General features: G+C 54.8%; 49 protein-coding genes (2 of these 49 cut by a window edge). 34 read left to right on the top strand and 15 right to left on the bottom strand.

The window, feature by feature from the left end; genetic code table 11:
* On the top strand, nucleotides 1-1,366 hold the 3' portion of the coding sequence (locus SH421x_RS15150; protein WP_488850134.1) for a M20/M25/M40 family metallo-hydrolase. It extends 230 nt beyond the left edge of the window; the window shows 1,366 of its 1,596 coding nt (coding positions 231-1,596); its start codon lies off the left edge, out of view; the stop codon is at nucleotides 1,364-1,366.
* 1,069 nt (nucleotides 1,367-2,435) lie between these two features.
* On the opposite strand, the gene SH421x_RS15145 is transcribed toward SH421x_RS15150, so the two are convergent.
* From SH421x_RS15145 to SH421x_RS15135, 3 genes are all read right to left on the bottom strand, one after another.
* On the bottom strand, nucleotides 2,436-2,867 hold the full coding sequence (locus SH421x_RS15145; RefSeq protein WP_488850133.1) for a hypothetical protein: 432 nt from the start codon (nucleotides 2,865-2,867) through the stop codon (nucleotides 2,436-2,438).
* A gap of 536 nt (nucleotides 2,868-3,403) precedes the next feature.
* Complete coding sequence (locus tag SH421x_RS15140; RefSeq protein ID WP_488850132.1) at nucleotides 3,404-3,877, bottom strand: hypothetical protein; 474 nt, start codon at nucleotides 3,875-3,877, stop codon at nucleotides 3,404-3,406.
* Between the two features lie 278 nt (nucleotides 3,878-4,155).
* Nucleotides 4,156-4,596 (bottom strand): transposase, encoded by a 441-nt coding sequence (locus tag SH421x_RS15135; protein ID WP_488850131.1) that lies wholly within the window; start codon nucleotides 4,594-4,596, stop codon nucleotides 4,156-4,158.
* Between the two features lie 311 nt (nucleotides 4,597-4,907).
* On the opposite strand from SH421x_RS15135, the gene SH421x_RS15130 reads away from it, so the two are divergent.
* On the top strand, nucleotides 4,908-5,822 hold the full coding sequence (locus SH421x_RS15130) for a formylglycine-generating enzyme family protein (RefSeq protein ID WP_488850130.1): 915 nt from the start codon (nucleotides 4,908-4,910) through the stop codon (nucleotides 5,820-5,822).
* 711 nt (nucleotides 5,823-6,533) lie between these two features.
* Nucleotides 6,534-7,055, top strand: a complete 522-nt coding sequence (locus SH421x_RS15125) for a GyrI-like domain-containing protein (RefSeq protein ID WP_488856438.1) — start codon at nucleotides 6,534-6,536, stop codon at nucleotides 7,053-7,055.
* Between the two features lie 403 nt (nucleotides 7,056-7,458).
* Here SH421x_RS15125 and SH421x_RS15120 read toward each other — a convergent pair whose 3' ends face one another.
* Genes SH421x_RS15120 through SH421x_RS15110 form a run of 3 tightly spaced genes read right to left on the bottom strand, consistent with a single transcriptional unit; the run spans nucleotide 7,459 to nucleotide 8,592 of the window.
* Complete coding sequence (locus tag SH421x_RS15120; protein WP_488850129.1) at nucleotides 7,459-7,905, bottom strand: hypothetical protein; 447 nt, start codon at nucleotides 7,903-7,905, stop codon at nucleotides 7,459-7,461.
* A gap of 6 nt (nucleotides 7,906-7,911) precedes the next feature.
* Nucleotides 7,912-8,364 carry a hypothetical protein gene (locus tag SH421x_RS15115; RefSeq protein WP_488850127.1) on the bottom strand — a complete coding sequence of 151 codons (453 nt, stop codon included), beginning with the start codon at nucleotides 8,362-8,364 and terminating at the stop codon, nucleotides 7,912-7,914.
* 21 nt (nucleotides 8,365-8,385) lie between these two features.
* Complete coding sequence (locus SH421x_RS15110) at nucleotides 8,386-8,592, bottom strand: hypothetical protein (RefSeq protein WP_488850125.1); 207 nt, start codon at nucleotides 8,590-8,592, stop codon at nucleotides 8,386-8,388.
* A 300-nt stretch (nucleotides 8,593-8,892) separates the two neighbouring features.
* On the opposite strand from SH421x_RS15110, the gene SH421x_RS15105 reads away from it, so the two are divergent.
* From SH421x_RS15105 to SH421x_RS15095, 3 genes are all read left to right on the top strand, one after another.
* On the top strand, nucleotides 8,893-10,554 hold the full coding sequence (locus SH421x_RS15105) for a serine/threonine protein kinase (protein ID WP_488850124.1): 1,662 nt from the start codon (nucleotides 8,893-8,895) through the stop codon (nucleotides 10,552-10,554).
* Nucleotides 10,555-10,657: 103 nt separating this feature from the next.
* Entirely contained in the window at nucleotides 10,658-11,074 is a 417-nt protein-coding gene (locus SH421x_RS15100) for a hypothetical protein (protein WP_488850123.1), read from the top strand.
* Nucleotides 11,075-11,108: 34 nt separating this feature from the next.
* A complete protein-coding gene (locus SH421x_RS15095; protein WP_488850122.1) occupies nucleotides 11,109-11,951 on the top strand; it encodes a hypothetical protein in 843 nt (280 codons plus the stop codon).
* Nucleotides 11,952-11,995: 44 nt separating this feature from the next.
* On the opposite strand, the gene SH421x_RS15090 is transcribed toward SH421x_RS15095, so the two are convergent.
* From SH421x_RS15090 to SH421x_RS15075, 4 genes are all read right to left on the bottom strand, one after another.
* Nucleotides 11,996-12,328 (bottom strand): pYEATS domain-containing protein, encoded by a 333-nt coding sequence (locus SH421x_RS15090; protein WP_488850121.1) that lies wholly within the window; start codon nucleotides 12,326-12,328, stop codon nucleotides 11,996-11,998.
* Between the two features lie 83 nt (nucleotides 12,329-12,411).
* Nucleotides 12,412-13,592 (bottom strand): IS3 family transposase gene (locus SH421x_RS15085; RefSeq protein ID WP_488850119.1). Its coding sequence is split into 2 segments (ribosomal slippage): nucleotides 12,412-13,325 and nucleotides 13,325-13,592, totalling 1,182 coding nucleotides; the frame shifts between segments, so codons are not numbered across the junction.
* Nucleotides 13,593-13,991: 399 nt separating this feature from the next.
* Entirely contained in the window at nucleotides 13,992-14,507 is a 516-nt protein-coding gene (locus tag SH421x_RS15080; protein WP_488850118.1) for a hypothetical protein, read from the bottom strand.
* A gap of 229 nt (nucleotides 14,508-14,736) precedes the next feature.
* Entirely contained in the window at nucleotides 14,737-15,195 is a 459-nt protein-coding gene (locus SH421x_RS15075) for an SMI1/KNR4 family protein (RefSeq protein WP_488850117.1), read from the bottom strand.
* Between the two features lie 744 nt (nucleotides 15,196-15,939).
* Between SH421x_RS15075 and SH421x_RS15070 the strand changes: the two genes are divergently transcribed.
* Genes SH421x_RS15070 through SH421x_RS15060 form a run of 3 tightly spaced genes read left to right on the top strand, consistent with a single transcriptional unit; the run spans nucleotide 15,940 to nucleotide 18,489 of the window.
* On the top strand, nucleotides 15,940-16,839 hold the full coding sequence (locus SH421x_RS15070) for a YybH family protein (protein ID WP_488850116.1): 900 nt from the start codon (nucleotides 15,940-15,942) through the stop codon (nucleotides 16,837-16,839).
* 60 nt (nucleotides 16,840-16,899) lie between these two features.
* Nucleotides 16,900-18,261, top strand: coding sequence for a hypothetical protein (locus tag SH421x_RS15065; RefSeq protein WP_488850115.1), 1,362 nt, complete (start codon nucleotides 16,900-16,902; stop codon nucleotides 18,259-18,261).
* 42 nt (nucleotides 18,262-18,303) lie between these two features.
* Nucleotides 18,304-18,489: a hypothetical protein gene (locus tag SH421x_RS15060; RefSeq protein WP_488850114.1), complete on the top strand. Its 186-nt coding sequence runs from the start codon at nucleotides 18,304-18,306 to the stop codon at nucleotides 18,487-18,489.
* A 186-nt stretch (nucleotides 18,490-18,675) separates the two neighbouring features.
* On the opposite strand, the gene SH421x_RS15055 is transcribed toward SH421x_RS15060, so the two are convergent.
* Nucleotides 18,676-19,683: an FAD:protein FMN transferase gene (locus tag SH421x_RS15055; protein ID WP_488850113.1), complete on the bottom strand. Its 1,008-nt coding sequence runs from the start codon at nucleotides 19,681-19,683 to the stop codon at nucleotides 18,676-18,678.
* Nucleotides 19,684-20,279: 596 nt separating this feature from the next.
* On the opposite strand from SH421x_RS15055, the gene SH421x_RS15050 reads away from it, so the two are divergent.
* Together SH421x_RS15050 and SH421x_RS15045 are read left to right on the top strand one after the other, a co-directional pair.
* Nucleotides 20,280-20,951 carry a response regulator transcription factor gene (locus SH421x_RS15050; protein WP_488850111.1) on the top strand — a complete coding sequence of 224 codons (672 nt, stop codon included), beginning with the start codon at nucleotides 20,280-20,282 and terminating at the stop codon, nucleotides 20,949-20,951.
* A gap of 88 nt (nucleotides 20,952-21,039) precedes the next feature.
* Nucleotides 21,040-22,539: a sensor histidine kinase gene (locus tag SH421x_RS15045; RefSeq protein ID WP_488850110.1), complete on the top strand. Its 1,500-nt coding sequence runs from the start codon at nucleotides 21,040-21,042 to the stop codon at nucleotides 22,537-22,539.
* Between the two features lie 610 nt (nucleotides 22,540-23,149).
* Here SH421x_RS15045 and SH421x_RS15040 read toward each other — a convergent pair.
* Nucleotides 23,150-24,490 (bottom strand): EF-hand domain-containing protein, encoded by a 1,341-nt coding sequence (locus tag SH421x_RS15040; protein ID WP_488850109.1) that lies wholly within the window; start codon nucleotides 24,488-24,490, stop codon nucleotides 23,150-23,152.
* Between the two features lie 210 nt (nucleotides 24,491-24,700).
* On the opposite strand from SH421x_RS15040, the gene SH421x_RS15035 reads away from it, so the two are divergent.
* From SH421x_RS15035 to SH421x_RS14985, 11 genes are all read left to right on the top strand, one after another.
* Entirely contained in the window at nucleotides 24,701-25,477 is a 777-nt protein-coding gene (locus tag SH421x_RS15035) for a hypothetical protein (RefSeq protein ID WP_488850108.1), read from the top strand.
* Nucleotides 25,478-25,853: 376 nt separating this feature from the next.
* A complete protein-coding gene (locus SH421x_RS15030) occupies nucleotides 25,854-27,584 on the top strand; it encodes a GspE/PulE family protein (protein ID WP_488850107.1) in 1,731 nt (576 codons plus the stop codon).
* Between the two features lie 42 nt (nucleotides 27,585-27,626).
* Nucleotides 27,627-28,832 (top strand): type II secretion system F family protein, encoded by a 1,206-nt coding sequence (locus SH421x_RS15025; RefSeq protein WP_488850105.1) that lies wholly within the window; start codon nucleotides 27,627-27,629, stop codon nucleotides 28,830-28,832.
* A gap of 38 nt (nucleotides 28,833-28,870) precedes the next feature.
* Nucleotides 28,871-29,272, top strand: coding sequence for a type II secretion system major pseudopilin GspG (gene gspG / locus SH421x_RS15020; protein ID WP_488850103.1), 402 nt, complete (start codon nucleotides 28,871-28,873; stop codon nucleotides 29,270-29,272).
* Between the two features lie 11 nt (nucleotides 29,273-29,283).
* Nucleotides 29,284-29,916, top strand: a complete 633-nt coding sequence (locus SH421x_RS15015; protein WP_488850102.1) for a prepilin-type N-terminal cleavage/methylation domain-containing protein — start codon at nucleotides 29,284-29,286, stop codon at nucleotides 29,914-29,916.
* A gap of 503 nt (nucleotides 29,917-30,419) precedes the next feature.
* Entirely contained in the window at nucleotides 30,420-30,854 is a 435-nt protein-coding gene (locus SH421x_RS15010) for a hypothetical protein (protein ID WP_488850101.1), read from the top strand.
* Nucleotides 30,851-31,882, top strand: coding sequence for a PilW family protein (locus SH421x_RS15005; protein ID WP_488850100.1), 1,032 nt, complete (start codon nucleotides 30,851-30,853; stop codon nucleotides 31,880-31,882). Before SH421x_RS15010 ends, SH421x_RS15005 begins: the two co-directional genes overlap by 4 nt.
* Nucleotides 31,879-33,615: a type II secretion system protein GspK gene (locus SH421x_RS15000; RefSeq protein WP_488850099.1), complete on the top strand. Its 1,737-nt coding sequence runs from the start codon at nucleotides 31,879-31,881 to the stop codon at nucleotides 33,613-33,615. Before SH421x_RS15005 ends, SH421x_RS15000 begins: the two co-directional genes overlap by 4 nt.
* 16 nt (nucleotides 33,616-33,631) lie before the next feature.
* Nucleotides 33,632-35,245, top strand: a complete 1,614-nt coding sequence (pilM, locus tag SH421x_RS14995; protein WP_488850098.1) for a type IV pilus biogenesis protein PilM — start codon at nucleotides 33,632-33,634, stop codon at nucleotides 35,243-35,245.
* Nucleotides 35,242-36,420, top strand: a complete 1,179-nt coding sequence (locus tag SH421x_RS14990) for a putative Ig domain-containing protein (protein ID WP_488850097.1) — start codon at nucleotides 35,242-35,244, stop codon at nucleotides 36,418-36,420. Before pilM ends, SH421x_RS14990 begins: the two co-directional genes overlap by 4 nt.
* 314 nt (nucleotides 36,421-36,734) lie before the next feature.
* Nucleotides 36,735-40,355 carry a secretin N-terminal domain-containing protein gene (locus SH421x_RS14985; protein WP_488850095.1) on the top strand — a complete coding sequence of 1,207 codons (3,621 nt, stop codon included), beginning with the start codon at nucleotides 36,735-36,737 and terminating at the stop codon, nucleotides 40,353-40,355.
* 1,086 nt (nucleotides 40,356-41,441) lie between these two features.
* Here the strand turns inward: SH421x_RS14985 and SH421x_RS14980 are convergent.
* Entirely contained in the window at nucleotides 41,442-42,146 is a 705-nt protein-coding gene (locus tag SH421x_RS14980; protein ID WP_488850094.1) for a BON domain-containing protein, read from the bottom strand.
* 325 nt (nucleotides 42,147-42,471) lie between these two features.
* Here SH421x_RS14980 and SH421x_RS14975 point away from each other — a divergent pair, with 325 nt between their 5' ends.
* Nucleotides 42,472-44,280: a DUF3352 domain-containing protein gene (locus SH421x_RS14975; protein WP_488850093.1), complete on the top strand. Its 1,809-nt coding sequence runs from the start codon at nucleotides 42,472-42,474 to the stop codon at nucleotides 44,278-44,280.
* A 10-nt stretch (nucleotides 44,281-44,290) separates the two neighbouring features.
* Here the strand turns inward: SH421x_RS14975 and SH421x_RS14970 are convergent, their stop codons facing one another.
* Nucleotides 44,291-45,358, bottom strand: coding sequence for a Gfo/Idh/MocA family protein (locus SH421x_RS14970; RefSeq protein WP_488850092.1), 1,068 nt, complete (start codon nucleotides 45,356-45,358; stop codon nucleotides 44,291-44,293).
* A gap of 281 nt (nucleotides 45,359-45,639) precedes the next feature.
* Between SH421x_RS14970 and SH421x_RS14965 the strand changes: the two genes are divergently transcribed.
* From SH421x_RS14965 to SH421x_RS14930, 8 genes are all read left to right on the top strand, one after another.
* Nucleotides 45,640-46,029 (top strand): response regulator transcription factor, encoded by a 390-nt coding sequence (locus tag SH421x_RS14965; RefSeq protein WP_488850091.1) that lies wholly within the window; start codon nucleotides 45,640-45,642, stop codon nucleotides 46,027-46,029.
* 617 nt (nucleotides 46,030-46,646) lie between these two features.
* Entirely contained in the window at nucleotides 46,647-48,689 is a 2,043-nt protein-coding gene (locus SH421x_RS14960; RefSeq protein ID WP_488850090.1) for a PrkA family serine protein kinase, read from the top strand.
* A 74-nt stretch (nucleotides 48,690-48,763) separates the two neighbouring features.
* Nucleotides 48,764-49,867, top strand: a complete 1,104-nt coding sequence (locus tag SH421x_RS14955) for a DUF444 family protein (protein WP_488850088.1) — start codon at nucleotides 48,764-48,766, stop codon at nucleotides 49,865-49,867.
* 27 nt (nucleotides 49,868-49,894) lie between these two features.
* Complete coding sequence (locus tag SH421x_RS14950; protein ID WP_488850087.1) at nucleotides 49,895-50,092, top strand: hypothetical protein; 198 nt, start codon at nucleotides 49,895-49,897, stop codon at nucleotides 50,090-50,092.
* Nucleotides 50,093-50,399: 307 nt separating this feature from the next.
* Entirely contained in the window at nucleotides 50,400-51,941 is a 1,542-nt protein-coding gene (locus SH421x_RS14945; RefSeq protein WP_488850086.1) for a SpoVR family protein, read from the top strand.
* Between the two features lie 34 nt (nucleotides 51,942-51,975).
* The gene (locus tag SH421x_RS14940) at nucleotides 51,976-52,440 is read left to right on the top strand and encodes a hypothetical protein (RefSeq protein ID WP_488850085.1); all 465 of its coding nucleotides are present in this window, start codon (nucleotides 51,976-51,978) and stop codon (nucleotides 52,438-52,440) included.
* Nucleotides 52,441-52,547: 107 nt separating this feature from the next.
* Nucleotides 52,548-53,393 (top strand): hydrogen peroxide-dependent heme synthase, encoded by an 846-nt coding sequence (gene hemQ, locus SH421x_RS14935; protein WP_488850084.1) that lies wholly within the window; start codon nucleotides 52,548-52,550, stop codon nucleotides 53,391-53,393.
* 39 nt (nucleotides 53,394-53,432) lie between these two features.
* Complete coding sequence (locus tag SH421x_RS14930; protein WP_488850083.1) at nucleotides 53,433-53,924, top strand: hypothetical protein; 492 nt, start codon at nucleotides 53,433-53,435, stop codon at nucleotides 53,922-53,924.
* Nucleotides 53,925-54,000: 76 nt separating this feature from the next.
* Here SH421x_RS14930 and SH421x_RS14925 read toward each other — a convergent pair whose 3' ends face one another.
* Entirely contained in the window at nucleotides 54,001-54,882 is an 882-nt protein-coding gene (locus SH421x_RS14925) for a YdjY domain-containing protein (protein ID WP_488850082.1), read from the bottom strand.
* A gap of 129 nt (nucleotides 54,883-55,011) precedes the next feature.
* Here SH421x_RS14925 and SH421x_RS14920 point away from each other — a divergent pair, with 129 nt between their 5' ends.
* The 3 genes in view from SH421x_RS14920 to SH421x_RS14910 are tightly spaced (at most 13 nt apart) and all read left to right on the top strand, a layout consistent with a single transcriptional unit that may run on beyond the window.
* Complete coding sequence (locus SH421x_RS14920) at nucleotides 55,012-56,832, top strand: hypothetical protein (RefSeq protein ID WP_488850080.1); 1,821 nt, start codon at nucleotides 55,012-55,014, stop codon at nucleotides 56,830-56,832.
* A gap of 13 nt (nucleotides 56,833-56,845) precedes the next feature.
* Nucleotides 56,846-57,544 carry a YggS family pyridoxal phosphate-dependent enzyme gene (locus tag SH421x_RS14915; protein WP_488850079.1) on the top strand — a complete coding sequence of 233 codons (699 nt, stop codon included), beginning with the start codon at nucleotides 56,846-56,848 and terminating at the stop codon, nucleotides 57,542-57,544.
* A gap of 2 nt (nucleotides 57,545-57,546) precedes the next feature.
* Nucleotides 57,547-57,671, top strand: partial view of a DUF167 domain-containing protein gene (locus SH421x_RS14910; RefSeq protein WP_488850077.1) — the start only. 181 nt of this gene lie beyond the right edge of the window; 125 of the gene's 306 nt are visible here — the first part of the coding sequence; it begins with the start codon at nucleotides 57,547-57,549; its stop codon lies off the right edge, out of view.

Below are 57,671 nucleotides of genomic sequence, written 5' to 3'. Positions count from 1 at the left end.
CGGCGATAACGGCACTTATTTTCAATTGTTTGGCGGCGAGTACCGCAACATTCTGGCGGTCCTGCCGGGCAAAGAGCCGGCGCTGGCCAATCAAGTGATTGTCATCGGCGCTCATTACGATCACGTCGGTTATGGGAACTCGACCAATAGCCTGGGGCCGACCGGATATATCCACAATGGGGCCGATGACAACGCCAGCGGCACCTCCGGCTTGTTGGAGGTGATCCAGGCGTTTCAAAAGCTGGCCGAACCTCCGCAGCGCACCATCCTGTTCGCCTTTTGGGATGGTGAAGAGAAGGGGCTGCTCGGCTCGAAGCATTGGCTGCAACATCCAACGATCGAACTGTCGCGCATCAAGTTTTACATCAATCTCGACATGATCGGTCGATTGCGGAATGACCGCGTCGAAGTTTCTGGCGGTCGCACCGCGCAAGGTTTGCGCAGCCTGCTGACGCGCTCCAACGAAGCGACCCAGCTCGCGCTCGACTTTGATTGGGAAATCAAGCCCAATAGCGATCACCATCCGTTTTATGAGCGGAGCATTCCCTACATCATGCTGCACACCGGGCTGCATGACCAATACCATCGCCCGCAAGACGATATCGAATTGATCTCGTTTGACGGCGCCCAGTCGGTCGCGCGGATGGCGTTTCAACTGACTTGGCAGTTGGCCAACGAAGCGACGCCGCGCAAGTTTCGCGATTGGGCCCGTCGCGAAGGGCCTGCCCAACGTCGCCAGTTTGAATCGCCGTACATCGGCCGCGGCTCGCGCTTGGGGATTCGTTGGGCGACTACCGAGGCAGACGCAATCGACGGATTGATCGTCAAAGGAGTCGTCCCGGCGTCGCCGGCTTCACTGGCTGGCGTTCGCAGCGGAGACAAAATCGTCCAATTCGCCGGCTTACCAATCAATACGGTCGAGCAATTTTTGATCAACGTCCAAGCCTCGCCCGAAGCGACCACCATCACCGTAGAGCGTGAAGCAGAGGAAAGCCCGCTCGAACTGCCGCTGACACTGAACGAAAAACCGTCGCCGCTGGGCATTCGCTGGCGCGCAGACGATGCAAATCCTGACATGATGTTTCTGACGGCCGTCATCCCAGGCTCGCTCGCGTCGGCTTCCGGCCTGCGAACCGGCGACCGCGTTTACGAAGTCAATGGGCAAAAATTTAACGCTGGCCAACAGTTCTTCGATCTGGTGACTGACTTTAACAAACCGCTACGATTAGTCGTCGAGCGTCTGGGCCGACTTGACACGATCGAAGTCGACACGTCCAAGCTCCATCCAATCCTCGGCATTTCCCCGCCGGTCGAAACGCCGCCAATGGAAGAAACGCCGACGGCAGAATCGCCGGATTCAGAGTAGGCTATCTTTTCTTCGCAAGCCAGCTTGAGTTTTGGGTTTCGCTTGTTGGTAGTTCATGAAGAATGGAACATGGATGCCAAGGAAAGAAAGACAGAGACGTGGTAAAAAAAACAGCGTTGGGATCGAAATGGACTCCGACAAGGCAATTTTTTGATCTCATTGAAAATGGATTTATCGACGCTCAGCGATCTTGGCTTTCTTGCCGTGTTATCCAAGATTAATCCGTGTAGCCCATGTTCGATTTTTTCCAGCCCCGCCAAATAGCGCAACCTCAAACCGCGCAAGCCGAGGGAAGTCCGTTTGCAAGTTAATGACGAAGTTGAATGAAAGCGGAAAGCGGACCGGACTGGACCGCGTCGTTTTTTTGCGTTGCGAGTTTTCTTCCTGGCCCGAACGCACGAGCGAGGGAACGTGCTTGCTAATAAATGAAGAAGCACGGATACCGCACATTGTCGCTAGAGATTGTCTCCGAGTTAGATAATGGGGGGGCGACATGATTAGTTGGTCTCCCGCATAGGACAGGACACCGGACTGGACTCCGCGTCGTTTTTTTTCTGGGAGACCGGACTGTGGACTGTGGACTGGACCGCGTTACTTTTTTTGTATGTCTCTAATCTTCGTAGCCCGAACGCGCGAGCGAGGGAAATACGTTTGCAAGTCAATGAAGAAGCTCGAATACCGCACATCGTCGCTGGGGTTTCTCTCTGAGTTAGACATTGGTTATTCGGCATGAGTCATTGGCCTCTCCAGGGGGACAGGACCGAGTTCGAAGGACCGGACCGGAAGCGTTTTTTTTGTGTGGACATTTCTGATCCAAATCTGATCACCATGGTTCGCGTCGAATCTGCAACCACAGCGCTGCATTTTCCCTGTCCAATCAAGTCCCCTCCCCAGACGCGCACCTCTAGCGCCCGGCCGATCTGCCGCACATTCAGCTAAATAATCAATCGGCGCAGCAAACGACCTCGGTAACCTCTCCCGAAGTTACCGAGCTTCAACGACAAAGCACCGCCAAACCGAAACCAACCGTACGGCGAGCTTAAATGTATGAATAGATAATAACAAAATGCTAAGACTTTGTCAAGCGGCAATCTTTGCCAACGCCGGGTTCTATGGCCACGGCGTTGCGTGAGCACGAGAGCGGACGACAGTCAACCAATCGCCCCAAACCCAAACTCTCCAAGCTCATGGCCATTCCCACAGCTTCGGAACTGTCGTGGTCAAACTTGCTCTGCACGGTGATGTGCAAGACGATAAGATAATCGTTCAGCCGATACAAAAATGAAATGGAAGCCTTCTGCATGTCTGCTCGACAGGCGTCGTCAATCGATCGAGCCAATATGGTTCGCCAAGCATCATTAGTCAGCAGTGGTCGACGACGATAGGTAGAAAAGGTCAACGCATGAAAATGCCCTGGAACATGAAAATGCTTGACTCGCTTTCGCTGCGGCGCTTGGTCGTCCATAAATAGGAAGATAAAATAACCGGGCAGCCGAGTCAAAAAAAATGGGATTGGATTCTGTTGCTTTCTTTCACTGCGAAGCAGGAGGAAGAAAGAGAAGACACTGGCTGAAAAGGGCCAGTGGCACGCGAAAAATGGGCTGTTCGTCTGTGCCACCCCGCCGACAAACCTATAACCACCGCCGCCCTCACAGCAGTCTGGGCGGCCAAACCCCTGCAGATTTCGCGTCGCAGTGGCCTGCTTCCGTTCCGGCTGCGCCTGCACTCCAGCAGTCCACTGCGATTCCTTTTACCCAATCCGAACTCTCATAACGAGTGGACCAGAAAATGGGGGCATTCCAGAAGCGTTAAACTGATCGGACACGGCGGGGCCTCCTGAAACAGTGATTGTTACACCACCAATTCAGCGAAGCTCCGCCGTCTTTTCAAATCATCCCGCTTAAATTGCAGTAGTCATGACATGCTATCGCAAGATCTTGCGATAGCATCCCCCGCCTGTCGCCGCATCCTGGGGGTCGAGACTTTAAGCCCGTGACATTCGGGGGGGGAGCCGTTTTCCTTTCCTGCATGCTGTAGTCAATCAAACAAGACAGGCACATTGTTACGAAATTCGAGTGGCGGCATTTCTTCAAGCCGGTTGAGATAGATAAAGATATCGACTTCGTTTTGCGAGAAATCGCCGCCACTGCACACAGAGAGGTGATAGTATCCGTCTTCGACGCTCAATTGTTGATCCGTAGCACATTGTGGATTCCAGTCATAGAGGTCATAGAGATCTCGGAAGCAAAGCGTACCTTCCTTCACAAGAACTGCCAGTCGGAGCATGTGGGGGAAATGCTCTTCAGGGTAGCCCTGACGAAATCCTAACCGGTAAAATCCTTCGCCAGTTTGAAACGCAACCAAAGTCCCCTCGTAAACAAAAGGAAGTACTTGCTCAGGCGAAGAAAAACTCTGTTCCAGGAAATTCGCGTGAGGAGCGATTTGCTCTACGGCGAAAGGGGAATAAAGGAATATTCCAAATCCGTGTACACTCAGGTGGATATCGTTCATTTTCACTTACTTCCTAGATCTGACCGAAGTCGTCCTTGTTTTTCCGACCATTTCATTAATGCCTCCCACGCTTCTGCTGGCGTAAGATTGTCACCAAGATTAACTGAGCCATTTGGAGTGCGGCGGGATGGCACTGACCAACAGGCATTATTTTTGGGTGGCACTGGCCAGAGCCAGTGTCCTCACTCCGAGTGCGGCAATTGCACTCCAGAATTATCGAACAGTTCTGCTGGTGGAAAGGTTATTCTTGGCAGGCGAGGATCAACGATCCCGTCCAGCTAAAACCGAGCACTCGACCATTTCCAATCGACGGCACGTTGGCAGAGCCCGCGTCGGACGGGGTTCTCATGAATGTAGTCGATGGCCGCTTCGATCACCGCGGGCTGAAAGAGGTTGCGGTCATAACCAGATCCTTCCTGCCAAAAGCGAAAACAACGTTTCCCCGGCCGCTCTTGGATGGTCAGCTCATCCAGTAATCGTGAACGAGCGTCAACGAGCATCGTCTTGATTTGGCAAGATGTCGGCTGCTTGATTTTCTGCAACAGCCGGCTGATGCTGGCCTCGGCGATCACAGGCAACACCAACAGGTGAACATGCTCCGGCATAAAAACCATCGCGATCAATTGGCACGACTCTGCTCGACAGGCGTCGTCAATCGATCGAGCCAATATGGTTCGCCAAGCATCATTAGTCAGCAGTGGTCGAATGCCCTGGAACATGAAAATGCTTGACTCGCTTTCGCTGCGGCGCTTGGTCGTCCATAAATAGGAAGATAAAATAACCGGGCAGCCGAGTCAAAAAAAATGGGATTGGATTCTGTTGCTTTCTTTCACTGCGAAGCAGGAGGAAGAAAGAGAAGACACTGGCTGAAAGGGGCCAGTGGCACGCGAAAAATGGGCTGTTCGTCTGTGCCACCCCGCCGGTTTTTAGTGGTTGCTCGGCTGTCGAAGGACGCCGCTCGATCTCGATTGCCCTGGTAACACCAATATAACAACATGCGTATATAATAGGTGATGGAGGATCATATTTCATGTGCGACACGAAAGCACTGTGCATTGCCGTTGTGGCATTACTGACTTGCAGCATTGTTGATTCATACGCTCAAAGTGAGTACAAAGGGTCGAACATATTGAACATGAGGTTTGTCGAAATTAAGCCGGGAAATTTTGAGATGGGTGGAAGATTTATAGATTCTAAACCTCCACATCGTGTCACGATCCCGCGTGCTTTCTGGATGGGTAAATATGAAGTGACTCTCGCGCAGTTGTTGGAGTGGATTAATTCTGCCGATGCCAATGTAGAGCAAGAGTGGTTTTTCCTTGACCTGCCCGAATGCCAATTCAAAAGGGCGGGAGATAAGTTTGAGCTCAAAATTGACTGCAATTTGGCTCAGAGCAACGAGCAGCCAGCCGTCCACATATCTTGGCAGGGGGCGGTCGCTTTTTGCGAGTGGTGCACGCGCCATGACTCGCAGTACGTGTATCGCCTGCCAACGGAAGCAGAATGGGAATATGCCGCCAGGGCGGGAACAGCGACCACATATCCATGGGGAGATGATTTCGATCCGAGCAAAGCAAAGGTCGCCAATTTACAGGAATTCAACGGAGATTCACTGCGTTTGCTGCGAGAGGGATATCCGAGTAAGGTTGGATCGTATCCATCAAATCAGTGGGGTTTATGCGACATGAATGGGAATGTGTATGAGTGGTGTTCGGATTGGTATGCCGCTGACTATTATGCGAAAGGTGAGTTAGTAGATCCGCAGGGACCTGATGAAGGAACTAATCGAGTTGTTCGCGGAGGCTCGTGGGCACATGCGGCTTCAGACGCAAGATCAGGACGCCGCAATAAAAACAATCCAGCTCAGATGTTTGAGTATGTAGGCTTTCGTGTAGTTGCGGAAAAGAAATCGTCAGCGTTTCACAGAGAGCGTAACGGGAAATAGGAATACAGCGTCCTGCGGCCGGATGGCACTGACCAACAGGCATTTTTTTCGGGTGCCACTCAACGCCGGTAACGATTTCAATTTAGCATCATCTTCGCAGCCGGCGGGGTGGCACTGGCCAGAGCCAGTGTCTTCACTCCGAGTGCGGCAATTGCACTCCAGAAATTATCGAACAGTTCTGCTGGTGGAAAGGTTATTCTTGGCAGGCGAGGATCAACGATCCCGTCCAGGTAAAACCGAGCACTCGACCATTTCCAATCGACGGCACGTTGGCAGAGCCCGCGTCGGACGGGGTTCTCATGAATGTAGTCGATGGCCGCTTCGATCACCGCGGGCTGAAAGAGGTTGACTCGTTTTCGCTGCGGCGCTTGGTCGTCCATAAATAGGAAGATAAAATAACCGGACAGCCGAGTCAAAAAAATGGGATTGGAGTTTGTTGCTTTCTTTCACTGCGAAGCAGGAGGAAGAAAGAGAAGACTCTGGCTGAAAGGGGCCAGTGGCACGCGAAAAATGGGCTGTTCGTCTGTGCCACCCCGCCGCCGCCTTCCCCGGTCTCGACGGTTGGATCCGCATGCGTCTGCGTACGATTCTACGTAGGCGCCGCGGCATCCGCGGCCGAGCGAAAGGAGGCGACAACGTTCGCTACACCAACTTGTTCTTCGCCGAGCAAGGACTGTTCAGCCTAGCAACTGCCCATGCCTTAGCGAGTCAATCCTCTTCGAGGTAAAACCATCAACCGGAGAGCCGTGTGCGGGAAACCCGCACGCACGGTTCGGAGGGGAGGGAGACCGGCAACGGTCTTCCTTACCCTATCGCGAAAAATGGGCTGTTCGTCTGTGCCACCCCGCCGAGTCAAACTCACTGACCGGCAAAATCAGCAGCCTCTACAAGCGCTACTTCGCCGAGAAAATCGCCGACCGCCTGCCGAACCCCTCGCAGCGATACGCTGTCTACTACAACTATCAACAGCAAAGTCAGGGAGACTATGTCCTGTTAGTTGGCGGCGTCGTCGATCAGGTGACCAACGATCAACTTGCGACGGCAACGATCGAGTCAGGCAAGTACCTAAAATTCCAAGCTCACGGTCAACAACCCCAAGCCGTAATCGACGCCTGGCGACAAATCGCCGCGTACTTCCCCAGCAGCCCACACCGCCGAGCCTACACAACCGATTTCGAGCGCTACGACGAGCAATCGCCCGAGTTGGTCGAGATTTTTGTCGCCATCGAGTAGAAAAGCCCTCTCCCTGCGATTTTCGCCCCGCCGCTTCCCGCTCACCCAAGACAAGGGCTATAATCGTCGGTTCAAGTCTCCGTAGCTCAATTGGGGACGCCGTCAAACTTGCATCTACTCGCAAAAATACGCCTATTTTCTCGGCTCAAACGCACTTCGTTTTGACCCAATTTAACCCCATTTGACCCTGTTTTAGTGCCAAATTTAGTGCCGCCAAGCGACGGCCTATTCTATGGGCTACTGGGGACAGTTTCCAGCGGGTGGATCACGCCATCGAGTGACCGCCTATCGCCGATTTATCGGCGGCCTACGGGGACCATTTTTGCGTGGCACTAAATGGCACTAAAGTTTGGCGAAGATCATCGACAAGATAGCGGGCGAATGCCCCATGAGTCGCTTCAACTCATGAAGAGGCTGGAGGACCAAGCCGTTCGATTTCATCGCATATCATTCTATACGCCACATCTAATTGGCGATCAATCTCTGGGATTGCCTCGGTAGCGCCGGCTGCATGGCGAAAACTAACGTGAAAACTCTTATGCCATTCGCTATCGAACATCGCCAATACCGACGACGAAACTTCCGGAAACTGATCGGCGGTGATATCTACGATCACGCCTAGTTTCTCAAGCCAAGCGTGGAAATTATCACCGCGCCGCCCGCAGACGTATTCCCATCCGCTGCTGCCATTCTCGAAAAGATACTTTGCGAGCAGTTCGCAGGCATCCCCACACGCCCCTCGTGGAAAATGCCGGAAGGAGATGGGAGGCAATGAAAAGTGGCAGTTATCGAGAGCAGACCGGAACGCAGTCGCAAGACTTGCAACAAGCTGTAGTTCTTCTTCGCTCACGGATGGTCAAATCCCTTGAAACAACATGCGCACTTCATCTTCCAGGCCGGGATAATTTATTGGAGAGTCGTCGGTTATGGTCCTGTCGAACCGTTGCTTTGTTCCCCTCTTGTACCTCCAGAGAGATCCGTTCGGCTCAAATTCAAGTGAATAGTCAAATCGACCAGTACCGTATTCGTCAGTGAGAAGAATAGTGAGATCCACCTCACCAACATAGGGACTGGTGACGGAACCAGTTCTGGTCAGGTCGCTTGATCCCCACTGAACCTTGACATCTTTAGCGGCACGCCATCGCTTAAGATAGTTGTTCCTCGCGTCCTCTTCTCTCGACTTCGCGTCATGGAGGAAGTCGTTCCAACTCTCCGTGAGTCGAATTTCTTCTGATTGCTCTGGAGCCGGACCAGCTGAAGAGCAACCTATAAGAAGCGCCATGCCGAGAGAGACTAACTGCGGTTTCATTGTTTTGTTCCCGTGACATATCTAGCTTTGATTTGAGCAACGAATGACTACGCCAGTGTCGGGAATTTCAAATTCTAACGGCTTCTCTCGGCGACATTGAACCTCAATGCCGTCACTTGTTTCTGCATAGGACGCGAGTGCTTCGCCGTTCAGGGCATACCCGTGAATTGTGTACTGCTGACCATCGCTGCCCATGCCAGTAACGGAGCTTATCTTCTTCATTGCCATGAAGCATTTCCTTCATCTTCTAAAAGTGCAACCTCTTAGCTCAAAAACGGCTTGAGCCAATTCGCGTAGAGTTCCTTTGGAATTGTCGCCAATACTTATTGGTTCCTCTTTCGCTGAGATTGCTAATGGACCGATTGTACCAATTCAAAGAAAGAGGGCTATCGAACTTCAGAAACGATTTTTCCACAAGGTGGCTCCCCGCTGCGATTTTTAATTTTTGTGTATGGTTCGTCTGCTCGTTGCCTAATACTCCGTGTAGAATGCGGCCTCCTGATCACCTTTCGTCGCGAGAACTCCGCTATGCCTGGAACAGAAGTTGAGATTGAGATTGAGATTCTGGAGTCAGTTGATAGCGGCCTCTATGGCAGGGTCTACAAGGCTCGTCAGGTAGCAATAGATCGGGTCGTCGCTGTCAAGATTATCAAGCCTGATCGGCTCGACTACGCTAACGTTGTGGATCACGCCAAGGCACTTGCAAAGGTTGATGGTCACCCCAACATTGTTACAATTCATGGCGTTACGCGAGTTACGATTCCGGGTATGGGAGAGAATCTTCCCGCTGCTGTTATGGAATGGATTGAAGGCGAGACCCTGGGCGCACGTTTGGAAGGAGAGCGCTTTAGCGAGCAGGAGGCAAAGAGGGTTTGCGCTGGTATTCTTGATGGATTGGAACACATGCACGTAAGCGGCATGGTTCACGGTGATTTGCACGCAGGGAATATTATTCTAATGCCAGATTGCCGCCCCAAAATTATCGATATGGATGGCACGGAAGATCATTCGCTCGGAAATCTGTCGACTTATTCAAGGAAGATAACGGTTAGCGGCGACCTTGCATTTCTGAAGCGGGCCGCCGTTCAAATTCTGCAACATGCTCGATTTTCAAGCATTCGCATCAATACGATCGATCAAAACTTCCGAAACGCAGATTCGCTGAGTGAAGTTCGCACCCTGCTTGAATCCTTCTTTGACGATGAACAGCCGATGGCCTATCACGTTGCAATAGGCAATTCGATTGGTCTTGAATCGGCAGCCGAACTGACACAAAAAGTCCAGGACTACATTGAGCAAGATAAGCCAGCAAGCCTGCGTAGCCTAATGATGCGACAGGTGAAGGCAGTTACTGATGAGCTTATGAGTGATCGTTTCGAGGTGGCCGGAAATCTTAGCGAGGAGGACTATAAGGCGAGGGTCAGCGATTACGAGGAGACAATTGGGCCACTGTTGCCCGCTTTGGCAGCCGGTGCGTTCTGGGGAACCGAGGAACATGCCCGACTTTGGCGCGAATGTATCGAAACGGTCGCCAATGTTTACGAAGATCACAAAAGTTGGGGCGGTCGAACTGCATTTCTTGACCTCCGGAAGTACCCTCCCCTTCTAATGCTCTACGCTGCTGGCCTAGGGGCATTTTGGAACGACAGATACGCTACGTTGAAAGTTCTTTTGCGAGGATCTCAATACCTTCACATGGAACGCCCGCGATTGCTTGCCTCAGAACTTGGCCATTGGAAGGCGGAAGCAAGGGACGCATGGAATAAGGCCGTGCTAGACAATGGCCTTGCCTACACGCCTGTTTCTGATCGACTGCTAGATGTCATGCACAATGCCATGTCTGGATTGACATTATTGCGAAGCAATTTTGTGTTGGAATTCGACAGGTTTGAATATTTCTTTGGTTTAGTTGATTCCTATGGCGACAGTCAACTGACGGAAAGCATGGTTAGGCGAGTTAGAGTCGATGACTCTTCATGGGGGCCATATGGTTCATTTATTTGGCGGAACAAGCGGCGAGGGCATGACGACGTTGACCTTGGAGCCGAATTTTTGAAAAGGGTTAGTAGTTCCGGCTCGCCAGTCCTTCAGGTAGGCTTTTTCAGGGGTGATCTGGAAGAGCTTCGAGTTGCTGTTGCTCAATACGACAATTTTTTAAATCAGCTTCGAGCCCAATTTCATATTTTCTAGGGCAATTGCCGATTCGAGAGCGGCTTTCGATGCATATTGCAGAACGCAAGGGCGACTCTCTTGTCGGGAGTGGACTAGCAACAGATGACTTGAGGAACAGTAGATGCCTGGTTCAACTGTCGAGTTCAGCCACGATGACGCGCTCGTAATTAAAGTTCTAGTTAGGCACTACGACCAGCTAGACAAGGTTTTCACAATCAATGATCTCTCGAAAGAAACCCAGTTACCCTTAGAGACGCTCTCGCCGATTCTCTATCGATTCTCGCGCTACGAACTCGTTTCGCCAATTTCTCGCAGCGGTGAACAGTGGCGAATCGAAGCCAACCTCTTGTCGACTGCGGAGCAACTCGGCGCACCTGATCCGCCACGCGATTACTGGAAGGAACTGGAAGTTTGGTTTCGCAGTCGCCGTTGGTCTGTTCCACTGCTGGTCGTGTTTGTTGGGCTGCCGATTATTGTCACCTACATTCAGATGCTGATTGCGGTCTTGAAGTGGTTGAGCCTGCTCCCAGCTGAGTAGCTAGTCCATTTTCTTTATCGCAGAGGGATTTCAAGTGAACGAAACCGGCTCGCAACATCCAACGCTTGACAATCTAGCGAAACAACACTTTGCTCGCTGTCGGATCATTCGATTGGTTGATCTCACGGACCAAAGCAACGGCGGGACAGCTGTTAAAGTTCAGCTAGGAAATCGCTACTTTCTCGCAACTGCGGCTCATGTCTTAAAGCCCAATAACGATATTTGCGCACTCATTCCTAGCGAAGCTGGGAATAGTTTCGTCACCAAATTCGCACGGCGACTTGCCGACAAGGAAGGCGACGTAGCCTTTCTTGAAATTGATGAATGTGATGCCGCTGCAATGGGCGGAAATTTTGTTGTAGAGAATGAACTCTGCGTGGATTTCGATCATCTCAAAACGGATGCTATTCTGGCAGGATTTCCCGGCCAGTTAGTCGAATCGACTAGTGTCGATCTCCGACATGGTGTTTCAAACGCAATCCACGATCATCGCTCGATTACGTTTTTCACGGTGACGCTTCCACGTTCAGAGTGGCCGATTCAAACCCAGAGAGCCATTTGCGACAGTGATCTTTTTGCAAGCTTCGATCCCCACAATGACATGCAACTTTCGAAACTTGACACTCCTTCTATGCCAAGCAAAGAAATCAAGATTGATGAATTGAAGCTTCACGGCGTGAGTGGTGGCGGAATTTGGATTGACGTGCCCCTTGAGTCAGAGGTTTGGTATCCAAACTTGAAGTTGGTAGCAATCGACAGCAGCGTGAATGCGTCGAAAAAATGGATAAGAGGAAGCCTGATAAACCGATGGCTGGAACTTCTGCGAGCAAACTATCCTGACTTGCGTGAGACGTTAAATCGTATCCTCCCCGATTAGCTGGAAGGAGGCTTGGTGGATGGCTTCGGATTTCAGTGCGTGGATTACGAATCGGAGTCTGGATTATCCTGAAGCATGTGAAAGTCGACGTAGCGAAACAGAACGATTGGATCGCGTTGGGCGTCCCTGAAGGTGACTTTGCAGCAGGCTAAAAAAGTTCCCCAAGCATGTGTACGGATGCCGATTATGTCATGGGTGTTCATCACTGGGTAAACTTCGTCGCCCCAGGAATGACCAAAGTAGAATTCGGCTTTTTCGATATCTTGAAAATGCCTCTTCGGCGGCCCAGCAGTTGCTTTTCCGTGTCGCACAATGAATAAGAAGATGTCGAATTTCTGGTCTCGGTCTGTTGATGGGCGGTACACATGAACCAGCATGTAGCCATCAACTCTGGCGTATTCATCGGCGCGCTTCTGAGTCCAATTGTCTACTGGAATGCCCCCATTTTCTGGTCCACTCGTTATGAGAGTTCGGTTTGGGTAAAAGGAATCGCAGTGGACTGCTGGAGTGCAGGCGCAGCCGGAACGGAAGCAGGCCACTGCGACGCGAAATCTGCGGGGGTCTGGCCGCCCAGGCTGCTGTGAGGGCGGCGGTGGTTGTAGGTTTGTCTCCAGGCGGTGATGACGGTGCGAGCTTCGGCCAGCGTGGCGAACAGCTCGCACGCCAGGCATTCGTCGCGAAGACGACTGTGGAAGCTCTCGACGTAACCGTTCTGCCAAGGACTGCCCGGTTCGATGTACGACGTGCCGACATCGATCTTCTCCAAGAACTTCTGCACGCGACGGCTGATGAACTCCGGCCCGTTGTCCGAACGAATAAACTCAGGCACGCCGCGGATCGCGAACAAGTCGGCAAGCAGTTCCACCAGATGATCGCCGGTGAATTTGCGATTTACTTCCAAGGCGATGCATTCTCGCGTGAACTCATCGACCAGCGAAAGGATCTTCAGCGGACGACCGTTCTCGGTGCGATCGAAGATGAAATCGATCGACCAAACATGGTTCGGCCGCTCGGCCTGACGGCGAGTGATGCCGCCATCCACCGTTCCGAGTCGTCGCTTTTTCGCTCGTTTTACCGGCACTTTCAGCCCTTCCCGACGCCACAGGCGATAGATGCGTTTGAAGTTCACCTGCCAACCTTCCTGCCGCAAAAGCCGCGTGATCATGCGATAACCGTAACGAGGAAACTCACGAACCAATTCCAAAATTCGACCGACCAAGCGTTGTTCTTCCGCGTCGTCGCGAGGCGTATAACGCTGTGAACTGCGTGCGACGCCCAGCGTTCGGCAAGCTCGCCGTTCCGAAATGTCGCACGCTTGGCGAACATGTCGAACCGTCTCGCGCCGCCGAGCCGGGCTCAGAAGTTTCCCTCGGCCGCCTCTCGCAAAATCCGCTTGTCGAGCTCCGCTTCGGCAAGCAACTCTTTCAGTCGCTGGTTCTCTACCTGCAACTCACGCAGCCGCTTCGCCTCGTCTGACTTCATCCCGCCAAACTGCTTCTTCCACCGCATCCAGGTCGCTTCGCTAATCGCCAAAGCCTGAAAAACTTCGGCAGACGACTTGCCTGCCGCCAACATCGCCTCACCTTCCTGCAAGGCCTTCACAATCTGTTCCGGCGAACGCCGTTTACGCTTCTTCGTCATCAGAGTCTCCTTGGCCAAAATCGGCCTCTAGACTCTCATAACACATGGACCAGTTCTTGGGGAGCACGCCATGGTCGCCTTGGCCCCTGCATCGGCTTTGCCCGGTTCTTTTTCTTTAAGCGGGAAAGGACCAGCCTCAGCGTGGATTCCAGCATGAAGACGTTTTACGAATGGCTGTTAGAGCGAGCGCGGCGGCAATGCAAAGGCTTGTGGCTCTATGACAAGAACGCCATCATCGGGCTATCGAAGAGAAATCCGTTGCCATGAGATTCAGCGGTCAACAAGAGCTTGAGCAAAAAGCCCAAGCCGCCGCTGGCAGGCGTGCCGATGTTCAAACCTTGGAAGTCTACTCAAACGGCGAAACTCCAGCCGATCAAACCGGCCTGACATACGCACGATTTATGCGATCGCCAACTCCTCGTTCCAGTGAAATAGCTTCAGACGCCCTTCTGCCACTTCATTCGCTGCATGCGGCCCAACGTGAAAACGGTATTGTGTGGTCTTCTTCCATTTGCGGACAAACCGAGCAATCTGCTCGTATCCCTTTTCACCTTGTTCGAAGTGGGAAACATGACTGTCCATGATAAAGTGAATCCGTCCATCCGACAGTTTGTCGCCTTCACGGCAGCACGGACGAATTTCGGTCACGGGCGACATATTTTTCATCAATCGAGAAATATTTGGTTCATCTCCAACCTCACGATAGAACGCCTCTGCTGGAGAAATTGACAAGGGCAAGAGATGAAAGCACTTATTGTGGGGAGCACCATCAATTATGGTCGTTGGTAGCACTCCATCTGGCTCATCGCCTGTCTCAATTAGATCAGGAAGCAAAAGGAATCCTTTCTGCTCGGCGAAGGCAAGCAGCTCATTCAAGTCAACATCGTCTGCGAAGATACCAATTTGTTTACTCATAGCGACTCTCATTCTATTATGTTCCCGATGAACCGGGCAGCCGAGTCAAAAAAAATGGGATTGGATTCTGTTGCTTTCTTTCACTGCGAAGCAGGAGGAAGAAAGAGAAGACACTGGCTGAAAGGGGCCAGTGGCACGCGAAAAATGGGCTGTTCGTCTGTGCCACCCCGCCTTCAGCCCTTCAAACCGGCACAGCCTGCGAAGATCGTGATGCAGAAGCCGAAGGCATTTAAGTAGCGACTTCGTGATAGAACCTTGGGTTGTTTGCCAGTTCGGTTACGAATGTAAGAAGGTTTTCGCTGATTGCATCACCAAACGGCCAACAAACTTGGCCTTCTCGCATTACGAGATACAGTCGATCGCCAACCTCAAAGAAAGGTAGTTCCCCATCGTCGAAACCTTCGCTTGGCAAAATGTCCTCGTCTTCGCCAAGGAACAGTTCCGCGATTTCATCAGGATCAAGAAATCGATTGATGTAGTTGAAACCGGTTCTTGACGTATCGCTTTGCGAAGCCTTCAAGAATCCGCTTCCAATCTCGTTGAAAAACTCTCGTAGCTGCTCAGGAAAGGGGTTTCCTATTCGACGCTCTGCACTCTCGATATCTTCGGCAGAAACTGGGAAACGGACGTTGGGGAAATCTGGTTCCCCAGTTCCGTCTCGCATAATTCTTGTCAGAAAATGAAACATGTGATTTCCCTTGGTCAATCAATATTCTCCAGCAGTTGCCGCAATGGACTTCCAGAGCGGTGTATTCCGCCTTGATGCTGTCCCGGAAAACGAGCGGGGTGAATATTCCACCACTCCGCAGGACCACCTAGTTCGTTCTCAATTACATGGTGGGCATCGTATGGGTCGCCTTTCAGTCGAGAGAACCCTGGTTTTCCGTTCTTCTTCGGAAGATTCTCAGTGTACCGCGGCCAACTCTGCCCTGTCTGGCGTTCCCATTCAGCGATTAGGTCATCCTTGACACTGTCAAATTGACGTCTGTGACGAACCGTAGATGATGCCGCGATCAACAATCTGAAGTTGCTTAGGCCCAATCTCCTAAAACTTGGCTCCCAGAGATTGTAATTCAGATCCCATCGGCGATATTCTGATGACTGACGGGTTACGTCGACCTAGAGCGTTTGCATCCACTGTTGTTTCAGCAATTGGCTATTCTCATGGTGGACATTGCATCGCCAGCGCTTCGAAACGCTTTTTTGAAAGGGTGTGGCAATCGCTTGGCGAATCGCGGCGTTAAGTTTTCCTACTCATCCCAGCGTGCTTTCATCGCCTGTTTCGATTTAGAGCCTATCCGGAGAGACTCTTACCGCTCGGTCGAAACTTGTACGCAAGTCCGACTCGTCGCGAATCGGTAGTACATATTCGTTCGGAGAGTGTCAGCCGCCCCAGCAACATCAGCCATTCGTTCTATTGGAGAACCTGCTCATGAAACGCCCCATTCTTCTCATCGCGGGAATCTTCTGGTTCGCCAGTCTTGCATTACCTGCTGTAGCAGATCAGACGAGTGACGAAGCGGCGATTCGTAAATCAGTCCAGGAATATTCGGAAGCGTTCAATGCTGGCAACGCCAAGGCGTTGGCTGCGATGTGGTCGGCAGATGCGGTATATACGAATCCCGCCAGTGGAGAGCAAGTCGTTGGCCGTGAAGCGATCGAGTCGCAGTTCACGACGATCTTTGCGGCGAACCAAGGGATCAAGATTAGCGTCAACACCAATTCCGTGCAATTCATTTCGCCCACAGTGGCCGCTGAATTTGGATCGGCGCAAGTGATCCGCGCCGAAGCAGAGCCAGAACAGTCAGAGTACACGGCGATCTACGTCAAACGCGATGGCAAGTGGCTGTTGGATCGCATCACCGAGGAAGAGATTCCGCTAGTACACTCCAACTATGAGCGGCTGAAAGAGTTGGAATGGATGATTGGATCGTGGGTCGATGAAGACGACCAAGCGACGGTCGAAACGACTTGCCAATGGACCAAGAACCGAAATTTCATCACGCGCATGTTTGCGATCACTGTCGGTGATCAAATTCAAATGTCGGGAATGCAGATCGTTGGTTGGGATCCGGCTAACAAGCAAATTCGTTCTTGGGTTTTTGACTCGGATGGCGGATTCGGCGAAGGGAAATGGAGCAAAAAAGGGAACGCTTGGCATATTCAAGTCAGCGGCGTCGCGCCGGATGGAAGCAAATCCGCGTCGGTAAACGTGATCACCAAACTGGATGACGACACGTTTACCTGGCAAACCGTTTCGCGAATCGCAGGCGGAGAATTGTTGCCCAATATCGACCCGGTGACCGTCAAACGAAACCTAAGCGAGAAATAACCGAGCGACCTGACCTTTCGGATTTTCTCAACGCATCTATCCATCTCTCAGGAGATTCTCATGAAACGCATCGTCACTGTAGTTCTGGTTGGACTCGCCATGAGTCTGGTGGTCGCCCATGACCTCTCCGCTCGCGGTGGTCGAGGCGGTGGCGGAGGAGGCGGTGGTCGTGGAGGCGGCGGGTTCAGCGGAGGCGGCGGCTCACGCTCTACAGCCAGTCGATCCCCAGCGGTTAGCCGCCCGGCGTCGCGACCTTCGACTCCCAGCGCATCACGTCCAAGTACATCACGACCGAGTCCTGCTCGTCCAGTCGCTTCGAATCCAGGCACACGACCAGGCGGAGCTACGCGTCCCTCCACAACACCAGGTACGCGGCCTAGCACTCGACCTGGGGGCGCCGCAGGAACTCGTCCTGGCGCGGCTGGGGGAGCTCGTCCCAGCTCCAATGATCTCCAAAATTTTCTGGGGCTTAGTCCCTCTACGGGCGCAAGGCCGAGTAACCTGCCGGCTTCACGACCGACTACCTTGCCAGGCAACGCCGCTGCCGGAATCGCCGGCGGCGTCGCTGGTGGGATTGCCGGAAGCGCTGCCGGCGATTTTCTGCGAGACTCGGGGGCACGCCCTGGAAATCTGCCTGCTGATCGTCCCGGTGCAGGCGACCGACCAGGTGCGGGAGCTCGGCCAGGCGCTGGTGATCGGCCAGGTGCTGGCGAGCGTCCGATTGCCGGCAATCGGCCTGACCGAATCGAAAACCGCGGCGACCGTACGCAGAATCGCACTGACCGACGCAACGAAATCCGTGATCAAGTCCACAACCATCCGGTCCGTGATTTCTGGTCTGATCACCCTCTGTGGGGCACTTGGGCAATCACGCGACCATTCCGTTGGGCAGCTTGGTCCGGCATGACCGGTTGGGTCGACTACGGCTGGACCGAACCTTCGTATTACAACTACGGCGACAACGTCTATTACGAGGACGGTTCGGTATACTACGGTGATCAAGCAGTCGCGACCGAGGAAGAATATGCGGCCCAGGCAGAAGAGATAGCCGCGAGTGCGCCTGAGACTCCGGCAGCAAATAGCGAGTGGATGCCGCTAGGCGTTTTTGCGTTGACCGAGGATGGCGCAAAATCTGGCCCCGATCCGACGATCTTTTTGCAGTTGGTGCTCAGCAAAGAGGGTGTTTTGTCGGGAACCCTCAACAATACCGTCACCAACACGACGCAAACCATCGAAGGAATGGTCGACAAAAAGTCGCAGCGATCTGCCTGGAATGTGGTCGGCAAGTCACGACCGATCATGGAAACCGGCATTTACAACTTAACGCAGGACACGGCGCCGGTTCTTGTCCACTTTGAAGACGGCTCTACCCAACAGTGGCTCCTCGTACGTCTGGACGATCCCGATGCTCCCAAACCTTAAGGCCAATGGAACTCAAATGATGTCGAGGCGGCCGTCTCGCGTTTGAATCCGGTCGTCAACGCCGCTGGCACAACCGTGCTCGGCGTGCTACCGATGCTGCAAGACGTATTCTGGGTCGCCCTTGCCGTCACGATCTTTTTCGGTTTGATTGTCGGGACGTTGCTGACCATGGTGATGGTCCCTTCACTGTACGCGCTGCTGTACGGCATCAAAGTGCCGGATAACTAAGATCCCAGACTCTCAGTAAGGCTCTTTCAGAAAACCAAAATATGGCTCCCGCCGGCCGCGACTTCGAAGGCTTAAAAGAGTCGGTAGCGTTCTGGGGGCAATCGATTGAAGTGGCCAATCATCTATTTCCCTCGCTTGCGCAGCGGGCTAGGGAGCAGGGAAGCCGATGCAGGGGAACGCGTTTTTTTAGTGCGCTGATAGCCAGGCGTCTAGATTCGTCGTTTTTTCTATGACCAGTTGGTCTTGTTCTAGCGTGGTGACGGCTGCGGCGTGATCTGCTTGTTGGGCCAAGGCGGTGAAGCCTTGTTGGGGGCCTAGCACGCTGATCGCTGACGCCCAGGCGTCGGCTTGCATGGCGGTGGGAGCGAAGACCGTTACCGTGCGGCTGGTGGTGACGCCGTATCCGGTGTGTGGGTTGAGGATGTGCGAGTAGCGGAGCCCGTCGATCTCGACAAATTGATAGGCGTCGCCAGAGGTTGCGACGCCGCAGTTGGCTAGTTCGACCTGCATCACCTCGGCGTCTGGCTGTTGGGACTGTGCGACCGAGATCTTCCAGCCGGCGGTCATCGGCGGCGCGGCGCCGATCGCCATGTCACCGCCGGCGTCGACCAGCGCGTGGGGGCAGCCGTGAGCTTGCAGGGTCTTCAGACCGGCGTCAATGATATAGCCTTTGGCGACTCCACCGAGATCAATCCGCATGTTGGCGGACGTCAGTTGTGCGGTGTGTGACGCGGGGTCAAGCTGCAGTTTAGTGTGGCCGACGGCTGGCAAGAGTTCGGCAATTGCTTGGGGATCAATCTGTTGGCGGCGGCGCATCCGGCGCCAAGCTTTGGTGAGCGGGCCGACGGTGACATCAAAGCCGCCGCCGGTGGCTTGGCTGACTTTTTGAGAGTAGGCAAGTACGTCCCAAAGCTCCGGGCCGATCTTTATTTTGCCGGGGCTGGATTGGCCGAGCCGCGAGACTTCGGAGGTGGCTTCATAATCGCTCAGGATTGCGATAAGGCGATTCATCTCGGTGAACGAAGCTTCGATCGCCTGCTGAGCGGCGGATTGAGAATCGGCGTAGACCACGACTTTGGCCACCGTGCCCATCAGCGGACGAACGGCCTCATAACGTTCGAGCGGCGGCGCCGAAATAGCGACTTGACAGCAGAGACAGAGCAGGGGGGCGGCGATCCAAGCAGAGCGAAACATCGAGAACTCAATCAGGCGAGTGAAATTGGAGTCGCTCTATTATACCTTCCGTCTTGGGGGAGCGCCTGATTTATGAAAAATGTCTGAGAAAGTGGGACCGGCCGAGGAAAAGCAACCCGCATCGGAGCGGTAGGGAGGCTCGATGCGGGTTGCGGGCAAACGGTCTGCAAGGGGCTGGTAACCTTGCAAACCGTTGGTAGCAAAAGCGGAGGTTGGCGGTCAACCCGCGAGCAGCCAATGTCGATCGACAACCATCCGGTCAAAGCAATATTGATTTGTGGATGAGGAGCGTCGCGCAGAGGGCTGCGGATCTTGGCGTGCAGCAAACCTGCGCGGCGGCGTGATGCGACAATGTCGCCGCCGCCGCTCAGGTGCTGGGGATCTTGCCTGGGCTCTGGTGATTTGCGGCTGGGCTAATGCGGGGTGCTTCGGCGGTGTTCCAATTTTGGGTTGAGATGTCAAAAAGTGCAAAGGTAGTTAGAATTAAAAAACATTCATGTGATCGCAGTGCTGCCGGAGCGTTACAGTAGGATTATTAGATAAAGCGGCAGAGCAGTTGCCGCTGGGGTCGTACATACGAAGCCTGGATTGCCGTAATGCATATTTTAGTCGTCGAAGACGAGCAACTGCTGGGAAAGTCGCTGTCGCGCGGGTTAACCGAGGCAGGCCATGAATGCACGTGGGCGCGTAGCGGCGAGAAGGGGCTGGAACACGCGCGCACGCAGCAGTACGACGCGATCTTGCTGGACTTGATGTTGCCGGGGATTGGTGGGCTAGAAGTGGTGCGAGCGCTGCGTGAAGAAGGTATCCGTACGCCGCTGTTGATCTTGACGGCGCTCGGTTCGGTGGATGATCGCGTGCAGGGGCTGGATCACGGGGCGGACGACTACATGGTCAAGCCGTTCGCATTTCCAGAGCTGCTGGCCCGATTGAACGCGATGTGGCGCCGAGCAAGCCCGCGACCGGCGCTGAATTATGCAGCAGGTCCCCTGGCGTTGGACCTGGGAAGCCGCAAGGTGACGCGCAGCAACAAAGAGATTGATCTTTCGCCGTCGGAATTTAGCATCTTAGAACTGCTAATGCGGCACGCAGGCCAGATCGTCTCGCGAAAGATGCTGAATGAGCATCTGTGGGGCCAAGATTGGAACGGGATGACCAACGTCATTGACGTTCATATCAATCACCTGCGGCAAAAAGTGGATCGAGGATTTGACGAGCCGCTGATCCATACCGTGCGAGGACGGGGCTATGTATTGCGAGCCGGTTAGTTGACGCACTGTCTTGAAGTTGTGCTAGCGATCGTCGCTGCCGCTCACACAAAATAAAGCAGACGATTTTAAACCTTGAAAGTAATGCATGGGTTCGCTCTCTCCTGGGATCAGCGACTATTGGAAGACGCTAAAAACGACGTCTCAAACGCTTCGTTTTCGCCTGATGATTTGGAATGCGATTGTCGTGTTGCTTGCCGCAGGTGCAACATTAGCAGGGCTGCGCGAGGGAGTGCGCTATGCGCTGTATCATGAAGTGGATCAGCTGTTAGCAGAGGATGTTCGGCAGATTGAATTGATGCTAAGTGAGCGTCCGGTGGATCTTGTGGACGTGCGGCAGACCCTGGAGCAGCATGCCGAAGGTCACTTGCAGCATGGTTGGTTTGTGATCTTTCTGGATCCACAATCCGACATCATTTGGGCCAGCACCAAAGCGCCGCGCGAGGCGATTCAATATGCCCAGCCAATCCTTGACTCACGACCAATCGAAGTCGATTCAATTCGTTTTGTGCAGCACGATTTGGCGCCGCCGCAAGATGGGATTGCAGCGATTCGACTGGGAACAAGCATGCGGCCGATCTGGGAAGATCTGGCGCGCGTGGATCGCCAGGTTTTGGTCGCGTCGGGCATTGTCTTGGTGCTGGCTCCACTGTGCGGATATTGGCTCGCAGGCCGCGCGACCGAGCCGCTATCGGAGATGATCCGCGCCTCGGCCCGCTTGCGACCCAGCCATCTCGAAGAACGCTTGCCGTGGCGCGGCACAGGCGACGAAATGGATCAGCTCGCCGCGACGATCAACGGGCTACTTGATCGGATTGCAGTCCATGTCGAGCGCAAACAAGACTTGCTGGCCAATGCAGCGCATGAGCTGCGAACGCCTCTGGCTGCGATTCGTAGCAGTATTGAAGTGACGTTGAACGAGCCGCGACCGGTCGAAGACTACCAAGAGTTGCTGGGCGAACTGATTGAAGAAAACTATCATCTTGAAACGTTGGTCAACCAGTTGCTGCTGCTTTCGGAAGCCGAGTCGGATCGCCGCTTCTTTCATCTGCAGCCGATGTCGCTGGATCATGCAGTGCAGAGATCGGTCGATATGTTTCGCGGCGCCGCCGAAGAAAACGGCCTAACGCTGCATAGCGAATTGGAGTCGTGCTGGGTTCGCGGCAATATCGAGCATTTGCGTCAGGTGGTGAATAATCTGCTGGATAACGCAATCAAGTTTACTCCTCAGGGAGGACGGATCGACGTTTTGATAAGTAAGTCGGCCGACGGCTTGATGGGCGAACTATCAATCGCCGACAACGGTTGCGGAATTCGCGAAGAAGATCACGAGAAGGTCTTTGAACGCTTCTATCGCGGCGATCGCATGTGCGTCCCCGGCGAGCCGGCGCAAGGAACTGGGTTAGGACTCAGCATCTGCGCTGCGGTTGTCGCATCACACGGCGGTACGATCCGACTTGAAAGCGCACCTGATGTCGGGACCACTTTCCGCATCATGCTGCCAACCTTCGATCCCGAAACCGAAGTAAGCAACGGCGACGACGGTGAACAAACGGTCGGCGAGTCAGCGCAACAAGCGGCGAAGTAGCTTGGTCAGGAAGAGAAGAATGGAACACTGCTGGGCCACGGATGAAGAACGGGAAGGCACGGGAAGAAAAATGAGTTTACGCCTAATTCTTCGTGCCGCAGTGGGTTTGCTAAATTAGCCCAGGCTCAGTCCACTGCGGGTGACCAAGCCGGTGAGTTGACTTCTGCAGCGTGTTCCGCTGGCACAGAAAATTGCGGCGGTGTAATTGTCAACGCTCGGCGTCGCGACTCCTCTATAAATCGGTTGACTCTGTAATCTCGATAGGCGGCCATCGTTTTACGATGGGCGAACAGTGCAACCAAAATGCAGACTGGAATCAGCATCCAAATGAGTAACAATTGTCGTAAGTTAATTTGATGCTTGCCGCAATTGATGCGGTTCGATTCCATTTTAGGGGAACTCATAACGAAAGATCTTGTATTGTCGGATGAATAACAATTCGTGCAACAAAGTGCCGCCGCTTTTCTTTTTTAGAATTCTAGACGAGTCTTTCTAACTAGGCGGCATCACCTGATCGGCAAAGGTGCTTGGATTTCATACCAAGAGACTAAAACAGCCGCTCAACAATAAGCGGCTGCTCAAATCTTATGAAGCTTTAGCGATTCACCCTCTATCGAGAGCGATAACCACCACCGCCGTAACCACCGCCACCAATTCCGCGGGGGCGCTCTCCGCGGTCTGAAGATCCGCTGCTGGCGGTGGATGCTGAGGAAGTGGAGCTGGTGGATGTTGTCGAACTGCCGCCCCCCAGCGCTTCTTTGGCGGTGATAAAGCCGTCGCCGTTCAGATCGTACCGGGCGAACTCGGCCGCTTTGGTATCGGACCACGCGGCCGAGTATTCGCTCATGTGGATCTGGCCATCTTCGTCAGCATCGTTGCTGTTGAACCAATCGGGCAGGCCTTTCGGTAAGCGCTCAAGCGGGCTCAAAAAGCGATAGGTGTCCACTTTTTGGCCTTCGCTGCGACTTGATGCAAAGGAGGATTTGCTGGCGAAGCTCGAAATGCGGCTGGCCAATTCATCAGCCGAGATCTTGCCATCTTTGTTCTTGTCGTAATTGCCTAGATCGTCTTTGAACCATTCCTCTTTTTCAAGGAAGCCGCTTTTGTTTTTGTCATGTTGATACAGCATCGACTTGGCGTTCTTTTGGATATCGCCTTGGTCGCCAGCGCCGCGTCGGTCGTCGCCTGCTTCGGATTTCTCTTCGTCACGATTGCCCGAGAAGCCAGCGACGCGTTTGGCCAGTTCCAAGCGATCCAGCTTGCCATCTTTGTTAATGTCAGAGCCTTCGGGTGGAGTACGCCAGCGAGCGCCGGGCCATTCATAATCGTCGAGAAAGCCGTTTTTGTCTTTGTCGTAACTGGCTAGCATCTTGTTGACGCTGTCGATCGTTTTTTGGTCAAACTTGTTTTCGAGCGCCAGACCGGTGTAAGGGGGAGGCGCGTCAAAGCCTTGGGCCGCTTCGAGGCCTGCTTCTTCGCCAAAGCCGGGGACCGTCTCGGGGACGCCCCCTTCACGCTGTTTGTTGATCGCAGCGGTCAGTTTTTCGATGTTGATGGGGCCCTTGTCGGTGTAGCCAGAACTCTCTTTCATCCGGTCGAGAAAACCGCGGGCACGATCGGAAACTTCAATATCATCCAGCACGCCGTTGCCGTTTTCGTCCATCCGTTTTAGCATTTCGGTCGGATCAAAGCTGCGACGTCGATCGTCGCCACCACGCCCGCCCCGGTCATCATCGCGATCGCCGCGGCGGTCGTCTCCACCGCGGTCCCGTCTGCGATCCTCATCGCGATCCTCACGGTCACTGTCGCGATCATCACCGCCGCGTCCGCCCCATCTGCCGCGATCACCACCGCGATCTCCACGGTCACCGCCGGGCCCACCGGGAGGTTGTGCTTGGATGGTTGTGGGAAGTGAGAGTGCTAAAATCAGCAACAACAGGAAGCTTCGCATATTGGAATCGTCCCAAGGGGAGGATCAAAGTCGATGAAGGCGTGGGGTACTTATTATTAACCAAACAGCCGCCGGCTTGTTTCGGTTTTATCCGAATCGCAGTCGAAATCGCCGGAACCTCGGGCCCTCTCGTGGGTTAGATTTGTGGTGGTGATTTCCAAATTGGCCCATTCAGGGCGTTTTTGTCTTCTCGTCGTGGAAAGTATGGTCATGAAATTGCGCATGGCAGGTTTGTCGCTAATGGTTGCGGCGCTTGTGGTTACGTTCGGTTCGCTAGCATCGGCTCAAGGGCCTGGCGGTCGTGGACCGGGTGGTTTTGGCGGCCCAGGCGGCGGTTTCGGCGGACCTGGCGGTGGGGGGGACGAGTTTGGCCTGTTGATGAGCGAGCAAGTCCGGCAAGAGCTGGAAATCCCCGACGCTCAATTTGAAGAAATCCGCGAAATTCAGAACTCAGTTCGAGAACAAATGCGGGAAGTCTTCCAAGGGATGGGCAATTTTCGCGAGATGAGCGAAGAAGAGCGGGCCGAATTCCGCGAGACCATGCAAACCAAAATGGCTGACATTCAGGTCGAAGTGAAGACGCAATTGGAAGGCGCTTTGCTGCCGCATCAATTAAATCGCTTGCGACAGATCACGTTGCAGCAGCAAGTCGCTCGCGGCGGCGGCCCCGGCGGCGGATCAGGAGCGGCCAATGCGCTTAGTAATCAGCGCGTGGTTGAAGCGTTGGGTCTGACCGAAGAGCAGGTTGCCGAGTTGAAGGAAAAGCGAGAAGAAGTAGCCCAAAAGCTGCGTGAAAAGCTTGCCGCCGCCCAAAAAGAAGCAGAAGACGAACTGCTGAGCGTGCTGACGCCTGAGCAGCAAAAGAAATGGAAAGAGCTGCTCGGCGAACCGTATGAGATGCAAATGGGCGCTTTTGGTGGTCGCGGCGGCCCGAATAACCGTGGTAATCAGCCCAATCAGCGTGGCCCGGCGCCATCGGGCAACTAACAGCCGGTTGAAACGCGCCGCCGTGGCGTTTTTCAACCTTGCCAGGCTCAGAGCGGAGCTCCTCACGGCTCGCAAAATGACGAATTACATCGCTATTTTGGCGTCTCATCCATAAGATGCAGCAGCCTGTGGAGAAAAACCACAGGCTGCCAAGCGTGCGAGCGAAGATCCTCCAGCAATTCCCCTGGTTCGCCCGCACGGGCCAGGGGTTTTTTGTTTCAGTATTTTCTGTTTTGCGAAACTTTGACGCGATTTTACGCGTTGGAGCTTAGTAGACGAACAAACTGCTGAACAAATCGACCAATCTGGGGGACGAACAGTTACAATAGCCAATACATCCTCTTTTTCATCCCTTATCCCCTCATCTGCCCCAATCATGGTTGAAGCCGGCGAAATCTTGGTGCGTCATGGATTGATCTCCAACGAACAGTTAGAGATCGTTCGTCGAGAGCAGAAACTGCCCGGCGACGCGATCGAACGCGCCGTGGAGTTGGGATTTGTTGAGGAAGAAGATGCGCTCAAAGCGCTGGGGGTGGAAGTTGGTCTCGATTTTGTCGATTTGACCACCGCCGAGATTGATCTGTCGCTGTTGAAAACGTTGCCCCAGCGATTGATCTATCGTCAGTCGTTGTTTCCGCTGCAGCGCCGCAACGGCAGCGTGATTGTCGCGACCAGCGATCCGTTTGACCTGTATCCGCTGGACGAGGTGGCTGCGGTGACCGGGTTGTCGGTGATTCCGGTGTTGGCTTCCCGCATCGAGATCGCCAAGCTGATCAAAGCCAACTTGGGGGTCGGCGGCGAAACAGTCGAAGGGTTGCTGGCGCTCAAAGAAGAAGATACCAGCAACGATATCGAACTGTTGGACGATATCGAGTCGGACGGCTCCGAGCTTTCTGAGATGGCTCAAGAGGCCTCGGTGGTGCGACTGGTCAACGAGATCATGTTTGAAGCGATCGAATCTCGGGCGAGTGACGTTCATATCGAATCTCAGGGGAGCGGCCTAGTCGTGCGGTATCGCATCGACGGCATGCTTCACTCGCAGCCGGTGCCGCCGGAGATCAATTATTTTCAGGCGGCGATTATTAGTCGTTTGAAGATTATGGCCCGGTTGAACATCGCCGAGAAACGCTTGCCGCAAGATGGTCGTATCAAACTGAAGGTCCGCGGCCGCGAGATCGACATCCGCGTTTCGATGATCCCGATGATTCACGGCGAAAGCATCGTGATGCGTATTCTCGACAAGGGATCGCTCAAGTTTGACTTGCGTGAGCTGGGGATGGATGAAGACGTCTACCAGCAATTCAAAAGCATCATCTCGCTGCCGCATGGAATCGTACTGGTCACTGGGCCGACCGGTTCAGGCAAAACAACGACTCTTTACAGCTCACTGTTAGAAATTCAGGACGAGTCGACCAAGATCATCACGACCGAAGACCCGGTCGAATATCAGCTAGACGGGATCAACCAGATTCAGGTTCATCCCAAGATCGGGCTCACCTTCGCCGCATCGCTACGCAGCATTTTGCGTCATGATCCAGATGTGGTGCTGGTCGGTGAAATTCGAGACAAAGAGACCGCCGAAAATGCGGTGCAAGCCTCACTCACAGGGCACTTGGTGTTCAGCACGTTGCATACCAACGACGCGGCTGGCGCTTTTGCGCGCATGATCGACATGGGAGTCGAGCCCTTTTTAATCGCCAGCACGATCGAAGGGGTGATGGCCCAACGCCTGGTGCGCAAGCTGTGCCCTCATTGCAAGGTCGCCTACGAGCCGAAACGGTCAGAACTGCCGGCCGACTTTCCCTGGGATGACTTTATTGCGGCCGGCGGCAAGTTGCACCAGCCGACCGGTTGTCGTCAATGTCGTGGAGTCGGCTATCGCGGTCGGATGGGTATTTATGAACTGTTGATCACGACCGAAGAAATTCGGGAACTCGCCTCCGAAGGGCTGAGTACGCACCGCATCAAACAGATCGCCAAACAAAACGGCATGCTGACATTGCGACAGTATGGCTGGCGCAAAGCGCTGAGCGGCGATTCGTCGGTCGAAGAAATCTTGCGAGTCACCAAGCCAGAATCGGTACAAGTTTCTCCTTCGCCTGCGTAGTTTCTTAGGCTGAACTAATTTCACTTTCTGTTGTAACGACTGATGCCCGACTTCACATACATCGCGCGAGATACTACCGGCCGCAAGGTGAACGGCGTGTTGTCAGCGGCGACCGAACGCGACGTGATTACGCAGTTGGCGGGCAAGTCGCTGTTTCCGATCGAAGTCAAAGCCGAAAGCAAGGGAGGCAGCTTCCAGTTTGGCGGCAAACGGGTCAGCGCCCAACAAGCGGCGGTTCTTTACGCGCAACTTTCTTCGTTGATCCGCAGCGGCGTGCCGCTGATGCGATCGTTGAAAGTGCTGCGTGAACAAGCGTCAAACGCCGCGATGCAAGCGGTGCTGGATGACATTGTCAGTCGCGTCGAAGAAGGCGCGTCACTGGATGAAGCGATGCGCCGACACCCGAAGGCGTTCAGCGAAATGGCGACCAACATGGTTCGCGCTGGGGCCGAGGGTGGCTTCCTTGAAGATGCGCTCGATCGCGTCGCCAAATTCACCGAAGATCAGGAAGACCTCAAGGGACGCACGATGAGTGCGCTGGCCTATCCGGTTTTTCTCGGCGTGGTCGGATCCTTTGTGCTTGGCTTTTTGCTGTTGGTCTTTGTGCCGCAGTTTGATGAGTTGTTTGCTCGGTTGCGTGAGCGGGGACAATTGCCGGCGATTACCGATTGGCTGTTGTGGTTTAGCACGTCGGTCAAAAATTTTGGGCTCCCCATTTTGATCGGACTGGTCGTGCTGGTCTTTTACCTCAATGTGCAATTAAAGACCGCGGCAGGGCGGCAACGTTGGGACTGGATCAAAATCAAAATGCCAATGTTCGGCCCGATTTTACTGTCGCTGGCGGTCGCACGGTTTTGCCGCGTGTTGGGAACCATGCTGAAAAACGGCGTACCGATTATCCGCTCGCTGGAGATCAGTCGTGACGCCGCCGGAAATTTGATTTTGGCCAAAGCGATTGAAGACGCTTCGGAGAATATCAGCGCCGGCGAATCGCTGGCGAGTCCGTTGTCGGCGTCTGGCTACTTTCCGCGAAACGTGGTCGAAATGATCAGCGTCGCGGAAGAGTCGAACTCGTTAGATACAGTGTTAGTTGAAATTGCCGACGGTCTCGAGAAGCGGACTTCGCGCAAGCTTGACCTGACCGTGCGATTATTAGAGCCCATGATGCTGTTGGTGATGGCGAGCATCGTGCTTGTCGTCGTCATCGCGCTGCTGCTGCCGATCTTCCGCATGAGCAGCAGTTTGTAAGACCTTTTTTCGTTTAATGGATAGGAGTGAGTTTAGCTATGTCGCATCAGCGCAATCGCCGTCGGCGTCGCGGTTTTACGTTGTTGGAAGTGTTGCTGGTCCTTGTGATCTTGGTGATTTTAGCCTCGTTCGCTGGCGTCGCAATTTTCAGCAGCTTCGATCAAGCGAAAGAAAAAAGCACGACCGTTCAAGCTTCGATGTTGGAGCAAGCTTGCAAGACGTACTTGCTGAACATGGGGCAGTTGCCCGAAAAGCTAGAAGATCTGATCGTTGCGCCGGCCGGTTCGACCAAGTGGAAAGGGCCTTACCTAGAAAAAGAGACGCTGCCGAAAGATGCGTGGGACAACGATTTTAAATACAAGAAGACCGCGACCGGCATGCCTGACGTTTATTCGGCTGGCCCCGATGGCGTGGAAGGTTCGGCGGACGATATTCAATAAGCTGGGCGTATATGCAGAATCACCTTGTCAGTTCGTGCTCACGACGCTCTCGCGGTTTTACGCTGCTAGAGCTGCTTGTCGTGTTGACGTTGCTGGTGATTCTGCTGTCCTTGGCGGCGCCCAGCATCTTGGCGCCGCTTCGTTCGCAGCGGCTGAAAAGCGCCGCCGATGCAATTTGCGCCGAGTTTGGCAAATCGCGCGTCGAAGCGATGGAGTCGGGACGCGTCCGGATGTTCCGTTTTCAGACGGATACCGGCAATTATGTGGTCGAGCCTTGGTTGAGGGCCAGCGATACGCAAGAGAATAATCTGGTCGGCGAAGGGGACCGCGTTGTGGGCAACTCGCTGATTACGCAATCGGTCGAAGCGGCGACTCGACAGGAGACCTTGCCGGAAGGGATCGTCTTTATGGCAGAGCAGGTGGAGATTGATCTGCGCTCTTATGAAACGACCGATGGCCAAATCGCCGAAGGCGGCTCGTCAGAACAGTCGCGGCCGATCTTGTTTTATCCAGACGGCACCACTTCCGACGCAAAGGTCGTGCTGAAGTCGGATGATGGTTCGATGAAGATGGTCAAACTTCGCGGCTTGACTGGGATCGCCAAGATCGCAGATGTCGAGTCGTCGGAGGAATTGTCGCAATGAACGGGACCTCGCTTCCATGTAGTCCGCAGCGCAAGCGAGGGAAATACGCTCCTCAATCGCCAGACGCTTCGAAGTGCGGACCGCTTTCTTCTCGCTTGCGCCTTTTAAAGTTGCGCAGTTGGATGATAAAGACAGAAGGGAACCTGGCTTTCGCAAAGAATGAACGGAAAGACTCGGTAAGAACGAAGTCGAAAACGTTCACACTAGCCCGCAGCGCCAGCGAGGGAATCCGTCTGACGATTCCAAACCGGTTCGAAGTAGCCAAGCGGATTCCCTCGCTGGCGCTGCGGGCTAGTGTTCCATCGCTGCGAAAAGGCGCATCTTCAACAGGTGCAAGCCGAGGGAGTGCGACCGACCTTACCCAACCGGTTCGTCGTAACCAGCCTAGTTCGCTCGGCTTGCCGCTGGGGCTAGTGCGCCAGCGGTTCGAAATAGCGCAATCACAAAACTTGCACTGCGGGCTACGAAGAAACACTGCCGGCTTCTCGCTCTTGGAAGTTGTCTTGGCATTTGCGATCCTCGCTGGCTCGTTAGCCGTGTTGGGGCAACTGATCAGCATTGGTTTTCGCAGTGCTCGCGAAGCGGAAGGATTGACCGAGTCGCAGATGCTTTGCCAGAGCATTATGGACGAGATTATTGTCGGTGTTCGCTTGCCGGATCCGGTGCAAGATATCCCGATCGACATGCTGAGCGATACCGAAATTGTGCTGCCTGCTCGCACGGTCGAGTGGTCCTATTCGATTGACTCGCAACCGGCTCCGATGGAAGGCTTGTTGGCGGTCCAGGTGTCGGTCCGTCGGATCAACGCGACGTCATTGGCCGATGCCGATCAGTTTCAACTGATTCGCTGGATCCCTGATCCCGAGGCCGAACTGCTAGAGATGCCTGAGTCGAGTGATCCCAATTCGACCAACAGCACCAGCGGAGGTTCGATATGAGTCGCCACACTCGCGGTCGCTCGCTCCGTTTTCGTCTGCAACGTCATGGGCTTTCGCTGCTGGAATTGATGGTTGCGTCGGCGATTGCAGTCGTATTGATGGCGGCGGTTAGCGCGGCGATACAAATGTATTCGCGCAGCGTTGATGTTGGCCGCACGAATATCGAAGAAGCGCAATTGGGCCGCGCCGTAATGAAATTAATGGAGGACGACCTCCGCAATTGCATCTGGAAGAATGAAATCGACTTCTCGTCGGTCGAGGCGCTGGCCGCTGGATCGACATCAGGCGCACTCAGTTCGCTGACCGGCGATGCGACTTCTGCGATCGACGCTTCTGCCGCCAGCAGCGCGCTGGGGGATACGACTGCGTCAGACGCCAGCGCTGCAACGACTGACCTGGCCGCTTCTACGGTGCCTGCGATGCAAATTGGTTTGTATGGCAATGCGACCGAGTTGCAGTTTGATATGAGTCGTTTGCCGCGCGTCGATGAGTACGATCCTGAATACGTCGGATTTCGCTCGCAGAAACTGGCCGATCGACCCAGCGACGTGAAAACGGTCACTTACTATCTGCTGATCCCAGGCTCGGCCAATCAAGGAACAGTGGGCGACCCTGCCGATGCAACAGCCGAGCAGTCAGGCTTGGTGCGCCGCGTGCTGGATCGCTCGGTGACGCAATGGGCGCTGCAAAACGGCGACACTCAACAACTGGATGCGACTGCCGAAGTTCTCGCTTCGGAAGTTAGTTTTTTGAACTTTCGCTATTTCGACGGCTACGAGTGGTACACCGAGTGGGACTCTTCAACGATGGGCGGTCTACCGCTTGCCGTAGATGTTGTGATCGCGATTCGTTCAGCCCTGGATCGCGGCGGCGCCGCCGACAGCGGTGAGACAATCGAAGTTGGGCTTGCCGAAGGGGACTTGGTATATCGTCGTCTGGTACGGATTCCGATCGCCGTGCCGATTGATCCCAATGCCGAAGAAGAAGCGTTGCCTGCCGAAGACTCTAGTTCGGGGGCCGCTTTATGAGTCGCCGCAAAGGGAAATCAGCTCGCCGCGGCGCCATCCTGATTGTGGTGCTGGTTGTGGTGATGATGCTTACGCTTGGCGCCTATGCGTTTACGGAGTTGATGCAGACCGAAAACCATGCGGTGCAGTTAACCGGTCGCCAGATTCAAGCTCGTGCATTGGCCGAGTCGGGTGAGTCGTTTTTGGAATCCTATCTCGGTCAAGAGCAGGAAGCCATCACAGAGTCGGGCGGGATTTATGACAACCCGCAGATGTTTCAGGGCCAGTTGATCATTGATGACGAAGAAGACGAGCGGCAACGTGGACGGTTTACGGTATTGGCCCCGCTGGTTGACGCTGATGGCTATCTCAATGGAATTCGCTACGGTCTAGAAGATGAATCCTCAAGACTGAATCTCAACGCGCTCTTGATGTTGGAGGAGCAGTCGAGCAGCGCCTCGGGCGCTGCGAGCGCTGCCGGTCTGGCAGGCGCCAGCGGAGCCGCCGACGCATTGGCGTCAAGCTCTAGCACCTCGTCACTTGCCGGTTTAGCGAGTGACCCGGCGCTGACATCCGGTAGCACCGGTCGGCAATTGCTGATGGGCTTGCCCGGCATGACGGAAGATATCGCCGACGCAATTCTCGATTACATCGATGAGGATGACGAACCACGCGAGTTTGGCGCTGAAGTTGACTATTATTCCGGACTCGACCCTCCGTACGCACCCAAAAACGGGCCGCTAGAGACAGTCGAAGAATTACTGCTGGTGCGCGGCGTGACGCCGCAGTTGTTGTTTGGACGGGATGAAAATCGGAACGGCGTGATCGATCCACAAGAGATGGCCCTTTCGCCTGACGCGGATCGCTTTGAGCAGGAGATGTTGAACGAAGCGCCGGAACGTGGTTGGACTTCGTATTTGACCCTGTACGGCATGGAGAAGAACTACGGCCTTGATGGTGCGCAGAAGATCTTTATCAATGACCAGGATCTACAGAATCTGCATACGCGTCTGCTAGAAGTGGCGCCACAAGAGTGGGCTGATTTTATTGTCGCTTATCGCTTGTATGGCGCCGGCACAGCTCCCACCAATGCGACCAATACCAACTATGTCACGACGGTCAAGTTAGACTTCACCCAGCAGCCCAAAGCAACCTTCTCCAGTGCGCTGGATTTGATTGATGCGGTGGTTTCGGTCAGCGCAGCAGGTGGCGGCGGTGGCGGAAATTCCAACGGACAAAATTCGAGTCAGGGGGGCGGCCAGATGATGAAGTCTCCGTTCCAGCAACTGAACGCGGCAGAGTGGATGCCTGATTTTATGTCGCTGCTAACCGTGAATGAGTCCCCGATCATCCCCGGTCGCATCAATATCAATCAGGCGCCGCGTGAACTGCTGGTCGCGATTCCCGGTATGACCGAGGAAGCGGCCGAAGCGATTATCGCGAACCGCGTGCCGGTTGCAGACGAAGAGAACCCGATGCGGGCCTACGAGACCTGGATCTGGATGGAAGGACTGGTCACGCTGGACGAGATGAAGACCTTGTTGCCGCTGGTCAACGCCGGCGGAAACGTCCATCGAGCCCAGATTGTCGGTTATTACGAGGGGGGACTGGCATTTAGTCGGCATGAAGCCGTAATTGACGCTACTCAGCCCGAGCCACGGCTATTATTGTGGAGAGATATCAGTCATCTCGGGCGCGGGCATCCCTTAGAGGTTTTGGGACTCGGCCTTGGATTTTCGGGCGCAGCCAACTAACCGGAGCGTACGCCTAATGGCGAAGTTGATTGGAATCGAATGGGACGGCAGTGAAATTCGCGTCGTCGTCGCGCGCACGCGCAGCGGCGGCGTGACGATCGAATCCGCGTTTGCTGCGCCGCGCACCAGTGATCTCGCCGAATCGATTCGGACTGCACTGTCCGATCGCAATATTGCCACCGGCCCAGTCTGCGTCACGTTGTCGCGCAGCGCCGTCGAACTGCATGTGCTGACATTGCCGCCGGCGCCGGCCGAAGATCTGCCCGACATGGTTCGCTTTGCGGCGATTCGTGAATTTACAGCGCTGACGGATGATTGGCTGCTTGATTATACGCCGATCGAAGTCAACGCCGTCGGCCAGACAATCGTGTTGGCGGCTGGGATTTCGGGCAAAGGATTAAAAGGGATTGAGACCCCTTGTGCAGCCGCTGGCTTGGTAGTTGAGCAAGTGGGCGTTCGTCCGCTAGCGGCTGCTTCGCTGATGGCGCGGGACCCGCGCCACATGTCGGCGGTCGCGTTGGTGGTCGAATCGAGTTCGGACGATATCGAGCTGACAATCATTGCCGATAGCGCCGTCGTCTTTACCCGCTCGACGCGTCTGCCAGGCGAAGAAGGAAGTGAAGAACGCGCCAAAGCTTTGCAGTTGGAAGCACGCCGCACGTTGATCGCTGCTCGCAATCAACTTGGTGCGCATAGTGTCGAAAAAATCATTCTGGTCGGTCAGGAAGAACTGTCCGGGATGAAATCGTCGCTCGCTGCGACCTTAGGGTTGCCTGCCGAGTTGTATGATCCGTTTACCAGTCCTGCGGTCAAATACAGCGGCGCCGAAAAGGTGCTCAATCGGGGCCGCTACGCCGGTTTGTTAGGGCTTCTCGTTGATCAGGCAGTCCCTTCCGAGCGATTGCTGGACTTGCGTAATCCGCGTCGTCGGCCGGCGCCGCCGAGCAGACGCAGCTTGTATGTCACCTACGGATCGGCTGCTGCGATTGTTGCGATATTGGTCGCCGGGCTGATCTGGATGCGGCTCAGTTCGCTTGATAGTGAGATTGAAGCCGCTAAGACGAAGCTGGCCGGCTTGAAAGAATCGAACCAAGCGGCGGTCGCGCAGCAATTGGATGTCGAAAAAATCGATCGCTGGCTCGAGTCGAACGTGCAATGGCTCGATCAGGCGTATTGGATGGCGACCACTTTGCCCTCGGCCGAAGAGGCGATCCTATCGCGTTTGCAAATGGACGCGTCTCAAACTGAAGGAGGCGTGATCACGCTAGACGGCTATGTCGCCGACGAAGGGGGAATCCAAAAGCTAGAGACCTCGCTCCGTGACGAGTCGCACCATGTCAGCAATCTCGGCAGCAAGCAGTCCGAAGTTTCTGGATATGCTTGGAATTTCCAAGAACGGATCATCGTCGCCAAACCAACCGAAACGCCGTTTGCCGAAGCAGAGCCGGCCAAGCAAGGTTCTGCCGCTGAGCCAGCAAAAGCTGAGCCCGTACCAGTAATTGAGGAGCCTGCGAAAGAGGAGCCTGCCAAAACTGAGCCTGCCAAAACTGAGCCGGTCAAAACTGAGCCGGTCAAAACAGAGCCCGCCGCAGAAGAAAGCGTCACCGGCAAATCGGAGGCCCAGTCATGAACCAACGCGAAAAAATTCTTGTCAGCCTTGTCGGTCTGCTGGTGGTGTTCGGCGTCATTTATCTTGGCTACGGCCGTTATGCGACGGCCTACGACCAACGCGCCAAACAGCTCGACGCTTTAAACCGCCAAATCAGCCAGGAAGAGTTCACCGAAATTCAGGCAATCCTCGCTGCGCAGCGATTGGCCACCTATCGTGATCACTGCCTGCCCGAGGATTATCGCGTTTCACAGTCGTTGTATTCCAACTGGCTGCACGAAAAAGTGGGCGAGGTCGGCTTTGAGGATGTGATCATCAAGCCGCTGAGCGGAAAAAAAGTGGGGATGCACTCCGAGTATGCGTTTAGCATCCGCGCGAAAGCGCCGCTGGCGCGGGTGACGCAGTTTTGCTACGAGTTTTATGCGTTCGACGTGCTGCACAAGGTCAAGTCGATGGTGCTTCGTCCCTTGCAGGGATCAGAAAACCTGGAGGTCGCGTTGACGGTGGAAGCGATCGGCGTTCAAGGGGTGAATGAACGGATCGACCCCCAGCAAAAGCGTCGAGAGCAGCTTGCCCATGGCGATTTGGCCGATTACCAAAAAGTGATCTTGGCCCGCGACTTTTTCCATCCCGGCAATAACCCACCAAAGCTAGTTTCGACCACCAAGCATTCGGCCGAAATGGGGAAGACATTTAGCTACGCGGTCAAAGCCGAAGACCCAGACAAAAAAGATCGTTTGACGTTTCAGTTGGGCGAAGGATTTCCGGAAGGTCTGCAGATCAGCGAGCGGGGCACGATCAGCTGGAAACCGACCGAATTGGGCGAGTACAAATTCAACGTGATGGTGCACGACGATCGACAGCCGACTGTCATGGACACGCAAGAGTTCACCATCGCCGTGGTCGAGCCCAAGCCAGAGATGAAGTCAGAACCGAAACCGTCGTTCGATGACGCCGAGCATGCTTTTTTGACCGCGACTATTGTCTCGGGCGCACAGCCCGAAGCCTGGGTCAGCCTGCGGACCAAAAACAAAATGCTCCGACTTAAGCCGGGCGAAGCGTTTGAAATTGGTCAGCTCAAAGGGAAGATTCTCTCGGTCGGTGACAAAGTGATCGAAATTCAGATCGGCGAAGAAACGGTGCAGCTACGCATCGGCCAACCACTCAGCGAGGCCCGCAGCGCGGCCGAGCTGTAGGCTTCTTTGATGCTCTTGGTTGGATTTCGACCGCGTCTCCACTGCGGTCGATTCTTCGGTGTTCTGGCGTGCGACAACGTGCAGATCCTCGACTCCTAATCTTGTTGGAGTCATCGCTAGCGGCGACCGCTGGCGCCAGCGGTGCTACACCGTGACTTGCCGAGGCGTTACAGCTTGCCACGCCTGGTAATCTGTGGCGCATTTTCGGGCGGGAATGCTTGTAGGGACTGCTTCTCATGTTCCGATTCAATCAATAAGTCAAAGTGCGCGGTCGATTCGCCCCGTGGGCGTAAAATCCGAAGAAGGGTTTACTGATGCTTGATTGCATATTGGGACAGAGAAGGTCACTTGTTATCGCGTCTCTCCTGCTAGCCGGGATCGCGGGAACGGCACGTTCTACTCTCGCCCAGGCTCCTGCCGCAGCCGGCGCACGCGAAATTCGCAGCTACTCGGTCGATCCAGAGCGGTTGCAGAACCTGCTAGAGGTTTTTCGCCAGCTGTACGCCCAGGAAAAAGGGGCGACATTTACGACAGACGCCAAAGGGTCAACCTTGGTGGTCGCCGCGCCAGAAGAGGTGCAAACGCAAGTCGATGCGTTCTTGAAGCGTTCTGGCTATTTGCGTGATGCGAGCAACAAGCCGGCGCCGGTGCGCGCCGCGACGCCGGTCGATAACGCCCGTCATCAGCAAACGCGTTCGCTGGGCAACGGCCTGGTGGAAGTCGAGATCAAACTGAATCAAGTTGATTGGCGTCAAATCGAGGCCCGCACTGCGCAGCTGTTGGGAGAACGTCCGCCGATCGCGCTGACCTCAGAAGGAGCGATCGCGACTCTGACATTGCCGACTCGCTCTGACAAAAAGATCGCGATGCAGATCTATCGCAACGACAATGTCGTGCAATTGCGTGGAGAAGAAGCCGGGGTGAAAGCTTGGACGCAGGTGGTGCATGCGATGGACGCACGACCGCGCAGCGATCAGTTTCGCACCGATCTGGTCTCGCTTCGCAACGCCAAACGCGAAGACGTGGCTGAAGCGTTGGCGCCTCTGACCGAAACCGATAATACCTCCGCCAAACGCGAAATCTTTGAGGCTCTGAAAAAAGTCGCTGGCAAACAACAGTTGCGTTGGAGCGGCGATATGGCGGCGATGATCTTTCAACCCGGCGAAGCTGCCGATGGCGCCGCGGATGCTCAGCCGGCTGCTGAACAACCGGCCGCCGATCAGCCTGCCGAGCAAATGCAGCCTGCGGCTGAAGATCAAGTTACGCTTGGACCAGAAGATGACGCCGGCTTGATTGGTCCGGTGCAGATCGAATTTTTGGAAGGCTTAGACGTGATTGTCGTCCGCGGTCATCGCCGCGACGTCGAACGGATTACCCGGATCATCAACGACATCGAACGCTTGAGCGCCGAAACCCAGCCGGTCATCGAAGTTCGCGAACTGCTGCACGCCAACAGCGAAGCCGTCGCCGCGACCATTCAACAACTATACGAAGATCTACTGCAAACTCGTTATGGCCAGGTCAGCATCACGCCGCTGGGGCGTCCCAATGCGATTTTGCTGATTGGTCGTCAACAAAGCGTCGACGGCATTCTGGAATTGATCGACAAGCTAGATCAACCGACCGGGCCCGAACGGATGCTGCGTGTCTTTCAGCTCAAGTATATTTCATCGGCCGACGCGCAAACGCGCGTGACCGAGTTCTATGCCGAGCCGACGGCGCTCAATCCGCGTGTTCGTTCGACCGCCGACTATCGCAGCAATGCGTTGATCGTGCAGGCCAGTCCGCGTGACATGGCCGAAGTCGAATACTTGATCCGTCAGATCGACGTCCCAGCCGCTGAGTCAAGCTTAGAATTGAAGATCTTTGAATTGCGGAACTCGCTGGCCGAAGATCTAGCGACCGTATTACAGGCGGCCATCACCGGTACGCCGGCGACCGGGACCGGTGGTCCGCAACAAGGGGGCGCCGCGGCCGCTCAGGTTCGCGCGGCGATGCTCTCGTTCATGACGCTTGATTCTCGCGAAGGGCAAATGCTGAAATCGGGGATCTTGACCGACGCTCAGATTACGGCCGATACTCGCAGCAATGCGTTGGTCGTCCGGGCGCCCAAAGACAGTATGGACCTGATTGGTGCGTTGATTCAGCGACTTGACTCGCAACCTTCGGCCGAATCGCAGATCAAAGTATTCACCATCGTCAACGGCGACGCCACTCAGTTGGCGACTATGCTGGAAACGCTGTTTGGGCTGGATGAAGGAACCACGCAAGGGCAACAGCCGTTTGCAATTGGCGCCGGCGGCGACAACACCTTGGTGCCGATCCGCTTTTCGGTCGACTCACGCACTAATAGCATCATCGCCTCGGGGCCGGCTTCTAGCTTGGCCGTGGTCGAAGCGATCTTGCTGCGATTGGACCAAGATGACGTTCAACAACGCCAGATGTTGGTAGTACGGCTGAAAAACTCCAATGCCGAACTTGTGGCTGGATCACTGACCGATCTGCTGCAGAACGAAAGCCAACTGCAATCGATCGACCCGAATCTGACCAGTTCGTTCCAACAGATTGCTCGTGAAGTGATTGTGGTGCCAGAGGCGTTTAGCAATAGCTTGATCATCACCGCAACGCCGCGGTACTTCAAAGAGATCGTAAAGATCGTCGAGGAGCTTGATGCACGTCCGCCGATGGTGATGATTCAGGTGCTGATCGCGGATGTGCGACTTGGCAAGATCGAAGAGCTCGGTTTTGAGTTTGGTCTGCAAGATTCGTTGCTGTTTGATCGCAGCACCGTTCAAAATGGAACGCTCAATCCTGGGTATGACTTTAACAACAATCCGCTTGGCAACTCTGCGAGTGCAGCCAGTTTGGCGACAGCCAACGCGGTTGGGTCGCAAGGTTTAACCGACTTTTCGTTGGGACGCACCAATAGTGGATTGGGCTACGGCGGCTTTGTCTTCTCGGCGGCCAGCGAATCGGTCAACGTGCTGATTCGTGCTTTGCAACAAGACAACCGGATGGAAGTCTTGGCGCGTCCGCAAATCATGACGATGGACAATCAACCGGCGTTTATTCAGGTTGGTCAGAAGGTGCCATACATTACTTCGTCGCAGGTGACGCAGAACGGTACGATCAATGCGACAGAGCTGATCAACACCGGTGTGATTTTGAGCGTGCAACCTCGTATCAGTCCCGATGGCATGGTTGTGATGTACGTGCAAGCCGAACGTTCGCAGGTGGGTGACGACTCAGACGGGATTCCGATCTCGATTAATGAAAACGGTGACGTGATCCGTTCGCCGCGGATTGATACCCAAACGGCGACGACCACGGTCAGTGCTCGTTCAGGACAGACCATCGTGTTGGGCGGTTTGATCCAAAAGACGACCACCGTTGTTTCGCGACGTGTGCCGCTTTTGGGCGATGTTCCGGTTCTCGGCTCTCTGTTCCGCTACGACAGCTTTGATGCGGCTCGTAGTGAATTGATGATCATTCTTACGCCGGTCGTGGTTGACTCTGATAACGACGTCGAACGTTTGCGAGAACAAGAGATGGGTCGCATGAGCTGGTGCTTGGCCGACGTGGCCGATATCTACGGCGCCGACGCGCTGTATGGCGTTGACCTATCGGTCCCCGAGGATGGCGGCATCCTAGAGATTCGCCCTGACCAAAATCCGTCGGCTCCGGTAGCGCCGGTAAAGGGCCAGCCTGAAACGATCCCGGCGCCTAATCAAACGCAACTTACGTTGCCGCCGATGAGCCCCGAGACGGCTCCTAATATGCCTCCTTACCAAGGGGCGAATGAAGCGAATTATGTTCAGCCGCAACTGGCTCCGGCGTCACTACAGCCGGCGACCTTCGGCGTGGCTCCGGCTGGCTACAACGGTGTAGCGCCCTATCAAGAGCAGCGGCCGGTTCGCCTGCCGTCTGTTCGGTAACCGAGTTGATACTGCTGCCACCGATCGCTATTCAATCGAAGCCAGAGACGAGAAAGGGACACCCGATGTTCCAGAAAAATAGCATGAAAGCCCGAAATACGACCATCCTGTTGCTGTTGGCCCTGCTCCTAACCGGCTGCAATACGATTACGCGTCGAGCGCCGCGCATGCCGTGGCAAGACAAGGATGAAGAAGAGTACGCACCGCCGGCCAAGCTGGTTGCGATCTGGAAAGACCAGGTTTACACGCCGGCCGGCGAACGGCCGACGCGTGGGTTTGGCGGACGCGTCTACTTTTATGACGCGGCCAGTAAGCCGGTCCGCGTTCGCGGCACGCTCAAAGTCTACGCGTTTGATGATGACAACAAAGCGAAGGGAGATGCAAATAAACCCGATCGCAAATACGTCTTTGAAGCCGAAGAGCTGCAAGATCACTACAGCATGTCCAAAATTGGGCACTCCTATAGCTTTTGGATTCCCTGGGACGCCGTCGGCGGCGAGCAACGCAGCATCACGTTGGCGCCTTACTTCCAGGGAGAAAAAGGTGCTGGCCTAGTTTCTGGTGATCAAAGCCGGACGCTATTGCCGGGAACGCCAAAGAAGCCGAGCGAGCACAATGCCGAAGAAGCAATCCCGCCGGGAATGCCGCAGTCGCCCTATTACGCTCAACCGGCTTCTTACATGCCGCCCAATCAACAACAGCAATATCCGCAGTATCCGCCACAGCCGAATCAATATCAGCAAAATCAATATCAGCCAAATTCCTATCAACCGCCGCGTCAGCAATTGCGGACGACGACGATTCCGGTGCCAACCACTTTAGAGCAGCGTCTGCTGATGCAGAGGGAGACCGGTACGCCGCGGCAAGCGGCGCCTGTGCCTGCTTATCGGCCATTTCCGACCGAGTCTCAGCCGCCTGAGCAGCACAAGTCAGAATTGGGTCCCAATCAATCGGTCAATTTTCAGAACGCCCAGTTTGGAATGCGAAACGGCGGAGGAATCCACTCCGGCGTCAACTTGCAAACCTACCAGCCCGACTTTCACAACTCGACCAAATACAATCAGTATCTAGCGACCGGCAGCAGACCTACTGGGGAAGCGGCTGTGGAGCAATACGCAACTCATTCTTTACCGCCGACACCCCCGGCTCCATCTTCACATATCGCTCCGCCAACGCGCGTATATCAGCCGAGTCAACCGACCCAGTCAACGTGGCCACAGGGCCTTCCATCGACACCGCAACGCTAGGCCAGGGAAGCGTCTTGCGGATCGAGCGGGCGACGGTGCTGGCCGGAATGATCGGGTGATTGAATTTAACCACCATCCGGGTCGGAATTCGTTTGTCGTCGCTTTCCGCCCCAAAATTTTGGCCGAACCCTTGGTTGCCAAACATGGCTCCCATCCCGCGAGCAAATTGATTCATCGAGTTCCGATTGGCCGTTTGGCCGCCGGCTGCGCTCGATCCAAAAGGATTGTTGGCGTTTTGTGAGGTCATTTGAGACGCGGCGGAGGCGACGTCTCCGGTCGAACCAGATGCCGAACTTGCGCCCGTCGTGCTACCGGTTCCTGAGGAAGTCCCATTTAACGAGGGAGCCGAAACCGCCGGAAGATTCGAAAAAGCCGAAGCGCCAGCGTTGATCGATTGCGCTGCGCCGCCCGAGTTGGTGGCGCCAAAGTTGGACGAGGGTTGTTGGAAGGTTTGTTGAGAAACGGTCGATTGGGCATAGGCCGAACCAAGCCACAACGGGCTCGCTGTGACCGAAGCGACAACAACCAGATATTTCAATCGCATATTTCTCTAACTCCCACAAAGAACCCGCGCTAACCGCATTATCTCGCGTTTTGATCCAAATGGCAATGCTTTTTGGATTCACCGCCCGGAGAGGCTGAAAAGATCGGGCTCTTCCCTAGAATCGTCGCCGTTGGCAAGCCGGGCACGCTCTTTCTGATCTGCTTGCTGCGGACTGCCCGACCAAAAAAAGCGGAAACATCCGGAAAGTCCCCCGCAGTCGTCTGAAACTTTTCCAGCATCCGCGCAGTAATTGCTTACGTAACCCTTTGGGGGAGGTCTTGTTTCGCACTTATTCTCCGCTCATCTGCAAGAAGGCGTCCAAAAAATGCGTCCAATAGTTGCCAGCTCGCTTTTTATGGCCGGTTTATTTTTCTCCGGCGTCAGCTCGATTCAGGCAGAACGTCCGGCCGCGTCCGACCTCTTGCCCGACAACACCGTCGTGTACGCTCAGTTGTCGAACATCCATGAGGTTCAAGAGAAGTTTGGCGAGACCTCGATCGGCAAAATGCTGAATGATCCGCAGATGCAGCCGTTTGTCACCGGCGTTTGGCAAGCGGTGACCGACTCGGTCGCGCGATTTGAAGATCAGGTCGGGATCAGCCTGGACGAAGTCCTGTCGATCCCTCAAGGAGAAGTCGCATTTGCGTTGGCCCCGCAAGAGAGCGGACCGCTAGCGTTTATGCTGTTTGTCGATCTAGGCGATAATCCGGCGACCGCTCGCAAAGCGATGGAGACGTTGGAAGAGTTAGCGACCGGTGACGGCGCAACGCTCGAGTCTGAAAAATTCAAAGAGACGCAACTCCATATCATCAACGGTCGCCGTGGACCGCTGGTTTATTGTGAACAAGACGAGACCTTGCTCGTCTCGAACAGCACCGTGGCGCTGCAGGATTTGATCGAAAACTGGGATGGCCTGCGCGAGAATCCGCTGTCGCAAAGCCAAAAGTTTATCACCATCATGAGCAACTCACGCGGCACCAAGGACGAGGCGCCGCAAGCGGTCTGGTATGTCGATCCAATCGAGACCGTTCGCGCCGCCAGCGCCGGCGGGTCAGGTTCAGGCTACTTGCTGGCGTTTCTGCCGGTCCTAGGTTTGGACGGAGTCAAAGCGATTGGCGGCAGCTACATCATGGCGACCGAAGACTTCGATTCGATCTCGCACATTCACATCATGCTCGAGCGTCCTCGCACCGGCGTGCTGGCGATGATCGCGCCGCAAAATGCCGAGACCAAGCCCGAAATGTGGGTTCCCGCCGATGTGACCACCTATATGACGGTCAACTGGGACGTTGAGAAAACGTACACCGCGCTAGAGACGCTCTATGACAGCATCACCGGCGAAGGGAAGCTGGCCGAGGATATCGATCGGCGAATCAATCAACGGTTGAAGGTCGATTTCAAAACAGAAATTATTGATAATCTAGAGGGGCGTTTCACCCTGGTGCAGTGGTACGAGCCGCCGGCTCGCATCAACAGCCAAGGGACGATGGTCGCCGCGAAAGTGCGCGATGCGGCCGCTGCTCGGAAGACGCTCGAAACGGTCGTCGCCAATTTCACGGAGGCCGATCCAGGACTTAACATCCAACGTCATGACGTGGGCACAGCGACCTACTGGACTTTCATTCCGGCTGATCGCCCGTTGCCGGAAGATATGGACGACGCGCGGCGCACTCGCATCGAACGCGCCCGCCGAATGCGTCCCGAACCAACCTTCGGAGTCGTCGGTGAGTATCTGTTTATCGCCGATCGCCCTAGCTTGCTGGATCAAGCGATTCGGACCCAAGCCACCGGCGATCGACGGCTGGCCGACGACCTAAGCTACAAGCTGATGCTCAGCAAATTGCAGCGTCAGGCCGGCGAGCGTGAAATCAGCATGCTTAGCTTTTACAAGCCCGAACAATCGTTGCGGATGTGGTACGAAATTGCCGAAGCCGACACGACTAAGCAGTTTCTGGATAGTCGTGGAGAAGAGAACCCGTTTTTCGGTAATCTCAAACAACAGATGGAAGCGAATCCGCTGCCGCCGTTCAGCGTGATCTCTAAATATATGGCGCCCAGCGGAGGAATCTGGATTAACGACGAAACCGGACTGCACTACATCGCGTTTCAACTGAAACGCGCCGAAGCTTTGTAAGCGGCTATCGTTAGACGATATTTGGCAACCGCCGAATCGCCCCAGGTACAACCGTCTGATGCGTCTCGGCGCTATGAATCGCCGCAAAGCAGATAGCCAATCCGAACAGATTATTGGCGGCCGAGTGACTCGGCCGCCGATTTTCTTCGATCGCACAAAGCAACTCACCCATCGCGCCGTGGAACCCATCCGGAAACCAACTTCCCACTAGCTGCGGTTGAGAGATCCCCGCTCCGGTCGAGAGTGTCAACGTTTGCTCTTTCTCGTTGGGGCCGATACTGAAGATGCTCCCTTGATCGCCGGCAATATAGGTGCGGTCTTGTCGGCCGTACATGGTTGCGGCGTCAAAAGCGAGCGAAGCCTGGGCATGCTCATACTCAATGGCGACCTGGGCGCCCAGCGGCGGCATCAGCGTCTGCGTTTTGGTCCGCGTGGTTGACGCAAACACCCGCAGCGGCGTCTGATCGCGCAGCAAGCAGTTGATCATGTCAAACCAATGGATCGCATAGTCGTACAGCAGCAGATGCTTGATCTGGGCGAACGGGGTCCCTTCGACCCAGCGATGATCCCAGTGGACCGACATGTGGACTCCGTTAAGATCCCCCAGCAGCCCGCGACGGACCGCCTCTCGTGAATAGCTAAAATGGGGCGCCCAGCGTCCGTTTTGATTGACCGCCAGTTTGCGGTCGCAGCTTTCGGCCAGCGCGACCAACCGCTCGCCGACATCCAGATCCAACACAAACGGTTTTTGGCTCAGCACATGCTTTCCCGCTAGCAGCGCCGCTTCGATCAGCGGCGGCCGCACCGCCGGATGGGTCGCGATGTCGACTACTTGGATGTCGCTGCGCGCCAAGAGTGCGGCTGCGTCTTGGTAAACTTCGGCGTCTGGGTAATATTCGTCACGGCGTCGCTCGGCGTTTTCAAGCTGAAGATCACAGAAGGCCAAGACGCGATAGCCAGCCGCTTTGTACGCGCGCAGGTGGTCTTTGGTGATGCCGCCGCAACCGATCAGGCCAATCCCCGGCTGATACGCTTGGGGGTCTTGCGGCCGATACGGAAGGTCCGGCGCGGGAACCAACTGTTGAGATTCTTCAGAAACGACAGATTTTCTTAGTTTTTCAGGAGACACTTGGAAGCTTAACCTTTGTAGATGCCAGGGATCGCCGTCGGGCAAGAGCCGCACTGTGGGCCGGCAACAGTTGCGTAGTTCCTGCATATAACGATAGGTAATGACGGCTCAGAAGCAATTGCGGCAACGCCGGGGGATGTTGCAACGGGGACATAAATCAGGTAGTACTGGAGAATTACGCACCAGCTGCTTGCACTCGGCAACCCACCGGACGTAGGGCGACATACCGCATGAGCGAAGACACGGCCAAAGAAACGAACAGGAAGCGAATTCTGTTGGTCGACGATGATGCCGAAATCGTCGAGACACTCCGTTACGCTCTTGAGTCGCGCGGATACGAGATCATGATTGCCCGAGACGGCAACCAAGGTTTGGCATTGGTCGAACGAGAAGATCCCGATCTGGTGATCTTAGACATGATGATGCCCAAACGGAGCGGATTTCTCGTCTTAGAGAAGCTGCGCCAGACGCGTCAGGTGCCGATTCGCGTGATTATGGTGACGGCCAACGAGGGAAGTCGCCACAAAGCGTATGCCGAGATGTTGGGGGTCGACGACTATATTCGCAAGCCGTTCCCCATGGATCGGTTGCTGGAAAGCGTCGATCGTCTCCTGAAGTAGTCTCGCAGGAACCAGTTAGAGCGTTTTTGCTGCATCGCTAGTCCGATGCCGACTTCAAAAGAGTCTCGGCGCAAAACTCTTGCTCTATTCTTGAGATTTTAAAAAGATTTCGAAGCCGGTTTTCGTGCGCTGAAATGTACGAAAACCATTGTGATTCAACGGCTTTCCAATTCGTTCCAAATTTCACAATCCCTTCGTTCGCTGTAATCCGTAGAAACTTTCTATTGCTACGTATCCACACTCAACCGATACTTGCACTGAGGGTTAAACGTTAGCAGACTCGTGGTGGTAAATGCGTCTGTCTAACGAGGTTGTTGTTGCTCAATAACCCTCGCTCTCTTTCGTCGCGATCTTTTTAAATCTCTGCGCGCCGCTTTCGGTTCATGCTTCCCTTGGGAACGTGCATGCGCGTGCGCCTGAGCTACAAAAAGATCCGCGGTGTTAAAGCGCGAGGTGAGCTGCATCCGCCTCCCTGGTTCATCGCATAGGCGGCAGTCTCGGCTGTCGTCGCTTCAAAAATTCTCCGCCCCAGTCGGCTCGTGCGCTGATCGACGCATCTTTCGTTTCGGCGAAAGCAAGCAGCTTGGCTGCCGTGGGAGAAGGAGGGTGATTTTCGGATGGCGAAGGGCTCAGAAATCGTGGCTCTGCTCACAGAGCGGCAAAATCTAGAACAGTTTCGAAAGAAAAACTGGCAAGGAAGTTTTCTCGAATACCTAGACCTGGTCGCAGAGAATCCCAAGATCGTTCGCAACGCATTTCAGCGTTGCTATGACATGATCCTGGGGTACGGCGTTGAGCAGTACGAAGAATCGCGCGAGTTGCGCACGCACTATTGCTTTTTTGACGATCCGTTAGACGGCGGTCGCGACGCAATCTTTGGGCTCCGTGACGCACAAACAGCGCTGGTCAACGCCCTCAAGAGCGCCGCCAACGGTTATGGGATCGAAAAACGCGTCCTGCTGCTGCATGGTCCTGTCGGCAGCAGCAAAAGCACGATGGCCCGCTTGTTAAAACGAGGGCTCGAACGCTATTCGGCGCAAGATGAAGGAGCCCTCTATTCGCTGGGTTGGGTGCTGCCGGGGGATGACAACATCCACTGGTGCCCGATGAACGAAGAGCCGCTGCATCTGATCCCTGACGCCCAGCGAGCCGACGTCTCTGCGCGCTTCAATGCCGACGCGCCGCAGTTACGTTACCCGGTCAAAATCACCGGCGATTTATGCCCTTACTGCCGCTTCATGTACAACGAAGCAATGCAGTTAAAGGGGGGCGATTGGGCGAACGTGGTCAAAGATATCCGCGTCCGCCGGATCTTGCTAAGCGAACAAGATCGCGTTGGCATCGGCACTTTCCAACCCAAGGACGAAAAGAACCAAGACTCGACCGAACTGACCGGCGACATCAACTATCGCAAGATCGCCGAGTTCGGCACCGATAGCGATCCCCGTGCGTTCAACTTTGACGGAGAATTCAACGTCGCCAACCGCGGCATCGTTGAGTTTATCGAAGTCTTGAAGCTGGACGTCGCCTTCCTCTATGACCTGCTAGGCGCTAGCCAAGAGCACAAGGTCAAACCCAAAAAATTTGCTCAAACCGACATCGACGAAGTGATCCTAGGCCACACGAATGAGCCCGAGTATCGCCGTCTGCAAAACAACGAGTTTATGGAGGCCCTCCGCGATCGTACGGTAAAGATCGACGTACCCTACGTCACGCGGCTGACCGATGAAATCAAGATTTACGAGAAAGACTACAACGCCGAGCGAGTCAAAGGCAAGCACATTGCGCCGCATACCATCGAGATGGCGGCGATGTGGGCGATTTTAACCCGGCTCGAAGAGCCAAAAAACGCCAACCTCACGTTGCTACAAAAATTGAAGCTGTACGACGGCAAAAGTCTGCCGGGCTTCACCGAAGAGAACGTCAAAGAATTGAAGTCGCAAACCAAGCGTGAAGGGATGCTCGGCATTTCTCCTCGCTATGTGCAGGACAAAATCTCCAACGCCCTGGTGGCGCATCCCGATGCGACTTCGATCAATCCATTTATGGTGATTAACGAACTCGAATCGGGCTTGAAAAATCACTCGCTGATTACCAGCGAAGAGCAGCGCGATCACTATCGCGAACTGCTGGAAGTGGTGAAGGAAGAATACGAGAACATCGTCAAGAACGAAGTTCAACGGGCCATCGCCGCCGACGAGGACGCGATGCAGCGTCTCTGCTCGAACTACATCGACAACGTCAAAGCCTATACGCAGCGTGAAAAGGTCAAAAACAAGTTTACCGGTCAGTACGAAGAGCCGGACGAACGCTTGATGCGGTCGATCGAAGAAAAGATTGATATCCCCGATAGTCGCAAAGATGATTTCCGTCGGGAGATTATGAACTACATCGGCGCGCTCTCGATCGACGGCAAGAAGTTTGACTACAAAACGAACGAACGCTTGTACAAAGCGTTGCAGTTGAAGTTGTTTGAGGATCAGAAAGACTCGATCAAACTGACCAGTCTCGTCTCCAACGTCATCGACCAAGATACGCAAGAAAAGATCGATGTCGTGAAAGGTCGCCTGATTCGCGATTATGGCTACGACGATGAAAGCGCGACCGACGTACTGAACTTTGTGGCGAGTATTTTTGCGCGAGGAGATGTGAAGAACTAGCCAGAAGCTATTTGCCGCTTGACGGAGTGTGAAAGAATTACCAGCGTTTGACCTGAGAAGAAGGAGCCCTGAGCGTGTCGTTAAAGATCGATCGTGATGCGTCTCGTTTCAAGGAGATTGTGCGAGGACGCATTCGCGCCAATCTTCGGAAATATGTGACGCACGGCGAGATGATCGGCCGCAAGGGGAAGGACCTGGTCAGCATCCCTGTTCCGCAGTTGGATGTTCCTCATTTTCGCTACGGCAAAAATGAAGGAGGCGTCGGCCAAGGCGAGGGCAAGGTTGGCGATCCTGTGGGACGCGGTAAAGAGGGAGACGGCGCTGGCGAAGCAGGCTCTGACCCAGGGCGCCACATCCTAGAAGTCGAAGTCTCGCTTGATGAACTGGCGGCGATGCTGGGCGATGAGTTGGAATTGCCCAAAATCCAACCCAAAGGAGAAGCCAACATCCAGCAAGAGAAAAATCGTTACGACAGCATTAGCAATTCGGGGCCCGAATCGTTACGCCATTTTCGTCGCACTTTTGTAAAGGCGCTGCGTCGGCAGATCGCCTCAGGCGGGTACTCGCCCGATAATCCGGTCATCATTCCGATTCGCGAGGATACGCGGTATCGATCGGCGACGGTGGTCCAACAACCGCAAGCGAACGCCGCGAGCCTTTATCTGATGGACGTGTCTGGTTCGATGACCGACGAACAAAAGCAGATTGTGCGGACCGAAGCTTTTTGGATCGATACCTGGTTAAAGAGCCAATACAACGGTGTAGAACGCCGCTATGTGATCCATGATGCGGCCGCCAAAGAAGTGGACGAACACACTTTTTATCACACGCGGGAAAGCGGCGGCACGCGGATCAGCACCGCCTACAAAACGGCGGCCGAGATCATCCAACGCGATTTTCCCTCTAGCTCGTGGAACATCTACTGCTTCCAGTTCTCGGATGGTGACAACTGGGGCGAAGACAACCAGCTTTGCATGCGAATGTTGGAAGAAAAATTTTTACCCATCTGCAACCTGTTTTGTTATGGCCAAGTCGAAAGCCCTTACGGCAGCGGCGAATATATTCGCTCGCTCGCCGGTCATTTTGGCCGCGGTCACGAGAACTTGATCCTTTCCGAAATCGAAGATCGCGCCGCGATCTACGATTCGATCAAGTCCTTCTTGGGGAAGGGGAAATAGTTCGTTACGCCAGCAAAGGAGAAATCGATGGAAGACAACTCGCAAAATCACAAATATCAAGTCAGCGTAGGCCATACCAGCGTGATCGTCCGTTCCGATTCGCCTCACGCGGCGATTCGCGCGGCGCGAGAAAAAATGTGTCGCGATTTTCCCCGGCTGTGGGATGTAATTTCCAAGCTGGCCGACAGTCGCTTTCAAGTCCTAGACCTCTGGCCAGCCGCCTAAGCAGCGATTGAAAATCGTAACACTAGCCCGCAGCGCGAGTTTTGAAGTTGCGATATTTGATGGCAAAGAAAAATTGGAACACAGATAGCGCGGATAAATCACAGAAAAACACGGCCGGAATCAACTCAAAAACGTTCACACTAGCCCGCAGCGCCAGCGAGGGAATTCGCGTGGCGATTTTAACCAGGATCGAAGTAGCCAGAAGAATTCCCTCGCTGGCGCTACAACCAAGCATTGATGTAGTTGAGATAGAACGCCTGCAGAGGTAGGCGACCGATAAAGGATGTGAGCAGGAGCAAGCGGGATCATGCCGATAACTAGCCGGACATTTGCGAACCTCCCTGCGGAGTTGGTCGATATCCAACTGCAAATGGAGGAGTACGCGGCCGGGTATGGTCTCGACTTCTTCCCGACCATCTTTGAACTGGTCAACGTCGACCAACTGAACGCGATTGCAGCTTACGGAGGATTCCCGACGCGCTATCCGCATTGGCGGTTTGGCATGGAGTACGAGAAGCTGGCCCGCGGCTATCACTATGGCCTGCAGAAAATTTATGAGCTGGTGATCAACAATGATCCTTGCTACGCCTATCTGCTTTCGAGCAACGAATTTGCAGACCACAAGTTAGTGATGGCCCACGTCTACGGGCACTGCGACTTTTTCAAGTGCAACTATTGGTTTAGTCAGACCAATCGCAAGATGATCGACAACATGGCGAATCATGGCAATCGGATTCGTCGCTACATGGATCGGTTTGGCGTCGAAGAGGTAGAGAACTTCATTGACCATTGCCTTAGTATCGAGGACCTAATCGACATTCACTCGCCGTTCATTCGGCGATACGCTCCAGACGAGCAAAATCAATTTAAGTCGCCGACCGACTCGGTGGAAGCTGATCTTCCCCCGTCGCGGCGACTTCCGGCCAAAGGGTACATGGATTCGTTTATCAATCCGGCGTCGCGCGGCGCCGAGGATCAGCTGCCGCACAGCCCAGCAAAAGCAGTCCATTCGCCCGCTGAACCGATGAAAGATGTCATGCTGTTTTTGCTGCAGTTTGCGCCGCTCAAACAATGGCAGCTCGACGTGCTTTCGATCATCCGTGACGAAGCGTATTACTTTGCTCCGCAAGGGCAGACCAAGATCATGAACGAAGGTTGGGCCACCTATTGGCATTCGACCATCATGACCCGACATGGGCTGAACGCGTCGGAAGTGATTAGCTACGCCGACCACACCTCTGGCACGCTGGCGACCAGCGCTACGCGGCTAAATCCCTACAAACTGGGCTTAGAACTGCTGCGCGATGTCGAAGATCGTTGGAACCGCGGTTGCTTTGGGTCCGACTACGACGACTGCGACGACATGCGCGAGCGCGCCGACTGGGACAAGCAGTTGGGACTGGGGCGCGAGAAAATCTTTGAGGTTCGCAAGATCCATAACGACCTGACCTTCATCGATGAATTTTTAACGTTGGAGTTTTGCCGGCAGCACAAGTTGTTTCAGTTTGGCTACAACCAGCACGCCGATTACTACGAAATTGAAACGCGGGAGTTTCCGAAGGTGAAACAGCAGTTGCTGTTCAGCCTAACCAACATGGGACGTCCCGAAATTTATGTGAAAGACGGAAACTATAAAAATCGGAATGAGCTTTATCTTCAACATCGGTTCCAAGGAGTCGAGCTGAAGTTAAATTACGCCCATGACACGCTCAAGAATCTGTACGCGCTTTGGCGGCGTCCGGTTCATATTGAGACGGTGTTGGACGAACATGTCACGATTATCTCGTTTGATGGAATCAACCACGAAATCAAAAAAACAGAAGAGCAAGTGATCGCGCCCGCCTCCTAATGAGCCCCGCGTGATCCTCAGGGAATCACTTTGTATGAAATCAGTTCAACAACAACTCGACAGCCATGGCGCCGCGCCGCATGATTTGGAGATCTCGCTTCCCGCTGGGAAGCTGCGATTAAAAGATGCTGCGGTCGAAGCGGTTGGCGTCTCGGCCAGTGGCGCTCAATATGTTCCCCAGCAAAATTGGAATGTCAGCGGACAAGCAGGCCAACGTTTGGCGGGGAAGCTGAAAAGCCGCGTCACCTATTTGCTGGAGCCGTTGGAAGTAATCGAAACCGAATCCGAGTCAGTATTACTGCGTTCGCGTGATCCGCACCAGTCAGAGGGGGAACGAAGCTACTATGAAGGTTGGATCAAGCCGGATGGCGTGGATCTCCAGCGCTACTCAGCTACCCCCAAACAGGCGCGCAAGTCGGCGCCGCTGCGAATGACGCGCGACATCGTTGAACGCCTGGCGCGCGATCTTGATTCGCTCTCCACCGAGGAATCCCCCTAAGCGTTGGCTGACCGGCGATCTACTTCTGAAGAGGAGGGCGATTTGCTACGATGGAGGATGTCGTCTTGCTGGACCGCATTCACCCCTCTCGCAAAGCCTGATTCCGCATGAGCCACGGTCGCCCCAATCAAACGCCTCCACCGCCGCCGTCAATTGTTCCGACCGAAGGCTGGCACTGCTCCCATTATTTTTACTCGTTTGATCGCGCGCTGCTGAATGCGTTTGACGCTGAAGAAATTGCGGCCGGTCGCGCCGAGTTGATGCAGATTCTCAGCGGAGCAGGGGAGGGCGCCACCGAGCGGATGCAGGTCTCGATCGTTAGCGGACACAAAGCCGATTTTGGCGTCATGCTGATGGATCCCAATCCGCTCAAGGTCGATTCGGTTCATCAAGCGATCATGGCTTCGACCTTGGGACCGGCGCTGCAGCCGACCTACTCGTTCGTCTCGCTCTCAGAAGTTTCTGAATACGTGCCCTCGGTCGAGCAATATGGCCAGCGGCTGATTCAAGGGGGAGAGGTCGAAGGAAGCGAAGCGTTTGAAGCCAAGATCAACGCCTATCGTCAGCGCGAGCCGATGATGCGCACGCAGCGACTGACGCCTGAGTTTCCGCAGTGGCCGGCGACCTGCTTTTATCCGATGAACAAAAAACGGAAGGTCGGCGAGAACTGGTTCACGCTGCCGTTCGCCGAGCGGAATAGTCTGATGGCCGAACACGCGCAAAGCGGCATGCAGTTCGCCGGACGCGTCTCGCAGTTGATCACCGTCAGCGTTGGTCTGGATGACTGGGAATGGGGCGTGACGCTGTGGGCCCGCAATCCAGAGTATCTAAAAGAGATCGTCTACAAGATGCGCTTTGACGAAGCGAGCGCCCGCTACGCCGAGTTTGGTCCGTTTTATACCAGCTACGTGAGCACCGTTGCAGAAATGCTTGATCACTGTCGAGTGTCGTAAGTCGCTGTTGGTTGCTTTTCCCCGATTCAGGCAGATGCGATGGCGAAAGATAATCGGCCGCTCCGACTTAGCGATATTGCCCGACCTGATCTGGGCGATGGCGCCGCCAATCCGTTTGCAGAACGCAGCGATCCACAAGCGGGCTTAGCGCCCAAGTATGCCGCGGGCGAAACCTATCGCGCCGATGATTTTGAAGAGACGATCGGACATCGCGGCTGGTTTTTGCTGCTGATCGGCTTGGGGGCGATCGGCTCGTCAGTTGGCATGCTGGCTTTCGCCTACTTCGAGGCCGAAGTCCGCGGCGTGTTGCTCTTTTTTCAGCCGGTGGTGGCGCTGTTGTTTGGCCTGCCGGCGTGGCTCTTGTCGAGAAACGATCTCCGCGCAATGCGGCTGGGAGTGATGGATCAGGGAGGTCGGAGAAAAACCCGCATTGCGATGATCTGCGGAATCATTGCGACGGCGAGCGCGGCGGTGCTGATTGTGTGGCTGGCGCTGATGCTGTTCGGCAGCCGACTAGGGATTCGATTTTAAAGACAAACCGTCGTGTCCAGTAATCGTAGGGTGGAGGGGCTGAAGCTCCACTCACCCTGCTTTTTTTAAAGCCGGATTACTCAGGCGCCGCTTCATCTTGGGGCGCTTCTACTTTCTCCATCGGTTTCTCTTCCGACTTAGGTTCAACCTTCGACTCGGGCATTGGTTCCGCCTTCTCTTCTGCTTTAGGCTCAGGCATGGGTTGCTCGATCGGTTTGGGATTGGCCTCGTCGATCGCTGGTTTTTCAGTGGAGGGTTTTTTGAACTTTGGCACGAAGAAGAGTCGGACCTTGGTTCCCTCAGGCGGAATCCGGTCGGTGAAAGCTTCATAGCTGAGGGTCGCGTTCTCTTGGCTGCTTTCGATGGGCAAATCGAGCGTCGCAGTGGGGAAATTGCTGACGCACACCAAATCGCCCCCTTCGGCCGAATAGACCTGGTTGCCGGTTCGTTCGTCTTTCCACATATAGCTGCCGGCGAAAACCCAATTGGTTTCAAGGGCTTTGTCGGTTCCTGACTTGCGGATCCAGTCTCGCGCGTTGGCGATTTGCGTCTTTCCTTGGTCATCTTTCCACTGGACGTAGATGGCGATTTCTTCGCCGGTCGCCGTTTCAAACTTGGGCGAGAATTGGACCGGCTTCCCTTCCAAGGCGCCAATCGCGTTCAGCCCGGCATGCAGTTCAAACGCTTTGATCGGCAGTGAGATGATCGACTCATGTTCTTTGGTCCCCTGGAGGCACGCAAACATCTCTAGCGTTCCCTTTCGCAGACAGATTTCGCCGTCGACGATCACCATTTTTCGCCCGCGGTCGAACCAAATCGGATGTTGCTCTGATAATTTGCGAACTTGGGATTTCTCTGGGATCTTCTGTTGGGTGGGGGACTCGTCGGTTTGTGCGCAAACGACGGCAGCAACGCTCCAATAAGCAAGACAAAATGCCGCGAAACGAAGGGTTAGCATCGCTGAGCCCCATTTTCTGAGGTGAGGGGGAAGGCAATCAAATATCACACTGATAAGATAGTGGGGTTCCGCGTTTCGGTCTACGTCGAGCTTCATTTCGTTTCCCGGTTCCAAAGACGCAAAGAGAATATGATTCAGTCAACCGCATCGACGCATTCGATGGGCGCCGCCGCAGAAGATTCGCCGGCGCAGCGCCGCCAATGGGCTGTTTGCGCCACGAAATATCGTCGCCGCTGCAAGCCTGAGGAATGGGAGAACTGGGCGAATTACCTGGCCGAACGAAAGCTGCCGACGCCGCTGCAAGAGCTTGTTTCGGGGAAGAAAGAATCGCCGTTTAGCTGGGCGCTGCTGCCGGACGAATCGATTGACGCACGCACCTTTGATTGGATCGAAAACCTGAGCAAAGCGGCGCGCGACAAACAGGCGAAAGTCGATTGGCAAACGACCGCTGATGAGTGGCTAGCGCTATCCGGCAAGCGGGCCAATGAACGCAATCTGGCGTTGGAGATGATCGCCTGGACGCATGCTTTGCCGCGTTTGACCACCGCGTTGAGCGAAACCACTTGGTGGGCGCTGCTCACCTGTCTGTTTCAATCGGCCCAAGAAGCGCTGGCCGCCAATTTTGAAGATCATTTGCCCGAGCAGTTTTTGGCCGGCGAATTGCCGCTTGCCCTGGCCTATCAATTTCCGGAGATCCAAGCCTGCGCCGAGCTGGCCACGCCGGGCGCCGCAGTCATCAGCGACGGGATCGAAAATCTGTTGGATGGTGAAGGGATGCCGACCAGCGGAAACCTGCCCAGTTTTCGCGCGTTGCTGGCCTGTTGGACCCGATCGTTGGTTCTAGGGAAAGAGCTGAAAGGGGCCAAATTCCACAAAGACGCCGTCGCCCAGTACTCGTGGGCGGTTCGCCAGGCGATCCGCGTAACCCGCGGCGATGGAAGCCAAATGTTTGGGGCTGGAGTTTCGAGTCGCTACTCGAAGCATCTGTTTCAAACGGCGCTCGATTTGGATGGGGATGAAGAAGATTCGCGCATCGCCGACTTTGCGCTTCCTGGCCGTTCGACCAAAGAAACGATCAACGAGTGGTCGCTGGACGAGTCGTCGTATGATTCAGAATGGAGCCAACTCGCGGTTTTGCGGACCAACTGGTCTCGGCTCTCTCCGCGGTTGGCGATTGATTACTCTGGCGATGACGTCAAGATCGAGCTAGAAGCGGAAGGAGAGATCCTCGCGGCCGGCCTGTTGAAACCGCGGATTTCGCTGGATGGCAAGCAACTTGATTTTCACGATAGCTGGCAGCAAATTGGCTGGTTGGCCGATGACGATGGCGACTATCTGGAGCTGGAAGTCGAGCTGACCGGCGGGCATTCGCTGCAACGGATCTTCTTTTTGGCGCGTGAAGATCAGTTTCTGATGATGGCCGACGCAGTTGTCTTGAAGGATCACGCCGGCCACATTCAGTACGAAATCCCGCTACCGTTTGTCGCCGATCTAGAAATCACCTCGGCCGACGAAACGTGCGAAATCGAAATCAAAAAAGGACGCGGTTGGAGTCGCATCTTGCCGCTGGGATTGCCAGAATGGCGCATCGATAGCAGCCGCGGCCGCTTAGAACGGGACGGAGATCAGGTCTCGCTGCAAATGCAAACCCGCGGCAAGTCGCTGTATGCTCCCCTGTTGTTCGATCTAAAGCGAAGTCGCCGGCTGCGTCCCTTTACCTGGCGGCAATTGACCGTGGCCGAAAGCCTAGAGATCCAGCCGCGCGACGTGGCCGTTGGCTTTCGCTTTCAACTGCACGATCAAAACTGGATGCTCTATCGCTCATTCACCGAGAAGGCGAACCGCACCCTCATGGGGGTCAATTTGACTTCCGAGTGTATGATCGCACGATTTGATGGCGACGAGGGAATCAACCGCATGATCGAAATTGAGCACGCCGATTCGGAGTGAAGTGAGACCCGGCATGCAACAGGCCCAGCGCACACGTCTGGCGGAAAACCTGGCGGAGGTTCAAGGTAAAATTGCCGCCGCCGCGGCTCGCGCCGATCGATCCCCCAGCGACATCCGCCTGATCGCCGTCACCAAATATGTCGACCTTGAAGCGGTCGAAGCGCTTTATGAGCTGGGATGTCGCGATCTGGGCGAAAGTCGCCCGCAACAGTTGTGGCAACGTGCCGAGCATTTCGCTGATCGTCCCGTGCACTGGCACATGATCGGTCATCTGCAAACCAACAAAGCGAAGCGTACTGCCGCGGTCATTTCGTGGCTGCACTCCGGCGATAGTCTTCGCCTGTTTGAAGCGGTCGATGCCGCCGCAGCGCCGCACCGCATCTCGGCTCTGCTAGAGATCAACATCTCTGGCGATGCGGCCAAGCATGGGATTGCACCGGACGACGCTGCCGGAGTGCTGGAAGCAGCGGCAAAACTGCCGCATCTGCAAATCGTAGGTCTCATGGGGATGGCCGCACTGGAAGGTGGCGTCGACGTCGCCCAGGCCAATTTCGCCGCGCTGCGGCAACTGCGCGACAGGTTGATGACGAATGCTCCAGACAACGTCGCGCTGACCGAACTCTCGATGGGGATGAGCGGCGACTACGAAGCGGCGATCGCCGAAGGCGCCACCATGGTGCGCGTCGGGTCTTCGCTGTTTGAGGGAATCTAGCGGTGATTGACCTGCAGCCGCACCACAGCGGCGGCGTCATCCTGCCGATCCGCGCCTTGCCGGGCTCAAAAAAGAATGAAATCCGCGGAGCGCAAGACGGAGCGCTGAAAGTGTCTGTGACCGCCGC

The organism is Blastopirellula sp. SH421 (genome assembly GCF_057808535.1).
The sequence above is the reverse complement of the archived record's forward strand: the minus strand, read 5'-3'. Positions and strand labels throughout refer to the sequence as shown.

Coding starts and splice junctions, on each gene's coding strand:
- SH421x_RS15105 (WP_488850124.1), top strand. CDS start 8,893: ATGCCTGGAACAGAAGTTGAGATTGAGATTGAGATTCTGGAGTCAGTT.
- SH421x_RS15050 (WP_488850111.1), top strand. CDS start 20,280: ATGCATATTTTAGTCGTCGAAGACGAGCAACTGCTGGGAAAGTCGCTG.
- SH421x_RS15090 (WP_488850121.1), bottom strand. CDS start 12,328: ATGCTGGTTCATGTGTACCGCCCATCAACAGACCGAGACCAGAAATTC.
- SH421x_RS15115 (WP_488850127.1), bottom strand. CDS start 8,364: ATGAAACCGCAGTTAGTCTCTCTCGGCATGGCGCTTCTTATAGGTTGC.
- SH421x_RS14960 (WP_488850090.1), top strand. CDS start 46,647: ATGGCGAAGGGCTCAGAAATCGTGGCTCTGCTCACAGAGCGGCAAAAT.
- SH421x_RS14925 (WP_488850082.1), bottom strand. CDS start 54,882: ATGCTAACCCTTCGTTTCGCGGCATTTTGTCTTGCTTATTGGAGCGTT.
- pilM (WP_488850098.1), top strand. CDS start 33,632: ATGGCGAAGTTGATTGGAATCGAATGGGACGGCAGTGAAATTCGCGTC.
- SH421x_RS15000 (WP_488850099.1), top strand. CDS start 31,879: ATGAGTCGCCGCAAAGGGAAATCAGCTCGCCGCGGCGCCATCCTGATT.
- SH421x_RS14990 (WP_488850097.1), top strand. CDS start 35,242: ATGAACCAACGCGAAAAAATTCTTGTCAGCCTTGTCGGTCTGCTGGTG.
- SH421x_RS14965 (WP_488850091.1), top strand. CDS start 45,640: ATGAGCGAAGACACGGCCAAAGAAACGAACAGGAAGCGAATTCTGTTG.
- SH421x_RS15015 (WP_488850102.1), top strand. CDS start 29,284: ATGCAGAATCACCTTGTCAGTTCGTGCTCACGACGCTCTCGCGGTTTT.
- SH421x_RS14915 (WP_488850079.1), top strand. CDS start 56,846: ATGCAACAGGCCCAGCGCACACGTCTGGCGGAAAACCTGGCGGAGGTT.
- SH421x_RS14985 (WP_488850095.1), top strand. CDS start 36,735: ATGCTTGATTGCATATTGGGACAGAGAAGGTCACTTGTTATCGCGTCT.
- SH421x_RS15025 (WP_488850105.1), top strand. CDS start 27,627: ATGCCCGACTTCACATACATCGCGCGAGATACTACCGGCCGCAAGGTG.
- SH421x_RS14980 (WP_488850094.1), bottom strand. CDS start 42,146: ATGCGATTGAAATATCTGGTTGTTGTCGCTTCGGTCACAGCGAGCCCG.
- SH421x_RS14975 (WP_488850093.1), top strand. CDS start 42,472: ATGCGTCCAATAGTTGCCAGCTCGCTTTTTATGGCCGGTTTATTTTTC.
- SH421x_RS15110 (WP_488850125.1), bottom strand. CDS start 8,592: ATGGCAATGAAGAAGATAAGCTCCGTTACTGGCATGGGCAGCGATGGT.
- SH421x_RS14940 (WP_488850085.1), top strand. CDS start 51,976: ATGAAATCAGTTCAACAACAACTCGACAGCCATGGCGCCGCGCCGCAT.
- SH421x_RS15055 (WP_488850113.1), bottom strand. CDS start 19,683: ATGTTTCGCTCTGCTTGGATCGCCGCCCCCCTGCTCTGTCTCTGCTGT.
- SH421x_RS15040 (WP_488850109.1), bottom strand. CDS start 24,490: ATGCGAAGCTTCCTGTTGTTGCTGATTTTAGCACTCTCACTTCCCACA.
- SH421x_RS15005 (WP_488850100.1), top strand. CDS start 30,851: ATGAGTCGCCACACTCGCGGTCGCTCGCTCCGTTTTCGTCTGCAACGT.
- SH421x_RS15075 (WP_488850117.1), bottom strand. CDS start 15,195: ATGTTTCATTTTCTGACAAGAATTATGCGAGACGGAACTGGGGAACCA.
- SH421x_RS15135 (WP_488850131.1), bottom strand. CDS start 4,596: ATGTTCCAGGGCATTCGACCACTGCTGACTAATGATGCTTGGCGAACC.
- SH421x_RS15045 (WP_488850110.1), top strand. CDS start 21,040: ATGGGTTCGCTCTCTCCTGGGATCAGCGACTATTGGAAGACGCTAAAA.
- SH421x_RS14945 (WP_488850086.1), top strand. CDS start 50,400: ATGCCGATAACTAGCCGGACATTTGCGAACCTCCCTGCGGAGTTGGTC.
- SH421x_RS15030 (WP_488850107.1), top strand. CDS start 25,854: ATGGTTGAAGCCGGCGAAATCTTGGTGCGTCATGGATTGATCTCCAAC.
- SH421x_RS15100 (WP_488850123.1), top strand. CDS start 10,658: ATGCCTGGTTCAACTGTCGAGTTCAGCCACGATGACGCGCTCGTAATT.
- SH421x_RS15065 (WP_488850115.1), top strand. CDS start 16,900: ATGAAACGCATCGTCACTGTAGTTCTGGTTGGACTCGCCATGAGTCTG.
- SH421x_RS15080 (WP_488850118.1), bottom strand. CDS start 14,507: ATGAGTAAACAAATTGGTATCTTCGCAGACGATGTTGACTTGAATGAG.
- gspG (WP_488850103.1), top strand. CDS start 28,871: ATGTCGCATCAGCGCAATCGCCGTCGGCGTCGCGGTTTTACGTTGTTG.
- SH421x_RS15070 (WP_488850116.1), top strand. CDS start 15,940: ATGAAACGCCCCATTCTTCTCATCGCGGGAATCTTCTGGTTCGCCAGT.
- SH421x_RS15035 (WP_488850108.1), top strand. CDS start 24,701: ATGAAATTGCGCATGGCAGGTTTGTCGCTAATGGTTGCGGCGCTTGTG.
- SH421x_RS14920 (WP_488850080.1), top strand. CDS start 55,012: ATGATTCAGTCAACCGCATCGACGCATTCGATGGGCGCCGCCGCAGAA.
- hemQ (WP_488850084.1), top strand. CDS start 52,548: ATGAGCCACGGTCGCCCCAATCAAACGCCTCCACCGCCGCCGTCAATT.
- SH421x_RS15140 (WP_488850132.1), bottom strand. CDS start 3,877: ATGAACGATATCCACCTGAGTGTACACGGATTTGGAATATTCCTTTAT.
- SH421x_RS15130 (WP_488850130.1), top strand. CDS start 4,908: ATGTGCGACACGAAAGCACTGTGCATTGCCGTTGTGGCATTACTGACT.
- SH421x_RS14950 (WP_488850087.1), top strand. CDS start 49,895: ATGGAAGACAACTCGCAAAATCACAAATATCAAGTCAGCGTAGGCCAT.
- SH421x_RS14930 (WP_488850083.1), top strand. CDS start 53,433: ATGGCGAAAGATAATCGGCCGCTCCGACTTAGCGATATTGCCCGACCT.